Raw genomic sequence first — 56,628 nt, 5'->3', positions numbered from 1 at the left:
GGTTGCCAGAGCGAAACAGCACGCCGTAGCGGGTCTCGTGCTCCGCAGCCGGAAGCCCGCCAATGTCACGAAAGTTAATGGTGCCGCGAACGAGTGATTCTGTCATGATGTCTTGGGCAGTACGGGGTAGCGGCCAGCGATGGCGACTCGGTTGAAGGCGTTAATCGACACCGCAGCCCACGACAGCGCAGCGTACTCCTTCTCGGTAAAAACGGAACCAACCAGGTTGTATACGTCGTCTGGCACGCCGCCCTCGTGAATGTAGGCGTATGCCTCCGCCAGTTCGAGAGCGGCACACTCACGCTCCGAGAAGACCCCGGACTCTCGCCACACGGCGACCTGTCCGATCTCGTCTGCGGTAATTCCGGCTTCCAGCGCCTTCTCAACGTGAATGCGCACACAGAACGCGCAACCGTTGATCTGCGAGGTGTGAAGCATCAGCAATTCTTTGACGCGTTCCTCGATGCCATTGTCTGCACAAATCTGCGTGACCGTGTTCGAGAACGCGGCGAGCGCCTGGTACGCGGACGGTTCAGTCTTTGAGAGGTGCACACGAGTCTCTGCCATAAACCAACTCTACGACGCTCCCGCCCAGCGTGGCTGATTTGATGGTTCCATCACCGCGAATTTCAATATGACAAGCCAAATCAGAAAATCTTCTCAGTTTTGCTAAGGCGCATGCCTTTGTTTCTGTGCATATTGATCTCCGATTTCCGCAGGCATCGAAATCGGGTCGATAATTCAATCGATCCTATTACCGCCCCGAAAGGCACACTGTGACGATCGATGCAGTGAATGAGTTTTCGTTTCTCGCTGGCCAAGCGCACGCGCTCGGTGTTGAGGCTCCTGCGTCTGTGACGCGAGTCTCGGTTGCGGCCCACGGTGGCCGCACCATCAGCGCTCTGAAGTACACCGACGACGAGCCTGTCGTCACATTGCTGCATGGCGCCGGTCTCAACGCGCACACGTGGGATTCCACGGTCATCGCGATGGGGCTTCCTGCTCTCGCCATTGACCTTCCCGGTCACGGCGATAGCTCGTGGCGCGCCGATGCCAGTTACACCCCCGATAACCTCGCCGATGATGTGATCCTCGCGATTGAAGCACTCACGTCGCGCCCACAGATCCTGGTCGGCCACTCATTGGGTGGCCTCACCGCGGCCGCCATTGCCTCGCGTCGCCCTGACCTCGTCGAGCGCGTCGTGTTCGTCGACATCGTGCCAGCGCTTGACCCCAAGATCGGCCCGGCAGAGCTTCGCGCCTTCTATTCACGGCAAGACTTCGCCACCCGCGATGAGGTCGTTGACTACGCCATGAGTTTCGGCATGGGCAGCGACCGAGCAGGAACCGCGCGCGGCGTGCTGTTTAACACCCGCGTGCGTGAGGATGGCCGCGTGGAGTGGAAGCATCACTTCGCGCAGCTTGCCCTCGCGATTCTGCCCGAAGGCGCGGCAGAAGGAACACTCGTGCAGAACGAGCGCGCGTGGCAGAACGTCGAGTCGATCGGCGCGCCGGTCACGCTGGTGCGTGGTAGCCGCGGCTACATCGATGAGCCCGCCCTCGCCACCTTCACGCACCGAGTGCCGGAGGCAACCGTCATCACGGTTGACGCTGGGCACAACGTGCAAGAGACCCAGCCTGTTGCGCTGGCCGCCATCATCACGGCCAGCTCCGAAACCGAATAAACCCGCGCGGGGTCACGTTGATGCGTGTCAAACCCTCGCCCCAGCCCCGTCATACACATACCCTTATGTCCGGAAAGGACTGACATGTTCCGTCGCACCGCAGTGGTCGCCGGCCTCGCCGCTGTCGCAATCGCGCTCAGCGCCTGCGCACCGTCATCGAACAACGAGCCCTCCCCCTCAACCACCAGTGCCGCAGCCACGGGCTCGCCCGTTGCCGACGGCGAACTTGTTGTTGGTCTGGTGCTCGAACCCGACAACCTCGACATCCGCCACACCTCTGGTGCCGCGCTCGAGCAGATTCTCGTCGACAACATTTACCAGGGTCTCGTGACCCGCGACGAGAGCAACGAAATTGTTCCGGCTCTCGCCACCGACTACACGGTCTCCCCCGACGGCCTGACCTACACCTTTACGCTGCAGGAGGGTGTCGTCTTTCACGGCGGCCAGCCGCTGACCTCGGCCGACGTTGTCGCGTCGTACACCGCGGTGCAAACCGACCCGACCGTCATCGGCAACCGCGACTTCGCCAACGTGGCAAGCGTCACCGCCCCCGATGCCGCAACCGTCGTCATTACGCTGACCGAACCCGACATCAACTTCTTGTTTACGCTGACGACGCCCGCTGGCCTCGTGTTCTCGGCTGGCGACACGACCGACCTGAAGACGGCCGCCAACGGTACCGGTCCGTTCATCTTCGACTCGTGGAAGCGCAAAGACAGCATCAAGTTCACGCGCAACGACGCATACTGGGGCGACGCCGCATCACTTGCCGAGGTTACCTTCGTCTACATTCCTGACTTCACGGCCGGCGTGAATGCCGCAACCACGGGCGATCTCGACGTCCTTACCGCCGTTGACGCAAACCTCGCCGTCAACTTCGAGGGCACCGACTTCATCATCACTGAGGGCAAGACCACCGACAAGGCGACGCTCGCGTTCAACAACAAGAAGGCGCCGCTGGACAACATCAAGGTGCGCGAGGCGCTGCGCATGGCGATCAACCACGAGGCTGTCATCACGGCCGTCGGCTCGGGTGTTGAAGAGTTCGGTCCGATCCCGGAGCTTGACCCCGGGTACGAAGACCTCTCCGATGTGGTTTCTTACGACCCCGAGGGTGCGAAGAAGCTGCTCGAAGAAGCCGGTGTGAAGGATCTCGAACTGACCCTCACGATTCCGTCGTTCTACGGCACCACGGTCACGAAGCAACTGGTCTCTGACTTCAACGCCGTCGGCGTCACCCTGAAGATCGAGAACGTCGAGTTTCCGACGTGGCTGAACGATGTGTACACCAACCACGACTACGACCTGAGCTTCGTGCTGCACGTCGAGCCGCGCGACTTCAGCAACTGGGCAAACCCGGAGTACTACTTCGGCTACGACAACGCAAAGGTGCAGGAGCTCTACGCCGACGCGCTTGCCACCACTGACGCTGACGAATCAGACAAGCTGCTCGCCGAGGCTGCGCGCCTGGTTTCTGAAGACCACGCCGCCGACTGGCTGTACACCGGAACCACGCTGACGGCTCACCTTCCGAAGGTCTCCGGCTTCCCCGTCAACTCCGTCAACTCCCGCATCAACCTGGCTGACGTCGCGATCATCGAGTGATCCGATACATCCTGACGCGATCAGTCCTCCTCATCGGAGGACTGATCGTGGCGTCCCTGCTGATCTTCCTGGCGTTGCGGGTACTGCCCGGCGATGTCGCTCAGGTGATCGCTGGAACGCAGGGAACACCCGAGCAGGTCGCGCAGCTGCGCGAACAGCTCGGTCTCAATGAACCATTGCCGGTGCAGTATTTCAGCTGGATCGGCGGCGTCGTCACGGGCGATATGGGCACCTCGATCATCACCAACACGCGCGTGGTTGACGAGCTGGCAGAAAAGGCGGAGGTCACGATTCCGCTGGGGCTAATGGCGATGGCCGTTGCCCTCATCATTGCCGTGCCGCTCGGCATCCTGTCGGCAATTCGTCGCAACAAGGTCAGCGGAACCGCGCTGAACGTTGGTGCGCAGGGTATCGCCGCTGTGCCGGTGATTTGGGCGGGCATGGTGCTCATCCTGATCTTCTCGCTCTGGCTCGGCTGGTTCCGCGCCCAGGGATTTCCGCGTGACGGATGGGAGGAGCCGGGCGAAGCGTTCATGGCGCTCGTGCTCCCAGCCGTCACCATCGGCATTGTGGAGGGTGCCGTGCTGATGCGATTCGTGCGCAGCGCCACCCTCGACGCGGTGGGCCGAGACTTCGTGCGCACGGCGGCCGCGAAGGGTCTGACGCGCACGCAGGCACTGTTGCGTCACGGCCTTCCCAGCGTTGGCCTGTCGATCATTACGGTGCTGGGTCTTCAGGTTGCCGGCATCGTGGTCGGTGCGGTCGTGATCGAAAAGCTCTTCAATCTGCCCGGCATCGGGCGCATGCTCATCGACGACGTCGGCGCGCGCGATTTGCCGCTCGTGCAGGGCGAGCTGCTGGTGCTGACCGCGGTGGTGCTGTTGATCGGGTTTGCCGTCGACATCATTCACCGCATTTTGGACCCACGACTTCGGGAGGCCGCAGAGTGAGCACCAAACGCGCCGGCTGGTTCCGCCCGCTCTGGCACTCAGCGACCGGCAAATTCGGCATCATTGTGATCGCCGTCGTCGTGCTGACGGCCATCGTTTCGTTGTTCTGGACCCCGTTCTCACCCGAACAAGCCAACGTCGACGATCGCTGGCTCGGGCCGGGCTGGCCCCATCTGCTGGGAACAGACAACGGTGGCCGAGACATGCTGACGCACATCATGCTCGGTGCGCGCACCACCGTGGTGGTCGCCGTCGGCGCCGCCGTCATTTCCACCATCATCGGCATCGCGCTCGCGTGCCTTGCGACCCTCACCACCCGCCTTGTGCGCGAAGCGATGGCAACGCTGATCGATGTGCTGCTGGCCTTTCCGGTGCTCATCATCGCAGCCATGCTCGCCTCCATTGCCGGACAGTCGCTGTGGGTCGTGGTGTTCGCGGTGGGCATCGGATTCGGGGTCAACATGGCCCGCGTGACGCGGCCCGAGCTACGCCGCGTGCTTTCCAGTGACTTCGTGCTCGCGGGCAAGGCAGCCGGCCTCACCACGGCACAGAATGTGTGGCGGCATGTGCTCCCCAACATTGCGCCGGTCTACATTGTGCAATTGTCGTGGTCGATGGGTGTTGCCGTGCTCGCCGAAGCGGGCCTGAGCTACATCGGCTTCGGCGCATCGGCCAACGACCCGTCGTGGGGGCGCCTGCTCTCCGAAACGCAAGCGTTCATCAATGTGCACCCGCTCGCCGTGATCTGGCCGGGCCTTGCGATCTCGCTCACGGTGCTCGCCCTCAACCTGCTCGGAGACAAGCTGCGTGAGACGACCGACCCCACGCTCAGCCGCCGCATGGTCAAGTCCATGCCCGCCCCGATGCCGACGGTGACCGCATGAGCCTGGTCGTCTCCAATCTGCACGTCGCGATCGACGGTAAAACCGTCATCGAAGACATCAGTTTTTCCGTTCCCGACGGTGCCCGCGTCGGCCTGATCGGTGAATCCGGCTCCGGCAAGTCGCTCACGGCGCTCGCCATTCTCGGACTGCTGCCCGATGGTTCCACTGTCTCCGGCAGCATCACGTGGAACGGCGTGGAACTGATCGGCATGCCCGACCGCAAGCTCGCCGAGTTGCGCGGTGACGAAATCGGCATCGTGTTTCAAGAACCGCAGACGGCGCTGAACCCGATTCGAACGCTCGGGCGTCAGATCGCCGAATCGATCCGCATTCATGAAAACGTGACCCGCGCCGAGGCGAAAACTCGCGCGATTGCCGAGGCCGCGCGCGTGAAGCTCCCCGACCCGGAGCGCATCGTGAAGCGATATCCGCATCAGGTTTCTGGCGGTCAGCGGCAACGCGCCGCCATCGCCATGGCGCTGGCGTGCCGCCCCAAGCTACTCATCGCCGACGAGCCGACAACGGCGCTCGACGTGACCATTCAGGCCGACATTTTGACGCTGCTGCGCTCCCTCGTCACCGACGACGGCATGTCGCTGGTGTTCATCACCCACGACCTCGCCGTGCTGAGCCAGGTGGCAACCCACGCTGTTGTGCTGGAGCACGGCCGCGTGATCGAGCAGGGGCCACTCACCACGCTGCTCACCGCACCGAAGTCACCGATTACGCAGGGACTGCTGCGCGATGCGCAGGCAACCCTGTGGCGGGCGCCGGAAACCCCAGAATCGACGGGAGCTGACGCATGACGATCGTCGCCAAGGATCTGGTTCGTCGCTACGCCCGCGCCAAAGAGACTCCGTTTGAGAAGCGCACCTACACCACGGCGCTGGACGGCGTTGACTTCTTTGCCGACGACGGCGAGGCGGTCGGCATTATCGGCGAATCGGGATCGGGCAAATCGACGCTGGTTCGGCTGCTGCTCGCGCTGGATACCCCGACCAGCGGAACCATTGAGATTGGTGGGCGCAGCGTTGACGCCCGCAAGTCGGCACGCAGTCTGCACTGGCTACGGCGCGAGACCGGAATCGTCTTTCAAGACCCCTACGCTTCGCTGGACCCGCGCATGTCCATCGGACGCGCGATCGCCGAGCCGCTGTGGGCGCTGGGCATTGAGGGCGATCACCGTGCCCGGGTTGCCGAGGTTCTGCAAGACGTTGACCTCGAGCCCGATATGGCCTCGCGCTTTCCGCACGAATTCTCCGGCGGCCAGCGCCAACGCATCGCGATCGCCCGCGCGCTCGCCCACAAGCCGTCAATTCTGGTCGGCGACGAGCCGTTGTCGGCGCTGGATGTGACGGTGCGCGCACAGATTCTCGACGTGCTGCGGAACCTGTTGGCGCGCGACAACATGACGATGCTGTTCGTCTCGCACGATATTGGCGTGGTGCAGGCGCTGTGCGATTCGGTTGTCGTGATGAAAGACGGCGCCATCGTCGAACGAGGCGCGGTCTCGGAGGTGCTGCAGCACCCGCGTGAGGCCTACACGAAGCGCCTCCTTGCTGCGATCCCCACCATCAACACCGCCCCGTAGCGCGCATCTCCAGCGAAACACATTCTGGTCGGCGAGAAACATGGCGGTGCGCTGTGTTTCGCCGACCAAAGTGTGTTTCGCGGGGCCGCGCGGGGGCGCTGCGCGCCGGGCGGCCGCGCGGGGGCGCTGCGCGCCGGGGGGCGGGCTTAACGGGGGTGCTTGCGGGGCTTGGGGAGCTCTTTTTGCAGGATGATGGTTCCGAGCCAGCGATCAAACTTGAAGCCCACGCGACCCATCCGCCCCACCTCGACGAAGCCGAGCTTTTCGTGCAGGGCGATCGACGCTTCGGCACCCTTATCGCTGATGACCGCGAGGATTTGGCGGATTCCGGCGGCCTCGCCGCGCGCAATAAGCTCCGTGAGCAGCGCTCGACCGATGCCCTTGCCGCTGGCGCTTGGACCGAGATAGATCGAGTTCTCGGTGGTGAAGCGGTAGGCAGACTTGGGTCGCCACTGCGACAGCAGCGCGTAGCCGAGCACCTGATTGCTGGGTGACACGGCGACGATGAAGGGCAGCCCGAGCTTGGTGAGGTGCGCGAACTTCTCCTTGAACTGCTTGAGCGTCCACGTTGACTCGTCAAAGGTGACCGAGGAGTTGGTGACGTAGTAGTTGTAGATTTCGCGCACCGCAGGCAGGTCGGCTGCAACGGCATCGCGAATCGAAAAAGCGAACTCCTCCGGCGCCGGTGTGGGCTGCAGATGGCGCGGCAGCTTACGTGGCTTGAGGTATTCGTCAGGCTTCATCGGGTGCCTCCACTCGCCAGTCGATGGGTTCGCTACCCTGCTCTCGCAGCAGCTCATTGACCGCAGAAAAAGGCCTGGAACCAAAGAACCCGCGCGATGCTGACAGCGGTGAGGGGTGGGCGGACACCACCGCCGGCGTCTGTCCGAGCCATCCACGAAGGTTCTCCGCGTCTTTGCCCCACAACACCGCGACCAGCGGTTGATCACGCGCCGCCAGAACGCGAATAGCGTGCTCGGTGACGCGTTCCCAGCCCCATTTACGGTGCGAGCCTGCGGCGCCCGCGCCAACGGTGAGCACGCGGTTCAGCAGCATGACGCCCTGATCTGCCCATGCCGACAGGTCGCCGTGGCTGGCGGGCGCAATGCCAAGGTCAGCCTGCAGTTCTTTGTAAATATTGCTGAGGCTACGCGGCAACGGTCGAACGTCGCGGTCAACCGCAAACGACAGCCCGATCGCGTGACCGGGTGTTGGGTAGGGGTCTTGACCGACGATGAGCACACGCACGTCCCTCAGGGGGCGACGGAACGCGCGCAGCACGTTGTCGGCAGCGGGCAATACGGTCGCTCCGGCATCGCGTTCTGCCTGTACGCGCGCAGTCACCGCGGCCAGATCCGCGGCGACGGGGGCGAACGCCTCCGCCCAGCCTGCATCGATGGTTCCGTCAGCCACCAGCTGATCGAGCGTCGTCACGTTACAGTCGAGGCTTCAGTTCGCCGCGAATCAGAACATGCTGGGCCGCCTGCGCGACGGGGCGCATGGTGATGAGGTCGAGGTTGACGTGCCCGGGGGCGTTCAACGCGTAGTTGATCACGCCGGCGACGTCGCTCGCCACCAGGGGTGCCACGACACCGTCATAGGTTGCCTCGACAGCCTCCGTGTTGCCGCGATTGCGGTTGAGGGTGAACTCCTCGGTGAAGACCATGCCCGGCGCGATCTCAGTGACACGCAGCGGTTCGCCTGCCAGCTCAAGGCGCAACGCCTTGACGAGCATCGACTCCCCCGCCTTCGCGGCGTTGTAGCCTGCGCCGCCCGGATAGGCGGTCTGCGCGGCCGTCGAGGTAACAAACGCCAGGTCGGCGTGGCCGCCGGTGAGCGTGGCCCGACGCAGCAGCGGCAACAACGCCGCGACCAGGCGCTGCGTGCCCATCACATTCGCCTGAAACATCCACTCCCAGTCATCGGTGCGCGCGTCTTCGATGCGCTCGGTGCCTGCCGCGCCGCCAGCCACCTGCACTAGCGCATCCGTGGTTCCGGTGCTTTCCAAGTACTGCGCCAGCGCGTCAACATCTGCCTGCTTGGTGAGGTCGGCGGCAAAGACGGCGGCGCCGGTCTCCGCTGCTACGTCGGCCAGACGGTCGGCGCGGCGGGCCACGCCAACAACGTCCCACCCCGCCTCGCGAAGGGCCACAACCGTCGCCCTCCCGATACCCGAACTTGCACCCGTTACAACAGCACGCCTCGTCATGCCTCCACGCTACAAGGTGCATGCGTCGAGCGTGTTACGTAACATGTCCCGCAAGTTGGCGGGCATGGGGTAGCGCTTTAGCCTCTTCTCAGCGGCTCCGGTTGCCGCCCGACAACACAAGGAGTCCTCATGTCTGCACCCGAGAACTGGCGTTTTGAGACCAAGCAGATCCACGCTGGCGCCGCACCCGACCCTGTCACCAAGGCTCGCGCCACCCCGATTTACCAGACCACGTCGTACGTGTTCGACAACACCGACCACGCCGCGAACCTGTTCGCGCTGGCAGAGTTTGGCAACATCTACACCCGCATTCAGAACCCGACGCAGGATGTTGCAGAGCAGCGCATCGCGGCGCTCGAAGGCGGAACCGGAGCGCTCCTTGTCGCATCGGGTCAAGCCGCAGCCACGTTCGCCATTCTGAACATCGCCGGCGAGGGCGACCACATCGTTTCGTCGAGCTCGATCTACGGCGGAACGTACAACCTGTTCAAGTACACGCTCGGCAAACTCGGCATCAGCGTGACGTTCGTCGAGAACCAGGACGACCTCGGCGAATGGCGCGCGGCCGTTCAGCCGAACACCAAGCTGTTCTTCGGTGAGACGATCGGCAACCCCAAGATCAACGTGTTCGACATCAGCGGTGTTGCTGACGTAGCCCACGAAAACGGCATTCCGCTGATCGTCGACAACACGATTGCAACGCCGTTCCTGATCAAGCCGTTCGAATTCGGTGCCGACATTGTGATTCACTCGGCGACGAAGTTCCTCGGCGGCCACGGCACGGTTATCGGTGGGGCCATCGTCGATGGCGGACGCTTTGCCTGGTCGGAGAACGTCGACAAGTTCCCGGGCCTCACGGTTCCGGACCCGTCCTACAACGGCGCCAGCTACACCGCCGCCGTCGGCGATGGGCTGGCCTACATCATCAAGGCCCGCGTGCAGCTGCTGCGCGATCTTGGTGCCGCCATCGCGCCAGCGAGCGCATGGCAGCTCATTCAGGGCATCGAGACCCTCTCGCTGCGCATCGAGCGCCACGTGCAGAACGCACAGGAGATCGCGGAATGGCTCGACAACCACCCCGATGTCGCGGCCGTCAACTACTCGGGCCTGCCGTCGTCGCCGTGGTACGCCGCCGCCAACAAGTACGCCCCCAAGGGTGTCGGCGCGGTGCTGTCGTTCGAGCTCAAGGGCGGCGTTGACGCCGGCCGCGCGTTCGTCAACAACCTCACACTGTTCAGCCACCTCGCCAACATCGGTGACGTACGCTCGCTCGTGATTCACCCGGCTTCGACCACGCACTCGCAGCTCACTCCCGAGCAGCAGCTGACCGCCGGTGTCACGCCCGGCCTGGTGCGCCTGTCGGTTGGTCTCGAGAACATCGACGACATCAAGGCCGATCTGGAGGCCGGCCTCGCCGCCGCTCGCGTACAGATCGAGCAGACGCGCGTCTAATACTGCGCCGTATGGGGGTGGGAGTGGCTTCGGCCGCTCCCACCCCTTTGCCGTACCTGCGGTGTCGCGCCGCACCCGTGGTTCCGTGCCCCTGGTTCCGGTGCTCCGCCCCTGGTTTTGACCCTGCTGCACCCCTGGTTCCGGCGCTACCGCACCCCTGGTTCCGGCGCTACCGCACCCCTGGTTCCGACGCTCCCGCCCCCCTGGAATATCGGTTATGCACGAGGGGTTCCGTGTTGTGCACGAGCAAACCGCGCTCAAGGCCGAAAAACACGGCGTGTCGCGCCGATCACGCCGTTTGCTCGTGCATAACAGGCTTGATCTCGTGCACAACAGAACGCCCATCGTGCAGAACAGAGCGTGGCTCGTGCGTCACGCTGGGCGTCATAGTTCGTTGCCGGGGCAAGAAACCGGACAGAATGGAACCATGGATTGGCAGGTCTCGGAAGACACGGTGCCGTCGGCTCCCGTCACGGAGGCCGACGCTCGCTCGCTCCTGGGCCGCCCGCCGGCGACCGGCGCGTGGCGCGACGGTGATCCGGCCGGTGATCGCCACTTCGCGACGTTTGGCGCGTTCCGCACCGAATCGGGTGGACAACTCCCCTCATTCCGTCTCGCGTACGAGACCTGGGGCACGCTGAACCCCGAGCGCGACAACGCGATCCTCATTCTGCACGCGCTGACGGGCGATTCGCACGTGCGTGGCGCTGCCAGCCGTGCGCACCCCACCGCCGGATGGTGGGAAGACATCGTTGGCCCCGGCGCCGCCATCGACACCGACAAGTACTTCGTCATTGCGCCGAACATTCTGGGCGGCTGCCAGGGTTCCACCGGCCCGTCGAGCATTGCCCCTGACGGCTACGAGTGGGCCTCACGCTTTCCCTACCTGACGATTCGCGATCAGGTCGCAGCGCAGCGGCTGCTTGCCGATCACCTCGAAATTGACCGATTCTTCGCCATCATTGGTGGCTCCATGGGCGGCATGCACGCCCTCGAATGGGCCGTGACCACCCCCGAACGGGTCGCTCGCCTTGCGGTGCTCTCGTCGCCCCCGCTGAACACAGCCGACCAGATCGCGCTCAACTCCGTGCAGCTCGAAGCCATCGCTATCGACCCCCACTTCAGCGCCGGTGAATACTACGACGCCGGCGATGGCGAGGGCCCACACCGCGGGCTCGCCCTCGCCCGACGCATGGCACTGCTGAACTATCGCAGCCCCTCAGAACTCAACCAGCGGTTCCAGCGCTCCTGGCAGTCCCCGGTGTCGCCATTCGGACTCGGCGGCCGATTCGCGGTCGAGAGTTACCTCGACTTTCACGGCAACAAATTCACCCGCCGCTTCGACGCCAACAGCTACGTCATTCTCGTCGGCGCGATGGACTCACATGATGTCGGCCGAGACCGCGGCGGTGTCGAAGACGCCCTCGCCCGAGTCACGGCAACCACCCTCGTGCTCGGCATCGACAGCGACCGGCTCTTCCCGGTTGACGGTCAGCACCGCATCGCCAAGGGCATCCCCCACACGCTCGACGGCAACCAGGCGGTCGTGATCTCCAGCGACTTCGGCCACGACGGGTTCCTGATCGAACACGAAGCCGTCAGCACCCACCTGCGACGACTGCTCGCGGCCTGACATCCATCCGCGAGCTACTCAGCCTCGTTGAGATAGCTCCACGGCAACGCCCCCGCCTCCACACGGTGACGCGCACCGCGCTCACCCGGCCGATCAGCGTCGTACTCATAGTCGCCCTGCCACAGCAAAACCGTGTGGTCTCCGCGCTTGCGCATGCGGGTCGCGTACTGTCGCGGCTCTCTGCTTCGCAACAGTTCCTCCCACCCCGTAAGCGCGGAACCACAACTCGCGACAGCGGTGAGTGTCACGAACGTCGGCGGGTACAGGGTCGCGAGGCCGTCAGCGTGGCGTTGCAGCATATCGGCTGGGCGAATCCACACCCACTCGGCGACTTCGTCGGCAGACGGAACCAAGGTGCCGGTCGCAGAGAGGGCCACGAAAAACCAGGTTCGGATGCGCACCTTCGTTGAGGTGGGCGGCTCCCACTTGGAGATGTGCACGAGGTCGGCCGGAGCAACATCGAGCCCGACCTCTTCGCGCGTTTCGCGAACCGCCGCGACCCGCAGTTCGTCAAGCTCGGATCCGCCTTCGACCGCGTCTTCCGGGTCGACCTTGCCGCCCGGAAACACCCACGCTCCGGCGAAGCTGCCGCGTTCGGGGCGTCGGAGCATGAGAATCTCGGGCCCGTCTGCACCGTCCCTGGCAACCACCACGGTTGCCGCCCGTGCCGTGATCGGAACATCGGCGGGCGCCTCACCGCTCGCGGAGGTCTGCGTCATGAACGTGCGAAGCGCGTCGGCTCCGGGAGCGGCGTCAGTCATTCCTCAACGGTACCGAGGTTGATGGCCGACGGCACCTCCGCCACCGGTCCGACCCGCACACAACCTATTCAGCGCCGTCGAGCGCCTGTTCCAGCCGCTCGAGCTTGGCGTCAATTTCGCCTGAGTATCCGGGGCGAATATCGGCCTTGATGACCAGCGAGACGCGCGAGCCGAATGGTTCCACCGCCGCCGTTGCCCGCTTTACGACGTCAAAGACCTCGTCCCACTCCCCCTCGATTTCGGTGAACATGCTGGAGGTGCGGTTGGGCAGGCCAGACTCGCGCACCACGCGCACGGCGGCGGCAACGGCGTCGTGAACGGAACCATCGGCACGGCCGGTGCCGGAGGGAGCGACAGAGAAAGCAAGAAGCATGACTGAAGCCTTTCGTTTCAGGGGTGTGGGGGTGCGTCCGACGATACCTGCGCCAGCGTCGTGATGGGCACCGGGTGCCGAATCGCAAGCTTGGCAACCCGGGCGGTGGCGGCCAGCATCAGCACAACCAACAGCAGGTTTCGGATCGTGATGATGGTGATCACCACAACGTCGGTCTGGAGGAACAGGTCGTAAAACAGCGGGTAGATGAGGTGCGTGCAGGCCGCGATGATCACGGCCGAGACCGCATACGGCAGCGCGCGCCGACGATCCCACACCAGCCACAGCACGACCGGTGCGATCAGCCAAGTCTGAAATTGGGGCGAGCCCACCTTGTTGAACACGATGAACGCCATCACGGCGGCCATCGCCAGCGGCGGCATGAGCTCGCGCGCCGAGACGCCTCGCTGATGTGCGATCAACCCGAGCGCGGCGAGCGCAACAGCCGCGATCAGCAGCAGCGGGGTGAGAATGTCGGCGAGAAACGCGACGCCGTTGCCTGCGACTTGAAAGGTGATGAGGTCATAGTCGTACTCGATTCCGGCGCCGTCGACGCCGGCAATCGCGCTCCACAGAAACGGCGTTGCAAACACCGCCTCGGCTTGAAGCCCGCGCGAGGACTGCATGGACAAGAAGCCGAAGAGAAAACTGATGCCGCCGCCCAGCGCGACAATGCCGACAACGACCGCGCTCACGACCAGCGTGCCCTCAACGATGCGCCGCTTGCTGTTCAGCGCTGCAAAGGCGGCCGCCAAGATCGCCCCCGTCCAGATCTTCATCCACGCGGCCATCGCCAACAACGATGACGCCAACACCGGGTGCGAGCGGATGAGCAGCACACCAGCCACCGCAAACGGCACCGTCACCGCATCAAGTCGATACAGCGCGATGGGGCCAAGCGCCACCAGAAAGACAATCCAAAAGATCGCCGCCGCCCGCCGCGAGCGCGATCGCCCACCGCCGACCAGCAAATAGAAGGCCGCGGCGTCAAACAGAAAGACGACGAAAATCCACGCCCACTGATACCCGAGCAACGGAGTAAACAGCTGCGCCAAGATCATCGGCATCAGCGCGAGCGGCGGATAGACCCACGGCTCGGTCACCCCCACGATGCCCTGACCGCGAATCGCGTACGCCGACCACGGCTCGTACACATTGGTCACGTCATTGCGCGGCGCGTTGGGCTCCACCCACCCAAGCCACGCGACCAGAATATGCGCGGCAATAAACAACGCCCACAGCGCGGCAGCCCACGCCCATCCAGACCGACGGGTCACTCCGCTCCTCCGCACAGAACCTCGGCAACCGCCAGCGGAACCATCTCGGCAACGTCCATCGCCACAATCGGATGCGGGGTGACGGAACCATGGGTTGCGGCGAGCGCGCCGGCTCGCGAGTGTAAGAACACCGCTGTCGCGGCGCACAACGCCAGCTCATCGAAACCGGCAGGCCGCCGCTGTGCAATCACCGAGCCGATCATGCCGGCCAGCACATCGCCGGTGCCCGCCGTCGACAACCACGGCGTCTCCACCGTGATCGACCACACCTCGGCCTGGTCATCTGCGCGGTGCGGTGCGGCAACCAGCGTGCGCGACCTTTTCAGCACGATAACGGCGCCGAGCGCCGCCGACACCGTCGCGACGTCCACGGCATTGTCACCGGTGAGACCGATCTCGTTCGCTCGCGCAACGCGAGCGAATTCGCCCGCATGCGGGGTCATCACGGTCGGCGCGTGCGGCACGGCAACAAGTTCCAGGGCTCCGGCGTCGGCAACCACCGGCACGCTCCCCGCTAACAGCTCCGTGGTTCCGGCCGCCTCAGCATCCGCGATGGTTTGACCCGAGCCAATCACCCAGGCATCGCACCGCTCGCCCGTGGTGACCGTCTCCGGTCGTCGCGCGAGCACCAACGCGCTGGCATCGCCGCGGTACCGCACGAGACCGGCGCCAGCGCGCCATGCCCCCTCAACGCCGAGCACCGCCGCACCGGGATACGTCACCGATCCCGTGCGCAGGCCGACGACGCCGCGCGAATACTTGTCATCGGCCGCCGTTGCGGCCCGAAGCACGGCGTGCGCATTCTGCACACCGAAGGGCACGACCCGCACGGAGGGGGTGGCGTGAGCGTCACCATGGGTCTGAGCCATGGCACAACGCTACCGCGCGTGATGCCGGAGGCACGGCTACCGCGCGTGATGCCGCAGGTAGACGCGGGGGCGAGCGAGATTACTCCCGCTCGCCCGCGTCCCTGCTCAGGCCCGAAACTGCGCTCTGGCCCGACCTGCGCTCGGGCCCGAACCGGCCGGGCCGCCGTGCTAGCTGGCGCGACGGCTGCGTTCCGTGGCGTCTTGCACCTCGCCGACGAGCTCTTCGATGATGTCTTCCAAGAACAGCACCGCCACCGTCTCACCCTCGTCGTTACGCACGCGGGCGAGGTGTTTGCTGGCGCGGCGCATGAGCGCGAGCGCGTCTTCGAGATCGGTGGTGGTGTGAACCGGAACCAGGTCGTGCACACGCTTGGCAGGAATCTCCCGCTCGCCGTCTGGGTCACCGTCTTGAGTGACGCGCAGCACATCCTTGAGGTGCACATAACCAACCGGAATGTTTTCCTCATCGACGATCACGTAGCGCGAATAACCGTAGGTGGCCACAGCCTTCTCAACCTCATGCGGCGTGGTGCGCTCACCAAGCGTTACCAGACGGTCCAGCGGCACGGCGACGTCCATCGCCTTCTTGTCGGTGAACTCAACCACGTTTGACACCGTGCCCGCTGTATCGGCCAACACGCCCTCGGCGCGCGACTGATTCACGATGGTGGCAACCTCTTCCAACGTAAAGGTCGAGGCCGCCTCGTTCTTCGGCTCGACGCCAAACAGGCGAAGCACCGCGTTGGCGATCCAGTTGAGGGTCCAAATGACCGGGTGAAAAACCTTCGACACCCACACCAGCGGGGTCGCCAAGAACAGCACCGCGCGATCGGGCACCGAGAACGCGAGGTTCTTCGGAACCATTTCACCGAACACGACGTGCAGGTACGAGACCAGCAGCAGCGCGATGATGAACGCGATCGTGTCGACCGTGCCCTCGTCGAGGTTGGTCAGGCCGAGCGGATACGCCAGGAGGTGGTGAATCGCCGGCTCAGAAACGTTCAGAATCAGCAGCGAACAGATCGTGATGCCGAGCTGACTCGTCGCCAGCATCAGCGTCGCATGCTCCATGGCATACAGGGCGGTCTTGGCGGCGCGAGAGCCCTTTTCGGCCAACGGTTCGATCTGCGAGCGTCGAGCCGAAATGACGGCAAACTCGGCGCCGACGAAGAAGGCGTTTCCGATCAGCAGAATGACCAGCCAGACAATTCCCATCCAGTCGCTCATCGTGCCTCACCTCCTTCGCTCGTCGTCGCATCAACCGGCGCTGGCACAAACTTCACCCGATCAACGCGGCGGCCATCCATCCGCTGCACGGTGAGGATGCCGTCTTCGACCTGCACCTCATCACCAACCTGCGGAATACGCTCCAGCACGCTCATGATGTAGCCGCCGACGGTGTCGTACACATCCCCCTCTGGCACGCGCACGCCAGCACGGTCGGCCAGCTCATCGGGGCGCAATTCGCCCGGGAAAGTCATCGACTCCTTGCCACGAATCACGCCGGCGCGGGTGCGGTCATGCTCATCGAGCACTTCGCCAACAATCTCTTCGACCAGATCTTCCAGCGTCACGATGCCGGCGGTTCCGCCGTATTCGTCAACCACGATGGCCATCTGGTAGCCGCGTGAACGGAGCTCGGCGACAAGAACATCCAGATGCACGGTCTCGGGAACCCGCAGTGGTTCGGTCGCCAGCGCTGCGGCCGGAACATCGGAGCGACGCTCGCGAGGAACGCTGATGGCGGCCTTCAGGTGCACGATGCCGAGAATGTCATCCATCGACTCGCCATAAACCGGAAAACGGCTGTGCCCCGTGGTTCTCGCGAGGTCAACGACATCTTCGGCCGTCTCATCGGCCTGCAGCGCCTGCACGCTGGGGCGCGGGGTCATCACATCGTCGGCCGACAGGCGCGCGAAGGTGAGCGAGCGGTTGAGCAGGCTTGCGGTGTCGGCTTCGAGCAGGCCCGCACTCGCCGAGCGGCGCACCAGGCTGGAGAGCTCTTCTGCCGAGCGCGCACCGCTCAGCTCTTCTTTTGGTTCCACGCCCATGGCGCGCAGAATGCCGTTGGCGGAACCATTGAGCACCACGATCGCGGGCTTGAAGACGGTGGTAAAAAGCGTCTGAAACGGCACCACGATTTTCGCGGTTTGCCTCGGCAACGCCAGGGCGAAGTTCTTTGGCACCAACTCACCGATGATCATCGAGAGCACCGTCGCCAAGAACATAGCAACGACGGTCGCGATCGGCTGTGAGACCGCGGTGGGCACTCCCCACCCGGAAAACAGCGGCGCGAGCAATTGCGAGATCGCCGGCTCCATGGTGTAACCCGTCAGCAGCGTCGTCAGTGTGATGCCGAGCTGAGCGCTGGAGAGGTGGGTAGAGGTGATCTTGAGCGCCGCAATTGTCATCGACAGGCGAGACTCACCGCGAGCGCGTCGCGCCTCCAGATCGGCGCGATCAAGGTTGACGAGCGAGAATTCGCTGGCCACAAACAGGCCGGTGCCGATTGTGAGCAACAGACCGATGACTATTCCGAGCCAGGGCTCCAAAGCAGTTCACCCCCAACCATCGGGGCGGAGGAACAGCGGGGCGTATGTCTACAACTAGGAGGGTCGTCCATTGTGTGGCTCAGTCTAACGGAACTTCCTGAACGCACGAGGTTTTGTCATTTCTGAAACCGGGCCGAGATGCCACCAAATACGGGTGCTACCAACTGACCGGCAGCGCCTTGCCCTCCTCGTAACCGGCGGCCGATTGCAGGCCAACGCGGGCCCGCTCGCGAAACTCGGTGACGGTATGAGCGCCGGCATACGTGAACGAGGAGCGCACGCCGCTGGTGATCATATCGATCAGGTCTTCTACGCTGGGGCGCAGCGGATCGAGGTAGATCTTCGACGACGAGATGCCCTCGGCAAAGAGCTCCTTGCGGGCACGATCGTACGCATTCAACCGCCCAAAGCGCGCCTGCACCGCCTTCGTTGACGCCATGCCCCAGGACTCTTTGTAAACGCGACCAGTCGCGTCCCGCAGCAGCTCGCCCGGCGATTCGATGGTTCCGGCAAACCACGAGCCGATCATCACGGAGGCAGCGCCTGCCGCGAGCGCGAGCGCAACATCGCGGGGGTAGCGCACCCCACCATCGGCCCACACGTGGGCGCCCATATCGCGCGCGGCTTCAGCAGTCTCCAGCACGGCGGAGAACTGGGGCCGGCCGACGGCCGTCATCATGCGGGTGGTGCACATCGCGCCCGGCCCTACCCCCACCTTGAGGATGGTCGCGCCCGATGTGACCAAATCGTGCACGGCGTCGGCGGTCACGATGTTGCCCGCGACAATCGGCAGCCCGAGGTTGAGGGCGGCCACATTGCGGATGGCCTGCATCATGCCGCGCTGATGCCCGTGCGCGGTGTCGAGAACGAGCACATCGACCCCGGCCGCGGCGAGCGCCTTCGCCTTCTCGGCCGGGTCGCCGTTGATGCCAACGGCCGCGGCCACCGCAAGACGACCGCCGGCGTCAACCGCGGCGGGGTACAGGCTGGAGCGGAGGGTGCTTCGCGCACTCGCCGTGCCAACCACAACACCGTGCTTGTCTTTGACCAGCAGCAGCTCTTCGCCGGTTTCGACCACCAGATCGAACGCGTGTCGCGCGTCGGTGACATCTTCGGCGTCGATGGCCGGAGCCGGCCCCGCAACGAGCGTTCCTAGCGGTGCGTCCTCGGGCGCAGCGCCCAGGCGCTCACCGGTGACCACTCCGCGAACGTTGCCCGAATCCAACGCCGCGTCTGGATCGCGCACCACCACAACACCAACACCGGGAAGAGCCGGAACCATGCGGAGCGCGTCGGCGGCGGTTGCCGTTTCGGCAAACACGATCGGGGTGTCCCACAACACCGGTTGCGCCTTGACCCAGCGAATGGCCGAGTCGAGCTGTTGCAGCGGCACATCTTGGGCGAGCACCGCAAGCCCACCACGCCGAGCCATGGTGGCGGCCATCCGCGGGCCCGTCACCGAGTTCATGTTTGACGCGACCAGTGGCGTGCGCGCCGGGGTGCCATCTGGCGGCGTCAGATCGACGTCGAGTCGGCTCGTGATGCTTGAGCGCGAAGGCACCAAAAAGACGTCGCTGTAAGTCAAATCGACCTGGGGTCGCTCACCGATGAACTCCATACCCACACGGTACGCCGAGCGGAGGCATGGGGGCGAGTATCGATGCAAATCCGCCCGCCGCGCCGCACGGATGGAACCAGCAACCGCACGTACCGAGAAATTGTGAACATAACGATCAGCGCGGCGCTCTACCTCCCAGCGATCTGGGTTAGGCTTGGGAGGTCCTGTGTGTGGGCAAAAGTGTGCCCCCAGGGCTCCAGGATCATCACGACGAAAGTGGGCGATCGAGCGTGTCGAGCCAGTTGACGGGCATCGGTGCTTCGAACGACGGAGAGTTCGGAGCCAATGAATGGCTTGTCGAAGAACTCTATGAACAGTTCAAGGCAGATAAGAACTCAGTAGATAAGGCATGGTGGCCCGTTCTCGAGGCCTATCAGCCGCCGACGGGAGCCGCGTCTGCTCCCGCTACTGCCAAACCCGCAGCCCCTGCTGCCACCGAGCCGCGCCCGGTGACGGCGCCGATTCCGGTGATTGGTTCGCAGCCAGTGGCCAAGACAACGGCAAAGCCGGCAGCACCGCAGCCGATTCCCGCACAGGCACCGAAGCCGACCGTTGCGGACCCGGCAGCTGCCGCAGAAGAAGATGTCGTCACGCCGCTGCGAGGAATCTTCAAGACGATCGCCGCCAACATGGAGACGTCGCTCTCGTTGCCGACGGCGACCAGCGTTCGCACGATTCCGGCGAAGCTGATGATCGATAACCGCATCGTCATCAACAACCACATGGCGCGTGCGCGCGGTGGCAAGGTCTCGTTCACGCACATCATTGGCTGGGCCATGATTCAGGCGCTGAAGGAGTTCCCGAGCCAGAACGTCTACTACGACGAGATCGACGGCAAGCCCTCGGTCATCCAGCCCGCGCACGTCGGCCTGGGTATCGCTATCGACCTGCCGCGCCCCGACGGCACCCGCGCACTCGTGGTTCCGTCGATCAAGCGCGCCGAGACCCTCACGTTCAACGAGTTCCTCGCCGCCTACGAAGACCTGGTCTCGCGGGCCCGCGACAACAAGCTCACCGCCGCCGACTACCAGGGTGCAACGATTTCGCTCACCAACCCGGGCGGCATCGGAACCGTGCACTCGGTTCCGCGTCTGAGCAAGGGCCAGGGTTGCATCATCGGCGCCGGAGCGCTGGAATACCCCGCAGAATTCCAGGGCTCTTCCGAGCGCCTGCTGGCCGAAATGGCGATCGGTAAGACGATCACCCTCACCAGCACCTACGACCACCGCGTCATTCAGGGCGCCGGCTCCGGCCAGTACCTGAAGAAGGTTCACGAACTGCTCATCGGCCAGCGCGGCTTCTACGAGGGCATCTTCGCTGCACTGCGAATCCCCTACGCGCCGATTCGCTGGGCAACCGACATCAAGGTTGACCTTGCCGAGCGCGTTGACAAGCAGGCTCGCGTTCAAGACCTCATCAACTCGTACCGCGTTCGCGGTCACCTGATGGCTGACATCGACCCGCTCGAGTACGTGCAGCGTTCGCACCCCGACCTGGAGATCGAATCGCACGGTCTCACCTTCTGGGATCTGGACCGCGAGTTTGTGGTCGGCGGCTTCGGCGGCAAGCGCGCCATGAAGCTTCGTGACGTGCTGGGCGTGCTGCGCGACTCCTACTGCCGCACCATCGGCATCGAGTACATGCACATTCAAGACCCGGAACAGCGTGCGTGGTTCCAAGAGCGCGTCGAGGTCAAGTACCAGAAGCCGACCCACGACGAGCAGATGCGCGTGCTGGGCAAGCTCAACGAGGCCGAAGCCTTCGAGACCTTCTTGCAGACCAAGTACGTCGGCCAGAAGCGCTTCTCGCTGGAGGGTGGCGAGTCGCTGATCCCGCTGCTGGATGAAATTCTGCAGGGCGCAGCGACGGCAAACCTCGCCGGTGCCGCCATCGGCATGGCCCACCGCGGCCGCCTCAATGTGCTCACCAACATCGCGGGCAAGACCTACGGTCAGGTGTTCCGCGAGTTCGAGGGTTCGGTTGCGCTGGGCAACAAGCTCGGCTCTGGTGACGTCAAGTACCACCTCGGCACCGAGGGCTCGTTTGTCAGCGACAGCGGTAGCGAGCTGCCGATCTACCTGGCAGCCAACCCCTCACACCTGGAGACGGTTGACGGCGTACTCGAGGGCATCGTGCGCGCCAAGCAAGACACGTTCCCGATCGGATCGTTCACGTGGCTTCCCGTACTGATTCACGGTGACGCCGCCTTCGCCGGCCAGGGCGTTGTGGTCGAGACACTGCAGATGTCGCAGTTGCGTGGCTACCGCACCGGCGGAACCGTGCACATCGTCGTCAACAACCAGGTTGGCTTCACGACGCTGCCGCAAGACTCGCGCACCTCGGTCTACTCGACCGATGTCGCCAAGACGATTCAGGCTCCGATCCTGCACGTCAACGGCGATGACCCCGAAGCCGTCATCCACGTGGCACAGCTCGCGTTTGAATACCGCGAGAAATTCCACCGCGACGTGGTGATCGACCTCGTCTGCTACCGCCGTCGCGGTCACAACGAGGGCGATGACCCGTCGATGACGCAGCCGCTGATGACCAACCTCATCGAGGCGAAGAGCTCGGTTCGTAAGCTCTACACCGAGGCTCTCGTTGGTCGTGGTGACATCACCGCTGACGAATACGATCAGGCCAAGGCTGACTTCCAGGGTCGTCTCGAAGTGGCGTTTGCCGACACGCACGCGGCGCAGACCGGTGCGATCGACATCATCACCGAGCAGCCCGAGCCTGAGCTTGCCGGCAACCCCGAAGTTACGGGTGTTTCGAAGGAGGTCGTCGAGCTGATCGGTGACGCTTTCGCAAACAAGCCCGAGGGCTTCACGGTGCACTCCAAGCTTCAGCAGCTGCTCGACAAGCGCGTCGACATGAGCCGCAACGGCTCGATCGACTGGGGCTTTGGCGAGTTGCTCGCGTTCGGTTCACTGCTCGTCGAGGGCACGCCGGTTCGCTTGGCAGGTCAAGATGCCCGACGCGGAACCTTTGTGCAGCGCCACGCGGTGCTGCATGACCGCGCAAATGGTCAAGAGTGGTTGCCGCTGGCGAACCTGTCAGAGAACCAGGCACGCTTCTTCGTCTACGACTCGCTGCTCAGCGAGTACGGGGCGATGGCGTTTGAATACGGCTACTCGGTCGAAAACGACAAGGCGCTCGTGCTGTGGGAAGCCCAGTTTGGTGACTTCGCGAACGGTGCTCAGTCGGTTGTCGACGAGTACATTTCCGCTGCCGAACAAAAGTGGGGCCAGCAATCCAGCGTCGTGCTCCTGCTCCCCCACGGCTACGAAGGTCAGGGCCCTGACCACTCGTCGGCTCGCATCGAGCGCTACCTGCAGATGTGTGCACAAGACAACATGACGGTCACGCGTCCGTCGACGCCCGCGTCATACTTCCACCTGTTGCGCCGTCAGGCCTACGCCCGCCCGCGTCGTCCGCTGATCGTCTTCACCCCGAAGGCCATGCTGCGCTTGCGCGGCGCGTCCAGCCCGGTTGAAGACTTCACCACCGGCAAGTTCGAGCCCGTTCTTGACGATGACCGCGCAGGCGTCGACAAGAATGTCGTCAAGCGCGTTCTGGTGCACTCCGGAAAGATTCACTGGGATCTCGTCAGCGAACTCGACAAGACGCCGAACCCCGAGATCGCCCTGGTGCGTCTCGAGCAGTTCTACCCGAAGCCGATCGACGAACTGCGCGCCGTGCTCGACTCCTACCCGAACGCCGAGGTTGTTTGGGTTCAGGATGAGCCGGAGAACCAGGGTGCGTGGCCGTTTATCGCGCTGAACGTTGCTCCGGAACTTGGCCGCGACGTTCGCGTTGTCTGCCGCCCCGCCTCGGCTTCGCCGTCAACGGGTTCGAGCAAGGTTCACGCGCTTGAGCAGGCCGACCTGCTCAAGCGCGCACTGACCTAAAAACAACACTCCACGAGGGGCGAGAGCATTCACTGCTCTCGCCCCTCGCCGTATCTGCACCCGTGGTTTCGGCCCGGGTCCGGCCCACGCGGCAGCAGGAGATTAACGCCGCAGCAGGATGAAAAACGCTGTTGGGTCCGTCTGCCGGCGTAATCTCCGTACACGGCGTTAGCCAGACCCCCGAGGCCCGAGAGACGCACCCGCGTACAGCCCTCCGCGGTTCCGCCCTGTTCCGCCCCACGGCGCCCACGCGGTGCCGCACCCGTGGTTCCGCGCCACGCGGCAGTAGGAGATTAACGCCGCAGCAGGATGAAATGCGCTGTTCGCCCCGTCTGCCGGCGTAATCTCCGTACGCGGCGTTGACCAGACTCCCCCACGGCCCGAGAAACGCACCCGCGTGTTCGTCATGCCGATGCACATTCTGAGGCCGTGCTCGCGATATTCTCAAAGGATGCTCGCCGTCGTCTTGGTCAACCCGGCCGCGCGTGGCGGGACGCCAACAGACGCGGTTGAGGTCGTGCGTTCACGCCTGGGAGCGACCGGAGTCAACCGTGTTGTCACGCTGACTCCCGCGTCAGCCGCCGAGGCCGAGCGCGAGCTTGCGGCGCTGCTGCCCGAGACCGCGCTGGTGGTTGTCATCGGTGGGGACGGAACCGTGAATATCGCGGTTAATGTGTTGGCCGGAACGCGCATCCCACTGGGCATTGTGCCTGTCGGCAGCGGCAATGACTTCGCCTCCGCCTTTGGCATCGCCGAGCTCGACACCCTTGCCGCCACCGAGGTGATCACCGCCGGAATCACCCGCACGGTCGATCTCGCCAGCGTCACCCGCCCCGACGCCACCGTGCGCAAGTTCGCGAGCGTGTTTGCCAGCGGTTTCGACTCCCTCGTCAACGACCGCGCCAATAACATCCGCTGGCCGCGCGGCCACATGCGATACAACCTCGCGATTGCGATCGAGTTCTTTCTGCTGAAGCGCGTGCGGTACGTGATTTCTTGGGTGGCCGAAGACGGAACCACCGGAACCACAAATTCGACGCTGCTGATGGCGACGGTGGCAAACACGGCTACGTATGGCGGCGGCGTGCCGATCTCGCCAAAATCAGACCCGGCCGATGGCGTGCTCGAACTCATCATGGTCAAGCCCGCCGGTCGTCTGCGCCTGCTCCGCCTGCTCAACCGGGTTTTTCAGGCGAAGCAGCTCGACGATCCGCTGTTTTCGGCCCAACGTGTGACGTCGGTGACGATCGATACCGCCGACACTCGCGGATATGCCGACGGCGACCCCATCACGACGTTTCCGGCGGAAATTTCGGTCGATCCCGGCGCGCTGACGCTGATCGTTCCGGCGGCAACACTCGCGCCGCCGGCAGCGAACATGGCTGTCGAACAGAACATCACGGCCGCAACGCCGGAATAATCGGCATAGACTGAAAGGCTATGTCTGAGCCGCGTATTGTCTTCCCTCCGGAGCTTCCTGTCAGCGCCGCGAAGGAGGAGATTGCCGACGCAATTCGCGACCACCAGGTTGTGATCGTTGCCGGCGCTACCGGCTCGGGTAAGACGACGCAGTTGCCCAAGATCTGCCTCGAACTGGGCCGCAAGAAGATTGCCCACACCCAGCCTCGGCGCCTTGCCGCGCGTACGATCGCCGAGCGCATTGCCGAAGAGCTCGACGTTGAGCTCGGCACCACCGTCGGCTACAAGGTGCGCTTTACCGACAAGGTGTCAGACGACACGGCCATCGCTTTGCTCACCGATGGCATCCTGCTGAACGAGATCCACCGTGATCGGCTGCTGCGCCGCTACGACACCATCATCATCGATGAGGCACACGAGCGCTCCCTCAATATTGACTTTCTGATGGGGTATCTGGTGCGCATTCTGCCCGAGCGCCCCGACCTCAAAGTCATCATCACCTCGGCGACGATTGACCCCGCGAGTTTCGCGCGCCACTTCGGTCGTGACGATGTTCCGGCGCCCGTCATCGAGGTGTCTGGCCGCACCTACCCGGTCGAGATTCGATATCGCGCGCCGCTTGACGATGGCGACGAGGTCGACAGCATTGTGCAGGCGCTGCGCGAGCTCGATGCGGAACCACGCGGCGACGTCTTGGTGTTCTTGCCCGGTGAGGCAGAAATTCGCGATGCGCAAGATGCCCTCAAGGGTGCGTTCTCGTCATCGACCAGCCGCACCGAGGTGCTGCCGCTGTTTGGCCGACTCAGCGCCGCCGATCAGCACCGCGTCTTTGAGCCTTCGCAGGTCGCGGGTCTGCGACGCCGCATTATTCTGGCGACCAACGTTGCCGAGACCAGCCTCACGGTTCCGGGTATCAAATACGTTGTCGACACCGGCACCGCCCGCATCTCGCGCTACTCGGTGCGCTCCAAGGTGCAGCGCCTCCCCATCGAGGCCGTCTCGCAGGCTTCGGCGCAGCAGCGATCAGGTCGCGCCGGCCGCACCAGTGACGGCATTGCGATTCGGCTGTACTCCGAAGAAGACTTCGACAAGCGCCCGGCCTTTACCGATCCAGAGATTCTGCGTACCAACCTGGCGTCGGTCGTGCTGCAAATGCTGGCACTCGGCTTCGGCGACATCGATGACTTTCCGTTTCTTACGCCGCCCGATTCCCGAGGAATCAAGGCCGCCTTCGACCTACTGATCGAACTCGGCGCCGTTCACGGCGAGAGCAACGAGCTGACCACAATCGGCAAGCAGCTGGCACGTCTGCCGATCGAGCCACGCTTCGCTCGCATGCTCATCGAAGCGGCGCACACCGGCGTGAGCGCCGAGGTACGCGCAATCGTGGCGGGCATGTCGATCCAAGACGTGCGTGAGCGCCCAGAAGAACGGCGCGAAGAAGCCGACCGTCTGCATGCGCGCTTCGTCAACCCCACCAGCGATTTCTTGTCGCTCTATGCCCTATGGACCTACCTCGAAGAAAAGCGCACGGCGCTCGGATCCAGCGCGTTTCGCCGGCTCTGCCGAGACGAAATGCTCAACTACGTGCGCGTTCGCGAATGGTTTGATGTGTATCGCCAACTCGAGCGTCTCACCGGTGATTTGGAACGCGGAGGGCGCCGATCAGGGCACCGTGCAGAGCGCGGAACCACGGGGCACGGAACCACAGGGCGCGGCCCAGCGCGCGGCACGAAGGGTGCGGCACGCGGTGGCCGCGACTCGGCCACTGCCGCGAGTGCACCGGGCGCCGCAGCGGCGGATCCCGACGCCGTTCACCGCGCGATTCTCTCCGGCCTGCTGTCGCAGATTGGCGTGCTCGACACGCGTACGCAACAACCGCGTACCGCCAAGCCGTCGCGGCCGATATCGACGTATCTTGGCTCGCGCGGCGTGCGATTTGCCATCTTTCCTGGTTCCGGTCTTCGCAAGAAGGCGCCCCACGCGGTGATGGCCGCCGAGCTCGTTGAAACGAGTCGTCTGTTCGCCAGAACGGTTGCCGCCATCGACACGGCGTGGGCGGAGTCGCTAGCCGGCAACCTGGTGAACCGTAGCGTGAGCGAACCGCACTGGTCAAAGGCGCAGGGCGCCGCCCTGGCGTATGAGAAGGTGACGCTGTTCGGGGTGGAAATCGTGGCGAAGCGCCGCGTGCAGTTCTCCCGCATTGACCGCCCGGCCGCTCGCGAACTATTTGTGCGCCATGTGCTGGTTGAGGGCGAGTGGGATCCGTCAAAGCTTGCGCCAACCCTGACGGCATTTGTCCGCCAAAACCATGAGCTGCGCCGCCGTTTGGAAAAACAGGAAGAGCGCGAGCGCCGTCGCGACATTCTGGTCGGTGACGAGGCAGTCTTTGACTTCTACAACGCCCGAATTCCGGCGGACGTCAGTGACGTCCGCTCGTTTGAAGCATGGTGGAAGACGACCATCACGCGCAACCCAAAACTGCTCACCATGCGAGAAGAAGACCTCCTCGAAGGTGCCTCACGATCAGGCGGAGACGAATTTCCCTCGCGATGGAGTCAGGGCGATCTCACGCTATCGCTGGGCTACCGCTTCGAGCCTGGCGCACGCGATGACGGCGTCACCGTCGTCATTCCGCTGCCCCTGCTGGCAAGCGTTGACGCCGCGGGGTTTGATTGGCAGGTACCGGGCATGCGCGACGAGCTCATCACCGCCATCCTGCGATCGTTTCCCAAGACGATTCGCCGCAACGTGGTTCCGGCCTCCGACTGGGCCACAAAGTTTTCGGCGCAGTTGGCCGCAGCCGGGCCGGAGAACCACAACGGCCGGCCACCCAAATCCCTGGGCGAAGCCCTCGCCGCCCTGGTGCAGCCGATCGCGAATCAGCGGGTGAGCGCGAGCGATATCGAGTGGGAGCGCGTACCCGCGCACCTGCAGATGAACTTCCGCGCGGTCGACGCCCGCGGGCGTGCGATCGACTCCGACCGCTCGCTTGCGGCCCTGCAGCAGCGTCTCAGCGAAAAGGCACGCGACAGTGTCGCCGCGCAGATTCGCAAGGCACAGCCCGGCTCGGAGAAGGCGCCGAAGCCGGGGTCAACCACGGCGTCACGATTCGCCGAGCGCGAGGGCATTACGACATGGGATCTCGGAACCATTCCCCCGCACGTCGACACGGCTCTCGCCGGAGGCACGGTGCGTGGCTACCCGGGCCTGATCGACGATGGCTCGAGTGTGTCAATTCGTGTGCAGACCGACCCGGCGATCGCCGAGCGCCTGCACCACGCCGGAGTGCGCCGCCTGTTGCTCCTCGCCCTGCACTCGCCCGCGTCGTACGTGCAGGAGCACCTGACGTCGGCCGAAAAGCTCTCGCTGGCAGCCTCGCCGTATCCGTCGGTCAAGGCCCTCATCGAAGACGCCCGTGCCGCCGTGATCGATCGCGTGATCGCGACCACCACGACGGGGCCGATTCGTACCGAGGCCGAGTTCATCGCGGTGCGCGATGCTACGAGCGCAGCCATGGTTGACGGAACCTTCACCGCAGTGAGTCTCGTGGCTCGCATTCTTGACGGCCACCGTGCTGCGGAGCGCACGATCAAGCAGATCACCTCGATGCCGCTGTTGGGCACGCTCAACGATGTACGCGGGCAGCTCGCCGGCCTCGTCTACCCCGGCTTTATCTCGCGCACGGGCCTCGACCGTCTCGCGCACTTTCCGCGGTACCTCGCCGCCGTCAAGCACCGCCTTGACAATCTATCGGCCAATGCGGGGCGTGACCGTGCGTGGATGTCGGAGTGGGAGCGCGCCAACCAGCTGTTCCTCGATGCCGGTGGCATGGTTCCGCCCGCGGATAATGCGCGCACGGGCCTCGTACACGCGCGTTGGCTTCTCGAAGAGCTGCGTGTCAGCCTGTTCGCACAGACGCTCGGCACGGCGGAGCCCGTCTCGCAGCAGCGGGTGCAGAAGGCGCTCAACACCTGAGTGCCCGCGGTGGCCGTTAGGCTCGAAGCATGTCGCAGGCGATCCAGTACACCCAGCTCGGTGGCCCCGAGGTTCTGACCCTTGTTGAGGTTCCGTTTCCGGAGCCAGCACCCGGCACCGTCACGGTGCGGGTCGAGGCGGCGGGCGTGAACCCGATCGATTGGAAGCTGCGCAGCGGGCTGCGCGCGACGCCCCCGTTTGAGGGGCCGCAGGGCACCGGATCGGATGGCGCCGGAACCATTGCTGCCGTTGGTGAGGGTGTTGACGGTTTTCGGGTGGGTGACGCGGTGGCGTTCTGCAATGCGGCGGGCGCGTACGCGACCGACGTTGTGGTGAGCGCGGCGCACGTCTTCCCCCGGCCTGCGGGCGTCTCGGCCGCGGCCGCAGCCGCACTGGGTGTGCCCGCGGGTACCGCGTATCAGGTGGTGCGCTCGCTGGCGATCACGACGGACGATGTAGTGCTCGTGCACGCCGGTTCTGGTTCGGTCGGGCAGTTTGTGATTCAGTTCGCGCGGCTTTTCGGCGCTCGCGTTATCGCCACCGCCAGCGACCGTCGGGCCGGCACCGTCACCGCGCTCGGCGCCACCCACGTGACCTACGGCGCGGGCCTCACCAAGCGCGTTCGCGCGCTGGGCATCGAGGTCACCGCGGTCATCGACTGCGCAGGCACGGACGAGGCGATTGAAACGTCGCTCGCCGTTGTCGCCGATCGCTCCCGCATCGTGACGATTGTGCGCGGCAAGGAGGCCGACAGTTGGGGAATCCGCGCCTTTATGGGCGGCTCACGCCACCCCATGACCGCGCAGCAGCTGGCGTGGCGCATCGAAGCAATGCCAGTGAGCCTCGCGCTCATGGCAACGGGCACGCTCACGGTTGAGATCGGTGAGAGTTATCCCCTCGAACGCGCCGCCGATGCGCAGGCCGCCAGCCAGGCGGGTCGCGACGGCAAGCTCATCATCACGCCGTGATGAACCTCACGCCGTAGCAAGGGTCACGCGGTACCGCCCGTCTCGGCACCCGTCGCAATCGGGGCACCCGGGGTGTTTGACCACGCGCTCCACGAGCCGGGGAACAACTCGACATCAATACCGGCCGATGCCGCCGCGAGCGCTGCCTGCGCGGCAGTGATGCCCGACCCGCAGTACAGTGCGACCGGCTTGCCCGCCGACACCTCGGCGAACGCGGCCTGAATCTCTTCCGGCGACCGCAAGGTTCCGTCCTCCGCAAGGTAACGCACGCCCGGCAGGTTGACCGCGCCCGGCACGTGCCCCGCAATCGGGTCCAATGGTTCCGTCTCTCCGCGGTAACGCTCCGGCACGCGCACGTCGACGAGCGTGCCCTCCTCGGGCCACACCGCGGCCTCACCAACGCTCAGCCCCACGTGCAGTGACGTGATCTCCACGTCGCTCGGCTCAGGCACAACACCCTCCCCGGTCTCCAGCTCGCCGTTCGCCGCGCGCCACGCCTTCATGCCGCCGTCAAGCACGCGCACATTCGTGAAGCCGGAACCGTCGAGCAGCCACCACGCGCGTGAAGCACCCATCATCGCGAAGTCATCAACAATGACAATCTCACTGTCTTTGTGCACGCCCCAGCGACGGGCAGCCTTCTGCAAACGCGCCATGCTCGGCACCGGGTGACGCCCGAGTTCTGGGGCGCCGTGCTCGGCCAGCTCTTTGTCGAGGTCAACATATACGGCACCGGGAATGTGCCCGGCAGCGAAGTCATCGCGGCCATCCGGCTTATCGAGGCGGTACCGCACATCGAGAACGTGAATGGGGTGCTCCCCGGTGAGCTCGGCGGCAAGGTCAAAAGCAGAAATTGTGACGGCCATGACTTCATCTTGCCCGCTCGAGGCATGAGCGCGCTACGCTTCCGGAATGACAGCACCTCGGTGGGGCATCCTCGGCCCCGGTGGCATCGCCAACGCCTTCGTAAAAGATCTCCGCACCGCGGGCCTGACTATCGAGGCCGTCGCCTCCCGCTCGATCGAGCGTGCGCAAACCTTCGCCGACACCTACGAGATTCCACGCGCACACGGCAGTTATCTCGCACTCGCGCAAGACCCCGACGTCGATATCGTCTACATCGCGACCACGCATCCGCAACACGTCGCCCCGGCGCTTCTCATGCTCGAGCACGGCAAGCACGTGCTCATTGAAAAGGCCATCACCGCGAATGCGCACGAGGCCCAGCTCATTGCCGATGCCGCGGCACGTCATGGCCGCCTCGCGCTTGAGGCGATGTGGACTCGTTATCTGCCGCACATGGCCCGCATCCGCGAGATCATCGCCGCCGGAACCCTCGGCGACGTCGTGGCCCTCACCGCTGATCACACCCAAAAGCTCAGTAGTGACCCCAACCACCGCATCAACAACCCCGAGCTCGGTGGCGGCGCGCTCCTCGACCTCGGCATCTACCCCATCTCCTTCGCGTGGGACATCTTCGGCAAGCCTGAGACAGTCACCGCGACCGGAACACTGGGAGCGACCGGAACCGACACCCAGGTGCAAGCGACGTTTACGTACTCGGGTGGTCGGGTGGCGAGCACCTTCAGTTCCGCGATCGCACGCGGGGCGACCGCGGCGACGATCATGGGCACCGAGGCCTCGATGTACATCGACCCCGTCTGGTACGGGGCCACGTCATTTCGCGTTGTGGCGACCGACGGCACCGTGTTGGAAACCTACAAGTCGCACATTGAGGGTCGCGGTATGCAATTTCAGGCGCTGGCCGCCGAGCAGCTCGTGGCTGCCGGAGACCTCACGGGCGGCCTCCTCCCGATCGCAGAGAGCGTCGGCATCATGCAGACGCTCGACGAAATCCGTCGGCAGATTGGCGTGGTGTATCCCTCGGATTCGGGCGAACTCGTTCTCCACTAAACCCGGGGCGATTCAGGGGCGAGGTCGCTTGTTCCGTGGTAGGTGGTGACGGTGATCCCGGGTACGGGTGTGGTCATGGTGGCCGCCTTTCCTTGTTGTGGTTCTGACATGCTTTGTTATGACGGAGGCATCTGACACTGACTCCCGCCACGAGCGCGTCGCCTTGTCGAAGCCGATCGAGGCGAGCGTTTGCGCCTAACCTGGAGTAGCCGCTGCGCGCGGCGCGATGGCGAGCCAGGCGACGTCCGGCATGGTTCGTCCGCGTAGTCATCTCTTCATCTTGCTGGAGATTTTTGGCGTAGTGTCGACGTCAGGTATACAAGATGGATGAAGGAAGAGCGCGTCTTAGATCCTGAGTCGCAGGTTGAGTATGTCGTTCCTGCCTATTCGACTCCCGATGAGACCCTCGATAGAGCGCGGCGGATTGCGCAGGGGCGGTTGGGTCTTGTGTATATGGCTTCGTTTTCCACGCGCTATTTACCTCCGTTGGAGGACGAAGGTGGTGGAGCGGTTCCGATTTCCGACGGTCTGAGAGAACGATTGAACCGATGGTTCGACTATGGGCGCGAGCAACCTGACTCCTTTGCGGAAGACCCGGGGTACGTCATCTGGGAGATGCTCGGCGACGAGCTCTATGAGAAAGTCGTCGCCGAGCTATGGTCGTCCGCGGTCGTTGTGCGCCCCTAATTAAGTTGCTATTCCCGGTTAGCTCGGATAGCAGGTCTGTGTGTTCTGATCTTTTGGCGGGTACGCGGTAATGAGCCTGTCACTGTCGGTCGCGAAGACCACAATGATCCGCTTCGAGAGGACTACTTGGAAAGTGTCCATGCGGTACCACTGGACTTTCGCGATTGCGCAACGTTTGCTATTCCCGGGGTTGTACCCGGTGTTTTGCCAGCCGAAGAGGACCATCCCCGCGGACTGCGCCATGAGATCGTCCCAGCTTTCAATCCCTTGAGACTCAGGCACCCAACCGAGCGCCTCGCCCGCTGTCATTAGTTTGTTCCAGTCGGTCTCGTGCTTTTTCTTAATGTGTCGGTACCCGTAGTAATCATTCCCACATTTGAGCCTCACATCTTGAATTTGCCCGTCTTTCGCAAATTGGTAATTCATGAACACGTCGTTCTCGTTACCTATCTGGATGCAGCTGACCCATTGCCCAAAATCAAGCAGGTAGGGCGAAATCGATGGGCCCTCAGATGGCGCGTCCTCCGACTTGAACGGCACTTCGTCTAGAGGAATCGGAGTGCCATCTGCACCGACGACGTATGCAGCGATCAGGGGCTCTTCTGAATCAAGTGCGCCAGGAAAATCGGCGGGAGCCGGGACGAATGATACGAGATTGGCCAGAAAGGTTGCGGTGACGGCCGCCGAGAGAACGCGATGCCGGCGATGCTTAAAAACCATGGTTATAGTCCCCCTATGCAGTTCTACATGTGTCCAGCAAAGCTAGCAGACACTTCCAACGAGCCAGAAGACGCCGCCGACGACGCGGGCGAACCGCGGCGAGCGCGGTCGTTTGGGTTATGGAAACAGCGGCCCCCCTTGCTGCGAGTGTTGATTGGGGTTGGTGGGGTCAATACCCCCGCGCTGGAAGTGGGACTTCACCCGGAGGCCGGGGCCTGGGTTGCGAACGCGGGACGGCTGTCTTCTTCGACATCGGCCCGGCGGAGTCAGTTCTGCAGGGTGGCTTCGTTGATACCGAAATCGGTGGCGATCTGTTTGATGGTGACGCCGCCCTCACGGCTGCGAGCGAGCGCGACGACGGGGCTCGTCAAGTTTTCTGTGTAAGAGGTTCGGAGTTTGGTCGTCAGAGTAGGGAGTGATTCATTCGGGGTAGGCCAGCGCCAGCTGCTCGAGTGCCTGTTTCCGGTTCGTGGTGACGTTGCCCTCGATGCGCCTTCGGGACGCTTTGCGTTTTACGGCGAGGGTCCGCGTTCCTTTTCGTTCGCCGGCGCGTTTATCCTCGATGTCGCAGACCGCCAGCCAAAGCAGCTTCACCACAGCGGCATCGTCGGGGAAATGCCGTCGGTTCTTGGTGATCTTCCGCAGCTAGTAGTTCAGCGATTCGATCGCGTTGGCCGTTAGATCACACGTCGCAAGGCGGGCGGGAACGCGAGGGCCTCCAGCACAGCGTCCTCGTTTGCGGCCTGGTAGATCGGCTTCAACGCCGCCGCGACGGCCTTGCGGTCCTTGTAATTCACCAACCGCATCGCCGCGCGGATGAGGTGCACGACACAGGTCTGCACGGTCGCTGTCGGCCAGGTCGCTGCGATCGCCTCAGGGAATCCGGTCAGCCCGTCGCAGCAGACGATCAGCACGTCACGAACGCCGCGATTGGCGAGCTCCTAGGCCTCATCACCCAGAAGTGACAGACTGTGCGCATGACTGAATCAGCTCGCGTTGCCGTCTATCTCGACTTCGACAACATTGTGATGAGTTGGTACGACCGCGTGCACGGTCGCAACTCTTACAGCAAAGATCGTCAACAGATCACCGCCAACCCGACCGATGCTGCCATAGCCGATCGGCTCGCGGCCGCGGCCATCGACGTCGGTGCCATCATCGACTATGCCGCGAGCTACGGCACGCTCGTGCTGACGCGCGCCTATGCCGACTGGTCAAACCCGGTCAATGCGGAGTATCGCTCCCAACTCGTTGCCCGTGCCGTTGACCTGGTGCAGTTGTTTCCGGCTGCCGCGTACGCCAAAAACGGTGCCGACATTCGTCTCGCCGTCGACGCGGTGGAGGACATGTTTCGCCTACCCGACCTCACTCACGTCGTGATTGTCGCCGGCGACTCCGATTACGTGCCCCTCGCGCAGCGCTGCAAGCGTCTCGGACGCTACGTTCTGGGTGTCGGCGTTGCCGGTTCCACCGCCAAGTCCCTCGCCGCCGCGTGCGACGAATTCGCCACCTACGAGTCTCTCGAAGGCGTCGCCGTTCCGGTCGCCGAAGAAGAAAAGAAACCCACCCGACCCCGCGGCTCGCGCGCCGCCAACCGCAAGGTGGACGACCCGCAGGCGACAGCCAAGACACTTCTCGAGCGCGCACTGCGCATGGGTCAAGAGAAGGAAGACGCCGATTGGCTACACTCCTCGGCGGTAAAGCAGCACATGCGCCGTATGGATCCGTCGTTTAGTGAAAAGGCGCTCGGATTCCGCTCGTTTTCCGACTTCCTCAAAGCGAACGAGGCGATCGCTGAGATGGAGGAAACCGGCCACGAACGCCTCGTGCGTTTCCGCGAGCAGAGCACCGAGTAGTACCGCTCAACGGCCGAGTATTCGCCTGCTCAGCGGGAGTTTCCGACGAGCACGTCGAGGGCAATGCCATCACACGATACCCGCGTGTGCCCCTCAATGGTTCCGCCCCGCACGACATCGCCCGTCGCCCACTCGGCATCTGTCGATACGACGACACGAGATACGCCGTTCACGAGCGTGGCGTGCGCGCCCAAATCACGCAGCAGGGGCGTGAGCTGACGCTCGACCGAATCAATCAGGAGGTCGAACGCGAGTACGCCAACAAACGCACCATCAACGCGTACCGGGGTAGAAATGGTGATCGTGTATTCATCGCTGCAGAGGTAGTCGACGTAGGGGCCCGCGACATGTGAAATGCCGGAGAACAACGGCACCCGGAACCACTCCAGCTCCGAGTAATCGATGCGCTGCTTGTTCACCGTCTGTGCGGCAAGAATGAGCTTGCGGCGTTCTGCGCCCTGCCACCAGGCCAAGTGGCTGCGCGAATCGCTCAGCAGGTCGAGCGCCGCGATAAAGCCCGCACCATACACAGGTGCATTGATCGTGTCGAAGAGCTGATCGGCGAACGGCGCGACGAGGGCATCGAGCTTATTGGCCGACATGGAACCAGGAGAAAGCTCGTCGGCAATCGCGTCGGCCACGGGCTCGGCGAGGGCTTCCAGCGCGAGAATCGGCGGGCGGAAGTAGTCGGCGATGATCGAAGCGGCGCGATCAGCCGTAGCGGGTGGCGTCATCGTCATAGAGGTCTCCGGGTTGAAGGGATTACTGCATCGTACTCATCGCGACGGGTTGGGCACGATTTCTAGATTTCCGATTGCATAACGACGAGGTCGTGAACGGCGCGGGTTACGAACTCTTCGATGGCCGTGCCAGCGGCCGTTGCGTCGCCCTCGCTTACCGCGACAGCAGCGTCGCGGAGGTGGCTTCGCAGGACGAGGCGAGACTGCGGGTCGCCGTCAATGAGCCGCAGGTAGGGGCTCATTTCGGACTGCAGTTTCATTTGCTCACGCGTGAGCCGTGCCGACTGGCTGAGGGCCACCAGTTCGACCTGTACATCATCGAGCGTGCGGCGCCACGCGCCGAGGTCTGATTCTTCTGCACGATCGATGCGCGCCACGAGTGCGGTGGCCTCTGCCTGGTCTGCGCGTCGAGCTGCCAACCGCACGGCCCCGACGGTGATCGCCGCGTAGTGCGCACCGAGGTCTCGAAGCGCGAGGCGCGACGACGATTGCACGGCCTGACGCGCGAAGACGAGGGGGTCGGCCCCCTCGGCAACGAAGCTGCCGCCGTTGCGACCGCGCCGCGTGACGATGAGCCCGCGCTCGCGTAAAACGCCCAGCGCTTCGCGCACGGTAACGGGGGCAACGCCCAGCGTTCGGGCGAGGTCTTGCTCAGCTGGCAACCGCTCCCCGGCGCGCAAATGACCACCCGTGATCGCCTCGGAAAGACGGCGCTCCACGAGCTCAGCGCGGCCCTCATCACCGATCGGCATGAACAGCGCGCCCTGCATGCGGTGCGGGGCTGCGGACTTCTTCGCGGTGGTGGTCGAGGCTGACATCGGCTCGATTCTTTCATTCCTTTCTGCGTATACACGGCACGCATGGAGGGGTGTTGCATCGCCCCCGATGCCATCCCCAAAGCGTGGCGGGGTGAATCGCTCACGCTCTGCGGTGCATGTTACGCCGCGGAAACAATTTCGCAAAGCACTTGCAATCTATCCTCTGCTTTTATATGTTTACTCACACCTTGTGATCAAAGAAGTCTGAGGAGCCAGGATGCGCACCGATGCCCAGCCCACTACAACCGCCGTTGCCGATGAGGCGACCGCCGCGGTTTCGCTGACCAACGTCACCAAGACGTTCGGTGACTTCACCGCCGTAAAAGACCTCGAACTGCACGTGAAGAAGGGCGAGTTTCTTTCCATGCTCGGCCCATCGGGCTCGGGTAAGACCACGGTGCTGCGCATGATTGCCGGCTTCGAAGAGGCAACGAGCGGAACCATCATGCTCGGCGACACGGATGTCACGAACCTGCCGCCGCACCGCCGCCAGGTAAACACCGTCTTTCAGGACTACGCGCTGTTTCCGCACCTCACCATCGCGGAAAACGTGGGCTACGGACTCAAGGTGCGCGGAGTTTCCCGCGCGGAGCGTGAGAAAGAAGTGGCAACCGCGCTCGAGCAGGTGCGACTGAGCGCCGTCGCCAACCGACTCCCCCACCAGCTCTCGGGCGGCCAGCGCCAGCGCATCGCGCTCGCACGCGCACTCATCCTCAAGCCCGAAGTTCTGCTCCTCGACGAGCCGCTCGGCGCCCTCGACAAGCAGCTGCGTGAAGAAATGCAGATTGAGCTCAAGCAGATTCAGCGCGAGGTCGGCATTACCTTCATCTTCGTCACCCACGACCAGGAAGAAGCTCTCACCCTGAGCGACCGCGTGGCCGTTTTCAATAACGGCAAGATCGAGCAGATCGGCACCGCCCGCGACGTTTACGAGTTTCCGCAGACCGAGTTTGTCGCTCGCTTCCTCGGCCTCTCCAACATCCTTCCCGCATCGGTCGACCAGGAGGGCGCCGTCGGCAGCATCAGCATTCGCCCCGAGCGCGTGCGCGTCGTGGCGGCCGGTTCTGTTGTCGCCGCCGATGAGGTGTCGCTCGCGGGTGTCATCTCCGAGACGGTTTACACCGGCCCGACGACGCGCTACATCGTCGAAACCGACGGCAACCACCGCGTGATCGCCGAGGCGCAGAATGCGCATCACCCGGCAGATCAGGCTCCCTTCGGGCGCGGCGATGCCGTTCGGGTCGCGTGGTCGAGTAACCACGCGGTTCCGCTCCCCTAACGCGAGGCCCCTGCCTCACCTTCCTAGCTCAACACTCTTACGAACTCAGCACCCAGAACAGCAGTTCAACACCAACAAGGAGACACCATGCGTTCACGCATTTTGGCCGGCGCCGCCGTCGCGGCAGCCGCAACGCTCGTCCTCGCCGGATGTTCCTCAGGCGCCACCGACGGCTCATCCGACGGCCTCAGCATCGAGGTTCCCGATGTTCCAATGATGCAAGAGAAGGGCGAATACGAAGGAGAAGTCAACATCGTCGCGTGGTCGGGTTTTGTGGAGCCGGCCTGGTCAGACGAATTCACCGAGCAGACCGGATGTGTCGTTAACCGCAAGGTCGCGGGAACGAGCGACGAGATGGTTCAGCTCATGCAGAGTGGCGACTACGACCTCGTTTCGGCTTCTGGCGACGCGAGCCTTCGCCTCATCGTCGGCGGCGATGTGCAGCCCCTCAACCTCGAGTTGATCCCCAACTTCGGCGACGACATCGTCGAGGGCATGAAGGGCCAGATCTACGACACGCTCAACGGCAAGAGCTACGGCGTGCCGATCGGCCGTGGCGCCAACATCCTGCAGTACAACTCGGAGGTCGTCACCGAGACCCCCGACAGCTGGAGCGTTGCCTGGGAGGCAGACAGCCCCTACGCCGGCAAGGTCATCGCCTACGACGCGCCGATCTACATCGCCGATGCCGCCATCTACCTGATGGCAACTGACCCCGAGCTCGGCATCAAGAACCCCTACGCGCTGGACCAGACGCAGCTTGACGCGGCAATCGAGCTGCTGCAGCAGCAGAACAAGATCGTGTCTGAGTACTGGGCAGACCCTGCCGCACAGATCACGTCGTTCGTTGGCGGGACCACGGAGCTGGGAACCTCGTGGGAGGTGCTTCGCAAGCTGACTGAAGACGACAAGTTCAAGTCGGTTCTGCCGAAGGAGGGTTCGACCGGATGGTCCGACGCGTGGATGCTCGCCACCGACGCGAAGAACCCCAACTGCGCCTACGAGTGGATGAACTACACCTCCTCGCCTGAGGTCAACGGCGCCATCGCGATGAACTTCGGTATGGCACCCGCCAACGCCGCGTTCTGCGAGCTGAACGACGAGGCGAAGGCGCACTGCGACTACTACAACGCCACCGACGAGGAGTACTTCAAGAACGTTTGGTTCTGGACCACTCCGATCGAGCAGTGCATTGATGGTCGCACCGATGTGACGTGCACCAACTTCCAGCAGTGGACCGACGCCTGGGCCAAGGTCAAGGGCTAGTCATTCCCCGGTGGGCGGGAGAGCGATCTTCCGCCCACCTCTTCTTCACAGAACGGATCGACTCATGAAACGTCGAGGGCAACTCGCCGCACTTCTGGCGCTGCCGATGGCCTGGCTTGTCGGTATCTACATTTTCTCGCTGACGATGCTTCTCATCACGGCGTTCTGGACCACCGATTCGTTTACCTCGAAGGTCAAGCCGGGCTTCACGCTACGCAACTTCGAGCAGCTGTTCACCAACAGCGCCTACTTCTCCACTGCGCTCAAGACGCTGGGCATTGCCCTCGGCGTTACGGTGCTGTGCATTCTCATCTCGATTCCGCTCGGCATCTTCATGGCGAAGATCGCTAAGCCCTGGCTGCGTGCCGTACTCGCCGTCGCCATCACGATGCCGCTGTGGGCCGGATATCTCGTCAAGATTCTCGCCATGCGCATTGCGTTCACCGAGAACGGATTCGTCAACTGGTTACTCGCCCCCATCGGCGGCCACGGCCCCGGCTTCAGCGAGTTCACCACCATCCTGACGCTCACCTACCTGTGGTTGCCGTACATGGCCGTTCCGGTTTACACCGCGATCCGCCAGCTTCCCAGCAACCTGTTCGACGCCTCCGCGGACCTCGGCGCAGGCGCCGGGCGCACCATCTTCACGGTCGTGGTTCCGCTCATCAAGCCGGCCCTCATCGCGGGCTCCATCTTCACGTTCTCGCTGAGCCTCGGTGACTACATCGCTGCCAAGTTTGTCGGCGGCTCGACCCAGATGATCGGTAGCCTCATCGCGCTGAACATCAACCTGAACCCGCCGCTTGCCGCCGCCTTCGCCATGGTTCCGATCACCTTCGTTGTCATCTACCTGCTGAGCGTGCAGCGCACCGGCGCTCTGGAAAGGATGTAATCATGCTTCGCCTCTCCACCGGAGCCAAGGTCATCCTCGGCATCATCGTCGCCGCCGTGCTCGCGTTCATGTATGTTCCGCTGTTCCTGGTGATCAGCAACTCGTTTAACGCGGCTCGCATCTCCAGCTGGCCCATTGAGGAGTTCTCCACCGACTGGTGGGGCAAGACGTTTGCCAATGAGCCGGTGCGGGCGGCCCTGCTCAACTCGGTTCTCGTTGGGCTGGGTGCCACCGCCATCGCCCTCGTTCTCGGCACGCTCGTCGCCTACGCCTTGCAGCGCTTCGACTTCTTCGGCAAGCAGGCCGTAAACCTTCTGGTGGTGCTGCCGATCGCCCTGCCCGGCATCGTCACCGGTGTGGCGTTGAATAACACCTTCAACCAGGTGCTGGAGCCGATCGGCATTCACGTCGGCTACTTCGGCATGATCATCGCCCACGCCACGTTCTGCATCGTCATGGTGTTCAACAACGTGTTCGCGCGGTTGCGCCGGCTCAGCCCCAACGTTGAAGAGGCATCGCGCGATCTTGGCGCAACGCCGTGGCAGACCTTCCGCCTCATAACATTCCCGCAGTTCCGCAGCGCCTTCATCGCGGGTGGCATCCTGGCCTTCGCCCTCAGCTTTGACGAGGTCGTGGTCACCATCTTCACCGCGCCCCCGGGCGTTGAGACCCTGCCGCTGTGGATCTTTAACCAGATGGCGCGCCCGAACGAAGCCAGCATGGTCAATGTGGTTGCCACCATCGTGATCATTGCCTCCTTCATTCCGGTGTGGGCATCCCAGCGACTGTCGAAAGACATCGACTGAGCCGCCACTAAACTCAAAGCATCGAGACACAAGGGAGTTCGATGCGCACGCCACCCAGCATTCTGACCGACACGACCACCGTCGACGTTGATCGAAGCGACACCGGCTATGACGCGTGGGTACAGCAGGCCATTCGCGCGGTGAACGCCGACGCACAACGCACCGCCGACACGCATCTGCTGCAGTTTCCACTCCCCGCCGAGTGGAACATCCAGCTCTACCTCAAAGACGAATCCACCCACATCACCGGCTCCCTCAAGCACCGCCTCGCGCGCTCGCTGTTTTTGTACGGCTTGGCCAACGGGTGGATTCGTCCGGGCGTGCCGGTCATCGAAGCCTCCAGCGGTTCCACGGCGGTATCTGAGGCGTACTTTGCTCGCCTCATCGGGGTTCCGTTCATCGCGGTGGTGCCGCGTTCCACCAGCTCTGAGAAGACGCGCCTGATCGAGTTCGCGGGCGGAACCGTGCATTACGTTGACGACGCACGCACGGTTTCCAGCGAATCGATGCGGTTGGCCGAGGAGACGGGCGGTCACTTTATTGACCAGTTCACCTACGCCGAGCGCGCCACCGACTGGCGCGGCAACAACAACGTCGCCGAATCAATCTTTCGCCAGATGGCTGAGGAGCCCCACCCGGAGCCGACGTGGATCGTCACGACGGCGGGCACCGGCGGAACCTCCGCCACGATCGGCCGCTACGTGCGTTACACGCAGCGCGCGACCCGCATTGCCGTGGCCGACCCCGAAAACTCGTGCTTCTTCGATGGCTGGTTGGGTGGCAACGCGCAAGAGCGTTGCGAGACTCCGGGCCGCATCGAAGGCATTGGGCGCCCTCGCATGGAGCCGAGCTTCTTGCCATCAGTCATTGACCGCATGATGAAGGTTCCGGATGCCGCAAGTATCGCAACCATTCACGCGCTCCAGGCACGCATGGGGCGCATGGCGGGTGGTTCCACCGGAACGGGCCTGTGGGCGGCGTTGCGCATCATCGCCGAGATGCGCTCGCGCGGCGAATCGGGCAGCGTGCTGACCCTGCTGTGCGACGGCGGCGAGCGCTATGTCGACCGCTATTACAATGACGAATGGCTTGCCGAACAGGGCATTGACACGACGCCGTACCGCGCCATGATCGACGAGCTGCTTGACGCGTAGCGGCTAGGGCGCTGCCCTTACAGCGAAAAGCCGTCGGCGTACTGCACCTTCTTCTCGCCTGCACCAACGGCAAACGGGAGGCGGTTGCGCAGCGGCGGCAGCGGGCAGTTCATCTGGTTGGAGAAGCCGCACGGCGGAATCTCTGCCGTGTTGAAGTTGAGCGTGACGGGCAAGACGTCGCCGGGCTTGAGCGCCCGCCCGAGGTCCGGCAGCGGCACGTAAAGAAAGCGTCCGGCGCCATACGTCTCGGCGCCATTTGTCGTGTCGGCAAAGACCAATTGCAGGCCAGGCCCCGTCGGCAGCTCGGTGTCCAGTGCTTCCACACGATATTCGGTGCCGTCATGCGTGAACACAAGGTCACCGGAGACGGCATGGCGGCGAAGCGCGCCACCGTCGCGGAGGTGCTCAAACGGAACCACGCGGTCGGCGTCGACAAATTCGAACCGCCCGGTGACGACCCACGCCGGGTCGTACGGGTAGGCATCAATGCCTTCGAAGGCCTGTGCCGCCGGCGAATCCGACTGCCAGACGCGATAGCCGTGCTGCATCTCGCCGGTGTCGATGTGCGGCCGGCTGAGGCGCGTGAGCACCGCGGTATCGGGAAAATCGGCGAGCGCGGTGGCCTCGCTAGCGGCCGGCTCACCCGGCTGATCCCAGTGGGTTAGCACCAGGGAGAGCGCGCCGCGCTGAGCGGTGACCTCCGCAATGCGGTCGGCACGAAACTGGGCGTACTGCTGCTCGGCATTGCTCACGTTTCTATGTCACCACACCTGCCGAGCCGCGGCAAACGCGCGGTCATGGTGTGTTACCGAATGCGGCGTTACTTGCTGCCGCCGGGAGGGCCAACAAGCAGAAGTACGGTGTACAGCGCAACAATGGCGACCACGATGATCAGCGCGAGCGCCCACGGCCGGTTCAGGAAGAACCGCATCCAGCGGTCGTACCAGCGCTGGTCGCGGGGGTCATCACTCTGTTCCAAGCGCCATGCGCCCTCCAGCATGCCGCGACGCTGCAAGCCCATTTCAACGGGAACCGTCGCGTACGGAATCACGGCGGCAGCAATGGCCAGAATGGTCGGGCCCACCTTCCAGCGCTGGTTCATGGCGACCAGAATGGCGGTGGCGCCATACGACAAGAACACGAAACCGTGAATGGCGCCGCCGATGGTGACCACAATGCCTGGGGCACCAACGGCGCGGGCAATGAGGGCGGCGATCAGAATCGTCCAGGTGATGACCTCGGCGATAGCCAGAGTGCGAAACAGCGTCTTGGGTGCGCGGAACACGGTTCTCCTTGAAAACGGCGGCGATTTTCGCCCTCGTAAGCATAGTTCCGTTGACTGAAAGTTTGCCGACACAGTGTCGGTAAGCTTTTCCTCCAGCGCGGAACCACGGGGCGGCTATGCTAAACGCGTGCGGGATTTCATGCGGGGCATTGCCGACTTCGGAGACTCCTTTGCGTGGTTCCGCCGCACCCCCAAGGCGATGCAAACGGCGCTCATCCCCGCGGCCGTGGTGTGGGTGGTTCTTGCCGCCGCGGTCGTTGCGTTTTTGGTCTACTTGCCACAAATCGCGATCGCTGTCACGCCTTTCGCCAATGACTGGAACGCGATCTGGGCCGCGGTCTTTCGCGTTGGCGTCTCATTCGGACTCTTCGGCGCCGTGATCTACCTGTCGACCCGGCTATATCGCGGCCTGGTCGCCACCGTCGGCGAGTTCGCCTACGTACGATTGCGTCGCGCGGTGGCCGAGCACGCCCACTCGAAGCTGCAGCCTCGCCGCGAGAGCACCAGCAGGCTGTTTGCAAGCACGATCCTAGGCTTCTTCACCGGCATTCCGCTCGCGATTGCCGTGCTGCTGTTGTCGCTCATTCCGGTGGTCGGCTTCGTGCTGGGCTGGATCGTTGCCGCCGTCGCTGCCGGGCGCGAACTTGGCGAAGATCTGGTGCGCTCCACGGTCTCCGACGACACGGTTATCGCCGCCAACCGCGCCCGCATCACCGGCTTTGGTATCGCCGCCAACCTCACGATTCTGATCCCGTTCGCCGGCGTGGTCGCGATGCCCGTCGCGGTCGCCGGCGCGACAGCACTCGCCACGAACCTTGATCAACCCGGCACCGGCGGCCATTCAGCCTCCTAATTGCGCGACGAAATTACGCGGCGAACAGCAGGATTGCGCGACTTTTCAGCGTGAACCCCGTACCGTCAAAGCATGGGTTTCTTCCGCCGTCACAACCAGCCGCCAGCGCCCGTTCCGGTGACGCTCACCGATCCCCCGCGCCCGTCGTTCTGGGCCGATAGCTTCGGCAAGCTCGCCACCCGCTCGCTACAGGTGATTATTGTGATCGCGCTCACGGCGGGCGTCATTATTGCCATGCGGGTGCTGAACGTCGTGGTGATCCCGGTGATTCTTGCCCTCATCTTCGCCTCGGCATTTGCGCCGGTCATGCGGTGGCTGCGCGCTCGCGGCTTCTCTTCGCTGTGGGCAACCATCATCGCGATGCTCGGCAGCGTTGTTGTGTTGGGCGGCGTCGTCTGGCTCATCGTGTGGCAGGTACGAACGCAGTGGCCGATGCTCGCAGAGAAGGCCGCGGCCGGCTGGGCACTGTTGGTCGATTGGGCCACCCACCTCGAACTCCCGTTCGTTATCGACCAAGATCAGATCGACCAGTGGCTTAGTCAGGTTGGCGATTTTCTCACCAGCGCGCAGTTTGGTTCCGGCGCCCTCGCGGGTGTTGGCGCGGTAGCGAGCTTCTTCACCGGCCTCGTGCTGCTGATCGTGGTGCTGTTCTACTTCTTGCGTGACGGTCGAGCGATTTGGGAGTTCTTGCTGCGCCCGTTCCGCGGCACGCACGAGCAGCGCGCACGTCGGGTCGGAACCAAGACTGTTGAGACGCTCGGATCTTACGTTCGCGGCACGGCAGCGGTGGCCGCCGTTGACGCGATCGGCATTGGCATTTGCCTGTTCATCCTGCAGGTTCCGCTGGCCCTGCCACTTGCCGTACTGGTGTTTCTGCTGGCCTTCATTCCGCTGGTCGGTGCGACGGTCGCCGGCATTCTCGCGGCGCTCGTCGCGCTCGTCGCCAACGGACCCTTTATCGCGCTCGTCGTCGTTGCCGTGGTGATCGGCGTCAACCAGATCGAGGGCAACTTCTTGCAGCCGGTGCTCATGGGGCGCTCGCTCAAGTTGCACTCCCTCGTGATTCTGATCGCGTTGGCCGTTGGCACGCTGCTCGGTGGCGTGCTCGGTGCGGTGCTCGCGGTTCCGATCGCTGCCGTCGCATGGGGCATCATTCAGGTGTGGGATGGCCCCAACACCCCGGCGGTGTGGGCGCGAAAGCATGTCACGGCGCCAGCACCGCAGGAGTAACGCGGTGCTTGAGTAGCCCTGGCACGGAGTCCCGGTCTACGGTGTGCGCTTCGAGGTCTCTGCGGCGGCGACGATGCGGTTCACCATGCCGCTAAAGATCAGCCCATGAAACGGCAGCATCGCTAGCCAGTAGAGGCGCCCGGAGAGCCCGCGCGGGAAGAAGACGGCCCGCTGCCGGTAGACGGCACCGTCTGGCTGTGGCTCAACTCGCAATTCCAGCCAGGCCTCCCCTGGCACCTGCATCTCCGCGCGCAGCCGCACGATGCGTTCCGGTTCGAGGTGTTCAACGCGCCACACATCCAACGCATCGCCCACGGCAAGCCTGCGGCGCGATCGTCTTCCGCGAGTCATACCGACCCCACCCATGACCCGATCGATCAATCCGCGCATCGACCACAACACGGCCGCTGAGTACCAGCCATTGCGGCCGCCAATCTGCGTGACAACGGTCCACACGGCCGCAGGTGTCGCGTGCGTTCGTCGGCTTCGTTCGTCGGTGAAGACGGTGCGGCCCGCCCATTCCGGGTCGCTCGGCATTGGTGCACTGGGCGCCAGGGGCACCCGCGCGTCGACCCAACTGGTTTCTACATCGTCGCGTTCCATACGACCAATCGCCAGCCGCACAGCCTGCCGATACGAGGTGAGCCCACCGGGCGGCGGGGCGATGACCGCATCGATGTCGTGGTTTTTCATGATGCAGTCGTGTTGCAAAGACTCGACGAGCGGGCGAGCGATTGACCGTGGAACGGGCGTCACCAGCCCCACCCAGTGCGAGGCCAGCTTCGGGGTAAACACCGGCAGTGCCGCGATTCCTCGCTGCGGAAGCCCCGCCTCAACGGCGTACCCATTCATCATTTGCCCGTAACGCAACACGTCCGGTCCGCCAATGTCGAAGGCGCGATTGAGCGTGGCTGGCACGAGCGGTGCCGCCAACAGGTAATACAGAACATCGCGGATCGCGATCGGCTGAATGAAATTGCGCACCCACCGTGGCGCCGGCATATAGGGCAACACCTCGGTGAGGTGGCGCACCATCTCAAAAGAAGCGGATCCGGAACCAATGATGACGCCCGCCTGCAGCACCAGGGTCGGCACGCCGGAGGCAAGTAACACGTCGCCGACCTCGCGCCGCGAGGCGAGGTGAGCGGAGAGCGTGACGCCGTCGGGGTGCAACCCTCCCAGGTACACAATGCGCGTGACACCTGCGCGGGCGCTCTCGGCGGCGACAGCTTCGGCGATCTGCCTGTCGGCCTGTGCGAACCCTCGGCCCGCCGTCATCGAATGCAGGAGGTAGTAGACGATGTCAACATCATGCAGCGCCTCACTAATCGCCGTGGTGTCGCGGGCATCTCCCGTCACGACGTCAACGGCGCTTCCCCAGGCGAGGGCTTCTACTCGCGGGCGCGACCGGGTGAGCACTCGTACCCGGTAGCCTCCGGCGAGCAGCCGAGGAATGAGCCGCCCACCAACGTAGCCGGTGCCACCCAACACGAGCACGCGCGGCGCCGGGGAGCCGTTGTGATGCCTGGCGCGAAGCGCGCGTTCACGCCCGGTGGGAAAGCTGAGATCCACCCCATCGTCTCGCTCTCGGTTGCCAGTGGTCGTCATGTCACTCCTCGGCGGTGCGCTCAGAATGTTGCCCGGGCTGTTGCTGAGTCGCCCAGGTCTCGTGGTCAGCGGTCATGGCGCTCGTCATGTCATCGAGAAACGCGGTGACCACCTCCCGCTGGTCAGCGGTGAGCTTCTCGGCCGCATAGAACCTTCGTGCCTGTTGCCTACCCACGACGCGCCGAATAAGCGCCTCCGTTCGCGGGGTGACATCGATGCGAAGGGCGCGGCGATCATCGGGGTGCAGTGCCCGCACGACATGACCTCCGCGTTCCAATCGATTGAGGAGCTTTGTCATCGAGGCGGCTGACATCTGAAGGTGCTGAGCTAGCATCTTTGGTGTCACCGGCTCACCGGCACGAGTGGCGACCACCAGGTGCCGCAGTGCCTTCATCTCCGGCACACTCAGCGCCATCGCTTCGCGAGAAGCCTCGGCCAACTCGCGTTCTGCGTCGCGCAGTCGAGCAAGCGCATTCATCACCATCGTGATGCCGTCACGATCACCGTCAGACACATCGGGGGCATTGATGGTGGCGCTCTCTGCTGAGGCATGCACAAGGTCGTCGTGCCCGAGCATGATGGCGGCTCTGGCCGCAGCCGACTCGCGTGCTTTCATTGGCACACCCCCGGAATCCGAAACCTCAAAAATAGTTTCCTATGGTTTACTATATCGCTAAGGCTACTTTTTTGGTCACGAATCCTGGGAGGCGACATGACGTCACCGTCGGAACAGGTGGTTCTGCTGGCCGATGATGGCACGGCGATCGGATCTGCGCTGAAGAGTGAGGTGCACGGGCACAACACTCCCCTGCACCTCGCGTTCTCGTGCTATCTCACCGACGAGCATGGTCGTCTTCTTGTCACCCGCCGCGCCCTCTCCAAGCAAACCTGGCCGGGCGTGTGGACGAACAGCTTCTGCGGTCATCCCGGGCCCGGCGAAGACATGGAACAGGCGATCGTGCGTCGGGCTCGCGAGGAGCTCGGTGCTGAAATCGCCGATCTGCGACTGCAAGTCGCGGGCTTTCGTTATCGTGCCGTCGACGCATCAGGCATCGTGGAAAACGAAGTCTGCCCCGTCTTCAGCGCGACGCTTGTTGCCGGTGTTTCACCCGCGCCGAGCGAAGTCAGCGAGTGGGAATGGGTGAGGCCGGTCGACCTCGCCACCGCCATCGACTCGGCGCCCTTTGTGTTCAGCCCGTGGCTTCGTGAGCAACTACCGCTCCTGCTCGCCGCCGGAACATTTGCTCCCGCGGTCGCGTCATGACCAGCACACGCACACGCCCGCAGTCCGCGACCGCCTTGGCAGCCGAAATCAGCAACCGCCTCGCCGCGGTGATGGCGCTACGCGCGACACAAGCCGCCGCACACGGAACCGATTTCGCCGAATTCTGGCACGTCGCCTCCCAGTGCGCTCAGGGCGGCAAGCTGCTGCGCCCTCGACTTCTGCTCGGATTGTTCGACGCACTCCGGGCTCCTGAACACGCCGATCCGGCGGCACGCACCGCCGCAATTGACTTGGCGGCTGCGGTCGAGCTCCTGCACTTCTCCTTCCTGCTCCACGACGACCTGATCGACGAAGACCTGGTGCGGCGCGGGGTTCCCAACCTCATCGGCCGACTCGCCGGAGTTGGCGCGCTCAACGCGAGTAATGGTTCCGTCGATGTCGCACGCCTGCACTGGGCGCGAAGCAGTGCGTTGCTTGCGGGAGATCTGATGCTGACGATCGCGCACCAGATGTTCGCTCGGGTGGGTGTGGCGGAGGCGGCACGGCTTCGCGCGCTCGACGTTCTCGACACCGCCGTGACCGAGACCGTTGCCGGCGAATACGTTGACGTCGGACTTTCTGATGCACAAATCGCGCCGACACTCACGCTCGTTCTCGAGATGACTCGCATGAAGACGGCCACCTACACGTTTGAGCTACCGCTGCGGCTCGCGGCAATCATGGCGGGCGCGGAGCATGCTGTCGAGCAGCGCCTGGGCGATATCGGCCGCCATCTCGGAGTCGCGTTTCAGCTGCAAGACGATCTACTGTCTGCATTTGACGCGACGGCGGCGCACGGAAAAGACCTGTTCTCAGACTTTCGCGAGGGCAAAGAGACGGCCCTGATCGCATGTGCGCGCCTCACCAGTGAGTGGCCCCACGTTGAACGACTCCTACAGGCCGGCGACCTGTCGGCGAGCGCGGGGCGCGCTCTGCAGCGGCTACTCGAATCGTGCGGCGCACGGGCAGCTGTCGAGGCGATCGTGCAAGACCAGCTCGACATCGCACGCGGCCTGCTGGTCGCCGATGCAACGTCGATTCCGCCAGCCGCGGCCGATTTTCTTCTCGACGTGATGGAACAGCTTCGCGGGAGGCGGGCATGATGCGAGAGCTGCACGACCTTGACCCTCTCGAGCGGTACATTGTCGCGTCAGAGCGCGCCGCCGACCAGGTGATTCGCGCATATTCCAGCTCCTTTGGCGCGGCAACGCGCCTGCTCGGCGCGCGCCACCGCCGACACGTCCGCAACATCTACGCGCTGGTGCGCGTCGCAGACGAACTCGTCGACGGCGTCGCCGCCGGGGCACATCTCGCGAGCATTGAACAGCTCGCACGTTTGAACGCGCTGGAGACCGAAACCAACAATGCGGTGCGTACCGGCTACAGCAGCAACCCCATTGTGCAGGCCTTCGCCAGCACGGCACGCATCGCCGGCATTGACGCGACGCTGACCGCTCCATTTTTCGCCTCCATGCGCACCGACCTTGATCCGATTTCGGTCACCGCGCAGGCGCCGGAACCAGCACTCGTGCCAGCGAGAGCGGCCTCCGCTGCCGAGCCAGTTGGGGTTGCTACCGCCGGCGGCCACCGGTTTGATGCGCAGGCGCATGCCAGCTACGTCTACGGTTCAGCCGAGGTTGTCGGCCTGATGTGCCTGCGCGTGTTCGTGCGCGACGAATCGCTCACCGTCGAGCAAACCCACACGCTGGAGCAGGGCGCCCGTAGCCTTGGCGCGGCCTTTCAGAACGTCAACTTTCTGCGGGATCTCGCCGATGACACCGAGCGGCTCGATCGCAGCTACTTGAGCCCAGACGATGTCATCACCGAAGATTGCAAGGCACAGTGGGTCGCAACGATTCGCCTTCAGCTTGCAGAAGCTGAGGCCGTTCTGCCCCTGCTTCCCCGCGATGCCCGCGTTGCGGTGGATTGCGCCCGGCGTCTGTTCTCCAGGCTGAACGATCGCATTGCCGAGCGGACGGTGGCACAGATCATGCAGCAACGGGTGCGCGTTTCACAACCCGGCAAGCTGGTGTTGATCGCTCAGGCTCTCACCGCGCGAGGAGCGTCATGACTCGCACCATCGTTGTCGGCGCCGGCATCGCCGGACTCGCGACCGCAGCACTCCTGGCGCGCGAAGGTCACGAGGTCACGGTCTTGGAGCGTGGTGAGCGCGTCGGCGGTCGCGCGGGCACCGTTGAGCGGGGCGGGTTTCGGTTTGACACCGGACCCTCGTGGTATCTCATGCCGGGAGTTTTTGACCACTTTTTTGACCTGCTCGGCACGAGTACCGCGGAGCAACTCGACCTCTGCACGCTCGACCCGGGCTATCGCCTGTTCACAGAGCCAGCGAAGGGCGAAGATGCCGGCAGCGTGGTGATTCCCGCTGGCGTCGAACGAGTCATGGCGACATTCGACGAATTGGAACCAGCAAGCTCGCGCAGATTGCGCCGCTATCTTCGATCGGCACGATCTGCCTCCGATATGGCTGAGAGGTACTTCCTCTACAACCCGTTCACGCGGGTGCGGTCGCTTCTGCGCGGCGACATCGTACGATCGCTGCCGCGGCTCACCACCCTGCTGACGAACTCCCTTCAGCGCTTCGTGCATCGCCGGTTCCGCCACCCCGCACTGCGCCAGGTGTTGAAATACCCGGCCGTCTTTTTGGGAACCGACCCGCGTCGCGCGCCAGCCATTTACCACCTGATGAGCGCGCTCGATCTGGACGACGGCGTGCAATACCCCCTCGGCGGATTCTGGGCCATCGTGCAACGACTCGAAGTGCTGGCGCGCGACGCGGGCGTGACGATTATCACCGGCGCCGAGGTCACGGAAATTCTCACGCAACCGGACGATGGCCGGTGGCGTGCTGCCGGGGTTCGCTGGCGAGACGCGGCGAACGTCGAACACGTGGAGACGGCCGACATCGTCGTCTCCGCCGCCGACCTTCATCACACCGAGACGGCGCTGCTTCCCCCGCATGCGCAAAGCTACCCAGAAGCGTGGTGGCAGCGTCGCGAAAGCGGCCCCGGCGCCGTGCTGGTGCTCCTCGGTGTTGAGGGCGAATTGCCGCAGTTGCCTCACCACTCGTTGTTCTTCACGGCCGATTGGGATGCGAACTTCGATGCGATCTTCGGCCCCTCCCCCGTGGTTCCGCAGCCCGCATCGCTTTACGTCTGCAAGCCCAGCGCGACCGATGCGAACGTCTCCCCCGATGGCTCAGAGAACCTCTTCATCCTGGTTCCGGTGCCCGCCGACGTGGCGATCGGCCGCGGCGGCGTCGATGGCTCGGGCAGCGCCGAGGTCGAAGCAACTGCCGATCGCGCGATCGAGCAGGTTGCACAGTGGGCAGGGATTCCCGATCTGCGCGAGCGCATCGTGGTGCGCGAAACCATCGGCCCAGCCGACTTCGAAAGCGACTACAACTCGTGGCGCGGCGGCATGCTCGGACCGTCCCATATTCTGCGCCAGAGCGCAATGTTCCGAGCACAGAATGCATCACGTCGCGTGGCCGGCCTGTACTACGCGGGCGCCACGACAGCACCGGGCGTTGGCGTACCCATGTGCCTGATTAGCGCCGAGCTCGTCTTAAAGCGAATTCGCGGCGATCACTCCCCCGGCCGCACCACGGCCTCACGTGGTTCCGGCGCGCGAAAGGACCAACCGGTTCATGCTCATTCCTGATTCGTTGCAATACATTGCGCTGATGGCGGCGTGCCTGGTGCTCACTTTGCCGCTGGAGTTTCTCTTCGGCGCGCGCGTGTACCGGCGCCCGCTGCGGCTCGTGCAGACGTTGCTCGTGACCCTGCTGGTGTTCTCGATCTGGGACGTGATCGCCATCGGTGCGGGAATGTGGAGCTATAGCGAGCGGTTCACCAGCGGCATCATGTTGCCGTTTGGGCTGCCGTTGGAGGAGATCATCTTCTTCATCGTTATCCCCATTTGCGCGATTCTCACATATGAAGCGGTCGGTCGCGTTTTTCAGCTGGTGCGGGCGCTGGCCAGACGAGGTCGGACGACGACAGGTGGTCGGTCATGAATCCGTTTGCCGCGTACCCGGTGGCCACCCTGCTGACCATGCTCGCCGTCGTGCTGATCGAGGTGCTGTGGCTGCGAACCGGTGTCTTTCGTAGCGCGCAGTATTGGGTCGCGATGGCGATCATGTTCGCATTTCAGGTGCCGGTGGATGGGTGGCTGACGAAACTGTCTGATCCCATCGTGATGTACAACCCAGAGACCACGCTGGGGTTGCGGTTTCCGTGGGACATTCCCATCGAAGACTTCGGTTTTGGTTTTGCCATGCTGACGCTCACCATCATCGTGTGGAAGGCGCTGGGGCGCAGGCGCAGCGCGACGGAACCAGGTGCGCGGCAGCGCGCGACGGAACCAGGTGCGCGGCAGCGCGGTTCACGAACGGAGCGCTGAGGTGGCTAGACAGGTTCCGGGTCGTGACCGGCGTGCCAGGGAGATTCCGGCGCCGACCGGCGACGCGCAATCGAGCCAGCCGCGCACGGTTGCCGTGGTGGGTGGTGGTATTGCCGGGCTGGCTGCCGCCTGCGGCCTCGCCGAGCGTGGCGTTGACGTCGTGCTCATCGAACCGGAAGCCCAGTTGGGCGGACGCGTGCGGGCATGGCCGGTGACGTCACCGGCGGGTGATGTCATGATGAGCCGCGGCTTTCACGCGTTCTTTCGGCAGTACTACAACCTGCGTGCCTTGCTTTCGCGTGCCGGTGACGTCGATGATCTGTTGGTTGCAGTCGATGACTACCCCGTCGTCAGTGCGCGCGGTGACCGCGATTCGTTCACGAAGATTCCGCGCACGCCGCCGTGGAATTTCATGTCTTTTGTGGCGCAAAGCCCCACCTTCACGGCGCGCGACTTAACTCGCGTTGACGTTGATACCGCTCTTTCGCTCCTGGATGTCTCTTTCCCTGAGACCTACCGCGAGCTCGAAAACGTGAGCGCGGCCGAGTTTCTTGACCGGCTACGTTTTCCGGATCGCGCGCGACATTTAGCGCTCGAGGTTTTCGCCCGCAGTTTCTTCGCCGACCCGGAGGATTTCTCGGCCGGCGAGCTGGTCGCCATGTTTCATTCGTACTTCCTCGGTTCGGCCGAGGGGCTGCTCTTCGACGTTGCGCGCGACGACTTCGACACCGCGCTGTGGCGACCCCTGGGTTCCGCGCTGGAACGCAACGGCGTGCGTCGCGTCGCGGGGCGTGTAACGCGCCTGGAGCGGGGCGACGACGGTTGGGTCGTGGAGTACAGCACGGGAGACGGTGCCGACGGCCAACAAGTGGCGGCGGACGCCGTCGTGTTGGCGGCGGGTCCCGGCGGCACACGAGACATCGTTGCGGCCTCTGGCAACATCGGAACCACCGACTGGCGGGAGCGCATGGCTGCGGTGAAGCTGGCTCCGCCGTTTGCGGTGCTGCGACTGTGGTTTGATGGCCCGGTATTGCCGGAGCGGCCATCATTCTTGGGAACCGCGGCCTTCGGGCCGCTCGATAACATCAGCGTGCTCAACCGCTTCGAGCGGGGCGCGGCGCAATGGGCCGAGCAAACCGGTGGCAGTGTTGTTGAGCTTCACGCGTACGCGGTGTCGCCAGAGTATGCCACGGATGGCGCACGCCAGCAGGAGCTTGCCAGCGAGCTTCGCCGGCAACTGGAACGCGTTTTTCCCGAGACAAGAGAGCTCACGGTGCTGGCCGAAGAGCTTCTGATCGAACAGGATTGCGCACTGTTGGGTACCGGCGCTTGGGATGACCGTCCAGAGGTGCAGACGCCCGACCCTGGCCTCGTGATCGCCGGGGACTGGGTGCGTTGCGACCTGCCCATTGCGTTGATGGAGCGTGCTGCGACGACGGGCTGGATGGCGGCAAACGAGCTGCTGGCGGGATGGGGCGTCGCAGGGCACACGCTGTGGAGCGTTCCCACCCAGGCTAGACAGCGGTGGCCGAAAGTTGCCCGGACACTTATGGCGCGGCGGCCTGGGCGGAAAAAGAAATCCTGAAGTCACGTAGCTGATAGCCCTGCACCAGGGTGTCAAACTCGCGGCGCGGCAGCTTTTCAACCGCGGCTCCCGCCCGCAACAGGGCGCTGACCAAAATATCGGTCTCCAGGAGTGCGAGGTGCGAGCCCGGGCAGCGATGTGCGCCATCTCCAAAACTCAATCCGCTGCGCTCCGCCGCCGCGAGGTTCCGCTCGGGGCATACGCTCTCCGGGTCTGGGGCGAACACCTCGGCGTCTCGATTGCTCGCGTGCACGTCGATGTCGACAAGAGTTTCGGCCGAATACGGGCACCCCGGCGCTTGCTGCTGCACCCGACGGTAGAGGTGCGCAACGGGTGGATTGAGCCGGATAATCTCGCTGAGAATGGCGGTTCGCTCGGCGGCTTCTGCGATGCGATACCGCGCCAGAAGCGCGGGAGCCTCATGTAACCGCAGCATCACCATGCTGATGAATTCGCGGGTGGTCACCATGCCTGCCGTTCCATAGGTGAGACACTCCATCAGAATCTCGCGGGGGCGGTAGCCGCGCTCAAGGAGGTGGCTGATGATGTCGTCGGCGGGCCGTTTGCGGCGTGCGCGGATCGCCGGGCGCACGTCGCGCCAGTAGAAGCTGGCAAGCGGAACCAGGGCGTCGCGGGCAGCACGCGCCCAGTCATTGCGGCTGCGGCCATGATCGTCACGAGTGTGATCGACGGGCGGCTGACGGAAGAAGGCCTCGAGTCGGCGCGCGAGGGCGCCGGTGTCGCTCGCCGTCAACCCGACAATGTCGGAGGCAACTCTCACCGAGAACAACAGGGCAAGGTCATCGAGGCGCGCGCTACCCGCACTGCGCGCCTCGGCGACCAACGTTTCGGCCGTCGCCTCGATGCTCGAACGGTGGCGTTCTTCGAGCGCGCGGGGGCTGAAAAATCGCACGAGTTGCTTGCGGTGCTCATCATGATCGGGTCCGTCATCGATCAGTATCGGACGCCGCGCAAAGAGACGAGCCGGAATCCGCTCCGCGGTGAACCCGGCCTGAGTGGTCGCGCCCTTCGCGCGCAGCAGTTCCTGGCTCGGTTTCAGCCGCGTCAGAGCGACGACAGCGCGGGCGGCTCCCACCGTGGTGCGGTCGCGGCGCGGCACGGGTGGCTGCCTAGGCGCGTGCGGTGCGCACGTGGAACCACAGGGTCAACTCGCTGAGCGCGCGTAGCACCTGAGCCGGATCATCACTGCGTTCGAGGTCGTCGAACGTGCTGCGAAAGCCCGTCGGCAAGGCCGCTGGAGCTTGCCGCAATGGCTCGTATCCCATCGTCCAGGAGGCGAACCGCCGCGCGGTGATGGGCATTTCCAGCAGCACGCGCAGATTCGTGTGGCGCGTATCGGCGCTGATGGAACGGTACAGAGCCCTGACGTCGTCTTCTGCGCCCTCGAGGCACTGCACGAACCGGCCATCGCGGTATAGCAAGATGCCGGTGATGTTGAGGCGATCGTTCTTCGCGCGCGCCTGCTCCAAAAGCGCGATCAACGCCAGCTCGGCGGTGTCGCCGGTGGCCTCGCTTGTGTAGACGAGAGTGAAAAGGGCAGCGGTATCGCTCACGGGTTCACACTCCCTTGCTCGGTCGTTGGCGCTTGGTTCTGTGGGTTGGCGTCTCGCGACTCAACCAGGCAGCGCATTGCCGAGTCGAGGTTCCGAAAGTACCCCACCTGCTGAGAGAACGCGTTAAAGACCTGAAACGCCTCGGGCTTGATTCGGTCGATGAAGCCGACGAAGCCGCTGCTATCACTTGCGACGTAGAACCCGTCTTCCACACATGCCCAGGTGAGCGCGCCTCGATCATTAGCGCTGGCTGGATCCTCAGGCACACAAACCTCGTTCATCGTCAAAGAGAGCTTCTCTCGCCAGTATTGACGAATGCGTCTGGTTTGACAACGCGCGACACCCTCCTCTCGTCTGGTTGATACAGGACCTTCAACTGGCTAGAGGGTTCGCCGATGCGCATGCCGAGCGGGCACGGAAGATTCCGGGGCACTGCTATCGGGCGGGAGCAGACGTATGATGTCAGCAGAGGCGGAGGCCTCAGGACGGGAGCCATCATGACCGAGCCAGACCGCCCGCCAACGCGGCACCTCACCGAAGACGAGTGCTGGGAGCGTCTCTCCCGCGCACCGTACGGACGGATCGCCGCCACTGCCGCCGGGGAGATCGATATTTTCCCCGTTAACCACAAGGTCGATGGGCGCGCCGTTGTCTTTCGCACCGCGGCCGGAACCAAGCTGCTCGAGCTCACGATCCGCAGTTCGATCGCGTTCGAGATTGACGGCTACGACGATGTCGAGGCCTTCAGCGTGGTCGTCAAGGGCACCGCGGAAGAATTCGACCGGGGCGCCGAGGTGACGGCAGCGGAAAGCCTGGGAGTGCAGCCGTGGGCTCCAGAAGAAAAGGACAGGTGGGTGAAGATCACTCCGGTCAGCGTTTCTGGTCGAGTGTTCGATCTACCCCCTGCTCCCTGACCCGCTTAAGCCGTGCGTTCGATCGG

The 56,628-nt window shown here is 64.0% G+C and carries 54 protein-coding genes and 1 pseudogene (2 of these 55 running past the window's edge); 30 read left to right on the top strand and 25 right to left on the bottom strand.

Annotation, left to right across the window (positions count from 1 at the left end; translation table 11 throughout):
- On the bottom strand, window positions 1-106 hold the 5' end (the start) of the coding sequence (locus FVP60_RS07645) for a tyrosine-protein phosphatase (protein WP_147825686.1). Its footprint begins 623 nt before the window's first position; the window shows 106 of its 729 coding nt (coding positions 1-106); the start codon lies at window positions 104-106; the stop codon falls past the left edge of the window.
- Window positions 103-567 carry a carboxymuconolactone decarboxylase family protein gene (locus FVP60_RS07640; protein ID WP_147825685.1) on the bottom strand — a complete coding sequence of 155 codons (465 nt, stop codon included), beginning with the start codon at window positions 565-567 and terminating at the stop codon, window positions 103-105. Before FVP60_RS07640 ends, FVP60_RS07645 begins: the two co-directional genes overlap by 4 nt.
- 209 nt (window positions 568-776) lie before the next feature.
- Between FVP60_RS07640 and FVP60_RS07635 the strand changes: the two genes are divergently transcribed.
- The 6 genes from FVP60_RS07635 to FVP60_RS07610 all read left to right on the top strand — a co-directional run bounded on the left by FVP60_RS07635 (window position 777) and on the right by FVP60_RS07610 (window position 6,715).
- Window positions 777-1,685 carry an alpha/beta fold hydrolase gene (locus tag FVP60_RS07635; RefSeq protein ID WP_246132520.1) on the top strand — a complete coding sequence of 303 codons (909 nt, stop codon included), beginning with the start codon at window positions 777-779 and terminating at the stop codon, window positions 1,683-1,685.
- A gap of 84 nt (window positions 1,686-1,769) precedes the next feature.
- Window positions 1,770-3,290 (top strand): ABC transporter substrate-binding protein, encoded by a 1,521-nt coding sequence (locus FVP60_RS07630; protein WP_147825684.1) that lies wholly within the window; start codon window positions 1,770-1,772, stop codon window positions 3,288-3,290.
- On the top strand, window positions 3,287-4,240 hold the full coding sequence (locus FVP60_RS07625; protein WP_147825683.1) for an ABC transporter permease: 954 nt from the start codon (window positions 3,287-3,289) through the stop codon (window positions 4,238-4,240). The genes FVP60_RS07630 and FVP60_RS07625 overlap by 4 nt, the downstream gene beginning before the upstream one ends.
- Entirely contained in the window at window positions 4,237-5,124 is an 888-nt protein-coding gene (locus tag FVP60_RS07620) for an ABC transporter permease (RefSeq protein ID WP_147825682.1), read from the top strand. Before FVP60_RS07625 ends, FVP60_RS07620 begins: the two co-directional genes overlap by 4 nt.
- Window positions 5,121-5,930, top strand: coding sequence for an ATP-binding cassette domain-containing protein (locus FVP60_RS07615; protein ID WP_147825681.1), 810 nt, complete (start codon window positions 5,121-5,123; stop codon window positions 5,928-5,930). The genes FVP60_RS07620 and FVP60_RS07615 overlap by 4 nt, the downstream gene beginning before the upstream one ends.
- Window positions 5,927-6,715, top strand: a complete 789-nt coding sequence (locus tag FVP60_RS07610; protein ID WP_147825680.1) for an ABC transporter ATP-binding protein — start codon at window positions 5,927-5,929, stop codon at window positions 6,713-6,715. The genes FVP60_RS07615 and FVP60_RS07610 overlap by 4 nt, the downstream gene beginning before the upstream one ends.
- 146 nt (window positions 6,716-6,861) lie before the next feature.
- Here the strand turns inward: FVP60_RS07610 and FVP60_RS07605 are convergent, their stop codons facing one another.
- From FVP60_RS07605 to FVP60_RS07595, 3 genes are read right to left on the bottom strand one after another with little or no spacing between them, the layout of a single operon-like run.
- Window positions 6,862-7,458, bottom strand: coding sequence for a GNAT family N-acetyltransferase (locus FVP60_RS07605; RefSeq protein ID WP_147825679.1), 597 nt, complete (start codon window positions 7,456-7,458; stop codon window positions 6,862-6,864).
- Window positions 7,448-8,149, bottom strand: a complete 702-nt coding sequence (locus tag FVP60_RS07600) for a uracil-DNA glycosylase (RefSeq protein ID WP_147825678.1) — start codon at window positions 8,147-8,149, stop codon at window positions 7,448-7,450. Before FVP60_RS07600 ends, FVP60_RS07605 begins: the two co-directional genes overlap by 11 nt.
- Before the next feature lies 1 nt (window position 8,150).
- Window positions 8,151-8,924: an SDR family oxidoreductase gene (locus tag FVP60_RS07595; protein ID WP_147825677.1), complete on the bottom strand. Its 774-nt coding sequence runs from the start codon at window positions 8,922-8,924 to the stop codon at window positions 8,151-8,153.
- A gap of 129 nt (window positions 8,925-9,053) precedes the next feature.
- Here FVP60_RS07595 and FVP60_RS07590 point away from each other — a divergent pair, with 129 nt between their 5' ends.
- The gene (locus FVP60_RS07590; RefSeq protein WP_147825676.1) at window positions 9,054-10,376 is read left to right on the top strand and encodes a bifunctional o-acetylhomoserine/o-acetylserine sulfhydrylase; all 1,323 of its coding nucleotides are present in this window, start codon (window positions 9,054-9,056) and stop codon (window positions 10,374-10,376) included.
- 427 nt (window positions 10,377-10,803) lie between these two features.
- Window positions 10,804-12,009 carry a homoserine O-acetyltransferase MetX gene (metX, locus tag FVP60_RS07585; RefSeq protein WP_147825675.1) on the top strand — a complete coding sequence of 402 codons (1,206 nt, stop codon included), beginning with the start codon at window positions 10,804-10,806 and terminating at the stop codon, window positions 12,007-12,009.
- Between the two features lie 14 nt (window positions 12,010-12,023).
- Here the strand turns inward: metX and FVP60_RS07580 are convergent, their stop codons facing one another.
- The 7 genes from FVP60_RS07580 to guaB1 all read right to left on the bottom strand — a co-directional run bounded on the left by FVP60_RS07580 (window position 12,024) and on the right by guaB1 (window position 19,459).
- Window positions 12,024-12,770, bottom strand: a complete 747-nt coding sequence (locus FVP60_RS07580; RefSeq protein WP_246132519.1) for an NUDIX hydrolase — start codon at window positions 12,768-12,770, stop codon at window positions 12,024-12,026.
- A 64-nt stretch (window positions 12,771-12,834) separates the two neighbouring features.
- Window positions 12,835-13,143 (bottom strand): thiamine-binding protein, encoded by a 309-nt coding sequence (locus tag FVP60_RS07575; RefSeq protein ID WP_147825674.1) that lies wholly within the window; start codon window positions 13,141-13,143, stop codon window positions 12,835-12,837.
- 17 nt (window positions 13,144-13,160) lie between these two features.
- Window positions 13,161-14,420 carry a DUF2029 domain-containing protein gene (locus FVP60_RS07570; RefSeq protein ID WP_147825673.1) on the bottom strand — a complete coding sequence of 420 codons (1,260 nt, stop codon included), beginning with the start codon at window positions 14,418-14,420 and terminating at the stop codon, window positions 13,161-13,163.
- Entirely contained in the window at window positions 14,417-15,289 is an 873-nt protein-coding gene (locus FVP60_RS07565; RefSeq protein WP_147825672.1) for an ADP-dependent NAD(P)H-hydrate dehydratase, read from the bottom strand. The genes FVP60_RS07570 and FVP60_RS07565 overlap by 4 nt, the downstream gene beginning before the upstream one ends.
- A 168-nt stretch (window positions 15,290-15,457) precedes the next feature.
- A complete protein-coding gene (locus FVP60_RS07560; RefSeq protein ID WP_147825671.1) occupies window positions 15,458-16,516 on the bottom strand; it encodes a hemolysin family protein in 1,059 nt (352 codons plus the stop codon).
- The gene (locus tag FVP60_RS07555) at window positions 16,513-17,817 is read right to left on the bottom strand and encodes a hemolysin family protein (protein ID WP_425463453.1); all 1,305 of its coding nucleotides are present in this window, start codon (window positions 17,815-17,817) and stop codon (window positions 16,513-16,515) included. Before FVP60_RS07555 ends, FVP60_RS07560 begins: the two co-directional genes overlap by 4 nt.
- A 181-nt stretch (window positions 17,818-17,998) precedes the next feature.
- The gene (guaB1, locus tag FVP60_RS07550) at window positions 17,999-19,459 is read right to left on the bottom strand and encodes a GMP reductase (protein WP_147825669.1); all 1,461 of its coding nucleotides are present in this window, start codon (window positions 19,457-19,459) and stop codon (window positions 17,999-18,001) included.
- Window positions 19,460-19,689: 230 nt separating this feature from the next.
- Between guaB1 and FVP60_RS07545 the strand changes: the two genes are divergently transcribed.
- From FVP60_RS07545 to FVP60_RS07530, 4 genes are all read left to right on the top strand, one after another.
- Window positions 19,690-23,370 carry a multifunctional oxoglutarate decarboxylase/oxoglutarate dehydrogenase thiamine pyrophosphate-binding subunit/dihydrolipoyllysine-residue succinyltransferase subunit gene (locus tag FVP60_RS07545; RefSeq protein WP_187240604.1) on the top strand — a complete coding sequence of 1,227 codons (3,681 nt, stop codon included), beginning with the start codon at window positions 19,690-19,692 and terminating at the stop codon, window positions 23,368-23,370.
- A gap of 451 nt (window positions 23,371-23,821) precedes the next feature.
- Window positions 23,822-24,790: a diacylglycerol kinase family protein gene (locus tag FVP60_RS07540; RefSeq protein WP_147825668.1), complete on the top strand. Its 969-nt coding sequence runs from the start codon at window positions 23,822-23,824 to the stop codon at window positions 24,788-24,790.
- Window positions 24,791-24,810: 20 nt separating this feature from the next.
- Entirely contained in the window at window positions 24,811-28,767 is a 3,957-nt protein-coding gene (hrpA, locus tag FVP60_RS07535) for an ATP-dependent RNA helicase HrpA (RefSeq protein WP_147825667.1), read from the top strand.
- A 29-nt stretch (window positions 28,768-28,796) separates the two neighbouring features.
- Complete coding sequence (locus FVP60_RS07530; protein WP_147825666.1) at window positions 28,797-29,735, top strand: quinone oxidoreductase family protein; 939 nt, start codon at window positions 28,797-28,799, stop codon at window positions 29,733-29,735.
- A 23-nt stretch (window positions 29,736-29,758) separates the two neighbouring features.
- Here the strand turns inward: FVP60_RS07530 and FVP60_RS07525 are convergent, their stop codons facing one another.
- Entirely contained in the window at window positions 29,759-30,601 is an 843-nt protein-coding gene (locus FVP60_RS07525) for a sulfurtransferase (RefSeq protein WP_147825665.1), read from the bottom strand.
- Window positions 30,602-30,647: 46 nt separating this feature from the next.
- Here FVP60_RS07525 and FVP60_RS07520 point away from each other — a divergent pair, with 46 nt between their 5' ends.
- Together FVP60_RS07520 and FVP60_RS07515 are read left to right on the top strand one after the other, a co-directional pair.
- The gene (locus FVP60_RS07520) at window positions 30,648-31,649 is read left to right on the top strand and encodes a Gfo/Idh/MocA family protein (protein WP_147825664.1); all 1,002 of its coding nucleotides are present in this window, start codon (window positions 30,648-30,650) and stop codon (window positions 31,647-31,649) included.
- 327 nt (window positions 31,650-31,976) lie between these two features.
- Window positions 31,977-32,336, top strand: a complete 360-nt coding sequence (locus FVP60_RS07515; RefSeq protein ID WP_147825663.1) for a hypothetical protein — start codon at window positions 31,977-31,979, stop codon at window positions 32,334-32,336.
- An 18-nt stretch (window positions 32,337-32,354) separates the two neighbouring features.
- Here FVP60_RS07515 and FVP60_RS07510 read toward each other — a convergent pair whose 3' ends face one another.
- Both FVP60_RS07510 and FVP60_RS07505 read right to left on the bottom strand, forming a co-directional pair.
- On the bottom strand, window positions 32,355-33,056 hold the full coding sequence (locus FVP60_RS07510) for a hypothetical protein (protein WP_147825662.1): 702 nt from the start codon (window positions 33,054-33,056) through the stop codon (window positions 32,355-32,357).
- A gap of 420 nt (window positions 33,057-33,476) precedes the next feature.
- Window positions 33,477-33,997 (bottom strand): annotated as a pseudogene (locus tag FVP60_RS07505) (transposase); the annotation flags it as partial.
- A 36-nt stretch (window positions 33,998-34,033) separates the two neighbouring features.
- On the opposite strand from FVP60_RS07505, the gene FVP60_RS07500 reads away from it, so the two are divergent.
- Entirely contained in the window at window positions 34,034-34,912 is an 879-nt protein-coding gene (locus tag FVP60_RS07500; RefSeq protein WP_147825661.1) for an NYN domain-containing protein, read from the top strand.
- Between the two features lie 29 nt (window positions 34,913-34,941).
- Here the strand turns inward: FVP60_RS07500 and FVP60_RS07495 are convergent, their stop codons facing one another.
- Both FVP60_RS07495 and FVP60_RS07490 read right to left on the bottom strand, forming a co-directional pair.
- Entirely contained in the window at window positions 34,942-35,652 is a 711-nt protein-coding gene (locus FVP60_RS07495; protein ID WP_147825660.1) for a cache domain-containing protein, read from the bottom strand.
- Window positions 35,653-35,714: 62 nt separating this feature from the next.
- Complete coding sequence (locus FVP60_RS07490; RefSeq protein ID WP_147825659.1) at window positions 35,715-36,470, bottom strand: FadR/GntR family transcriptional regulator; 756 nt, start codon at window positions 36,468-36,470, stop codon at window positions 35,715-35,717.
- 217 nt (window positions 36,471-36,687) lie between these two features.
- Here FVP60_RS07490 and FVP60_RS07485 point away from each other — a divergent pair, with 217 nt between their 5' ends.
- The 5 genes from FVP60_RS07485 (at window position 36,688) to FVP60_RS07465 (ending at window position 41,867) form a co-directional block, all read left to right on the top strand.
- A complete protein-coding gene (locus FVP60_RS07485; protein WP_147825658.1) occupies window positions 36,688-37,749 on the top strand; it encodes an ABC transporter ATP-binding protein in 1,062 nt (353 codons plus the stop codon).
- A gap of 87 nt (window positions 37,750-37,836) precedes the next feature.
- Window positions 37,837-39,015: an extracellular solute-binding protein gene (locus FVP60_RS07480; protein WP_147825657.1), complete on the top strand. Its 1,179-nt coding sequence runs from the start codon at window positions 37,837-37,839 to the stop codon at window positions 39,013-39,015.
- A 64-nt stretch (window positions 39,016-39,079) separates the two neighbouring features.
- Entirely contained in the window at window positions 39,080-39,907 is an 828-nt protein-coding gene (locus tag FVP60_RS07475; RefSeq protein ID WP_147825656.1) for an ABC transporter permease, read from the top strand.
- A gap of 2 nt (window positions 39,908-39,909) precedes the next feature.
- Window positions 39,910-40,713, top strand: coding sequence for an ABC transporter permease (locus FVP60_RS07470; RefSeq protein WP_147825655.1), 804 nt, complete (start codon window positions 39,910-39,912; stop codon window positions 40,711-40,713).
- Window positions 40,714-40,754: 41 nt separating this feature from the next.
- A complete protein-coding gene (locus tag FVP60_RS07465) occupies window positions 40,755-41,867 on the top strand; it encodes a PLP-dependent cysteine synthase family protein (protein WP_147825654.1) in 1,113 nt (370 codons plus the stop codon).
- 17 nt (window positions 41,868-41,884) lie between these two features.
- Here the strand turns inward: FVP60_RS07465 and FVP60_RS07460 are convergent, their stop codons facing one another.
- Complete coding sequence (locus FVP60_RS07460; RefSeq protein ID WP_246132518.1) at window positions 41,885-42,619, bottom strand: DUF1684 domain-containing protein; 735 nt, start codon at window positions 42,617-42,619, stop codon at window positions 41,885-41,887.
- A gap of 68 nt (window positions 42,620-42,687) precedes the next feature.
- Window positions 42,688-43,152 carry a DUF3817 domain-containing protein gene (locus tag FVP60_RS07455; RefSeq protein ID WP_147825653.1) on the bottom strand — a complete coding sequence of 155 codons (465 nt, stop codon included), beginning with the start codon at window positions 43,150-43,152 and terminating at the stop codon, window positions 42,688-42,690.
- Between the two features lie 127 nt (window positions 43,153-43,279).
- Between FVP60_RS07455 and FVP60_RS07450 the strand changes: the two genes are divergently transcribed.
- Window positions 43,280-44,005, top strand: a complete 726-nt coding sequence (locus FVP60_RS07450; RefSeq protein WP_147825652.1) for an EI24 domain-containing protein — start codon at window positions 43,280-43,282, stop codon at window positions 44,003-44,005.
- A 72-nt stretch (window positions 44,006-44,077) separates the two neighbouring features.
- A complete protein-coding gene (locus FVP60_RS07445; protein ID WP_147825651.1) occupies window positions 44,078-45,235 on the top strand; it encodes an AI-2E family transporter in 1,158 nt (385 codons plus the stop codon).
- A gap of 36 nt (window positions 45,236-45,271) precedes the next feature.
- Here FVP60_RS07445 and FVP60_RS07440 read toward each other — a convergent pair whose 3' ends face one another.
- Both FVP60_RS07440 and FVP60_RS07435 read right to left on the bottom strand, forming a co-directional pair.
- Window positions 45,272-46,843 carry an SDR family oxidoreductase gene (locus FVP60_RS07440; protein WP_147825650.1) on the bottom strand — a complete coding sequence of 524 codons (1,572 nt, stop codon included), beginning with the start codon at window positions 46,841-46,843 and terminating at the stop codon, window positions 45,272-45,274.
- A gap of 1 nt (window position 46,844) precedes the next feature.
- The gene (locus FVP60_RS07435; RefSeq protein WP_147825649.1) at window positions 46,845-47,459 is read right to left on the bottom strand and encodes a MarR family winged helix-turn-helix transcriptional regulator; all 615 of its coding nucleotides are present in this window, start codon (window positions 47,457-47,459) and stop codon (window positions 46,845-46,847) included.
- Window positions 47,460-47,555: 96 nt separating this feature from the next.
- Between FVP60_RS07435 and idi the strand changes: the two genes are divergently transcribed.
- Genes idi through FVP60_RS07400 form a run of 7 tightly spaced genes read left to right on the top strand, consistent with a single transcriptional unit; the run spans window position 47,556 to window position 54,114 of the window.
- The gene (idi, locus tag FVP60_RS07430; RefSeq protein ID WP_147825648.1) at window positions 47,556-48,107 is read left to right on the top strand and encodes an isopentenyl-diphosphate Delta-isomerase; all 552 of its coding nucleotides are present in this window, start codon (window positions 47,556-47,558) and stop codon (window positions 48,105-48,107) included.
- Window positions 48,104-49,210 (top strand): polyprenyl synthetase family protein, encoded by a 1,107-nt coding sequence (locus FVP60_RS07425; RefSeq protein WP_147825647.1) that lies wholly within the window; start codon window positions 48,104-48,106, stop codon window positions 49,208-49,210. Before idi ends, FVP60_RS07425 begins: the two co-directional genes overlap by 4 nt.
- Window positions 49,210-50,178 carry a phytoene/squalene synthase family protein gene (locus FVP60_RS07420; protein WP_342779454.1) on the top strand — a complete coding sequence of 323 codons (969 nt, stop codon included), beginning with the start codon at window positions 49,210-49,212 and terminating at the stop codon, window positions 50,176-50,178. Before FVP60_RS07425 ends, FVP60_RS07420 begins: the two co-directional genes overlap by 1 nt.
- Complete coding sequence (gene crtI, locus FVP60_RS07415; RefSeq protein WP_147825645.1) at window positions 50,175-51,788, top strand: phytoene desaturase family protein; 1,614 nt, start codon at window positions 50,175-50,177, stop codon at window positions 51,786-51,788. The genes FVP60_RS07420 and crtI overlap by 4 nt, the downstream gene beginning before the upstream one ends.
- On the top strand, window positions 51,775-52,143 hold the full coding sequence (locus tag FVP60_RS07410; protein WP_147825644.1) for a lycopene cyclase domain-containing protein: 369 nt from the start codon (window positions 51,775-51,777) through the stop codon (window positions 52,141-52,143). The genes crtI and FVP60_RS07410 overlap by 14 nt, the downstream gene beginning before the upstream one ends.
- Complete coding sequence (locus tag FVP60_RS07405) at window positions 52,140-52,529, top strand: lycopene cyclase domain-containing protein (RefSeq protein WP_147825643.1); 390 nt, start codon at window positions 52,140-52,142, stop codon at window positions 52,527-52,529. The genes FVP60_RS07410 and FVP60_RS07405 overlap by 4 nt, the downstream gene beginning before the upstream one ends.
- 1 nt (window position 52,530) lies before the next feature.
- Window positions 52,531-54,114, top strand: a complete 1,584-nt coding sequence (locus tag FVP60_RS07400; RefSeq protein ID WP_147825642.1) for an FAD-dependent oxidoreductase — start codon at window positions 52,531-52,533, stop codon at window positions 54,112-54,114.
- Here the strand turns inward: FVP60_RS07400 and FVP60_RS07395 are convergent.
- The 3 genes from FVP60_RS07395 to FVP60_RS07385 are packed head-to-tail and all read right to left on the bottom strand — an operon-like array spanning window position 54,077 to window position 55,975.
- Window positions 54,077-55,234 carry a cytochrome P450 gene (locus tag FVP60_RS07395; protein ID WP_246132517.1) on the bottom strand — a complete coding sequence of 386 codons (1,158 nt, stop codon included), beginning with the start codon at window positions 55,232-55,234 and terminating at the stop codon, window positions 54,077-54,079. The two genes, FVP60_RS07400 and FVP60_RS07395, sit on opposite strands and share 38 nt — an antisense overlap.
- Window positions 55,235-55,244: 10 nt before the next feature.
- The gene (locus FVP60_RS07390) at window positions 55,245-55,688 is read right to left on the bottom strand and encodes a BLUF domain-containing protein (RefSeq protein WP_147825641.1); all 444 of its coding nucleotides are present in this window, start codon (window positions 55,686-55,688) and stop codon (window positions 55,245-55,247) included.
- Window positions 55,685-55,975 carry a hypothetical protein gene (locus FVP60_RS07385; protein ID WP_147825640.1) on the bottom strand — a complete coding sequence of 97 codons (291 nt, stop codon included), beginning with the start codon at window positions 55,973-55,975 and terminating at the stop codon, window positions 55,685-55,687. Before FVP60_RS07385 ends, FVP60_RS07390 begins: the two co-directional genes overlap by 4 nt.
- 210 nt (window positions 55,976-56,185) lie before the next feature.
- On the opposite strand from FVP60_RS07385, the gene FVP60_RS07380 reads away from it, so the two are divergent.
- Window positions 56,186-56,602, top strand: a complete 417-nt coding sequence (locus tag FVP60_RS07380) for a pyridoxamine 5'-phosphate oxidase family protein (RefSeq protein ID WP_147825639.1) — start codon at window positions 56,186-56,188, stop codon at window positions 56,600-56,602.
- A gap of 5 nt (window positions 56,603-56,607) precedes the next feature.
- Here FVP60_RS07380 and FVP60_RS07375 read toward each other — a convergent pair whose 3' ends face one another.
- A protein-coding gene (locus FVP60_RS07375; protein ID WP_147825638.1) for a sulfurtransferase crosses the window boundary here: on the bottom strand, window positions 56,608-56,628 show its 3' portion. 858 nt of this gene lie beyond the right edge of the window; 21 of the gene's 879 nt are visible here — the last part of the coding sequence; its start codon lies off the right edge, out of view; its stop codon occupies window positions 56,608-56,610.

Origin of the sequence: Microbacterium mitrae, from assembly GCF_008017445.1 — a bacterium.
GTDB lineage: Bacteria > Actinomycetota > Actinomycetes > Actinomycetales > Microbacteriaceae > Microbacterium > Microbacterium mitrae.
This window is presented reverse-complemented; position numbering and strand designations above follow the sequence as displayed.

What these genes read in the sequence shown, in the direction of transcription:
- FVP60_RS07575 (WP_147825674.1), bottom strand. Translation starts at nt 13,143, where the DNA reads ATGCTTCTTGCTTTCTCTGTCGCTCCCTCCGGCACCGGCCGTGCCGAT.
- FVP60_RS07605 (WP_147825679.1), bottom strand. Translation starts at nt 7,458, where the DNA reads ATGAAGCCTGACGAATACCTCAAGCCACGTAAGCTGCCGCGCCATCTG.
- guaB1 (WP_147825669.1), bottom strand. Translation starts at nt 19,459, where the DNA reads ATGGAGTTCATCGGTGAGCGACCCCAGGTCGATTTGACTTACAGCGAC.
- FVP60_RS07560 (WP_147825671.1), bottom strand. Translation starts at nt 16,516, where the DNA reads ATGAGCGACTGGATGGGAATTGTCTGGCTGGTCATTCTGCTGATCGGA.
- FVP60_RS07590 (WP_147825676.1), top strand. Translation starts at nt 9,054, where the DNA reads ATGTCTGCACCCGAGAACTGGCGTTTTGAGACCAAGCAGATCCACGCT.
- FVP60_RS07425 (WP_147825647.1), top strand. Translation starts at nt 48,104, where the DNA reads ATGACCAGCACACGCACACGCCCGCAGTCCGCGACCGCCTTGGCAGCC.
- FVP60_RS07470 (WP_147825655.1), top strand. Translation starts at nt 39,910, where the DNA reads ATGCTTCGCCTCTCCACCGGAGCCAAGGTCATCCTCGGCATCATCGTC.
- FVP60_RS07530 (WP_147825666.1), top strand. Translation starts at nt 28,797, where the DNA reads ATGTCGCAGGCGATCCAGTACACCCAGCTCGGTGGCCCCGAGGTTCTG.
- FVP60_RS07440 (WP_147825650.1), bottom strand. Translation starts at nt 46,843, where the DNA reads ATGACGACCACTGGCAACCGAGAGCGAGACGATGGGGTGGATCTCAGC.
- FVP60_RS07420 (WP_342779454.1), top strand. Translation starts at nt 49,210, where the DNA reads ATGCGAGAGCTGCACGACCTTGACCCTCTCGAGCGGTACATTGTCGCG.
- idi (WP_147825648.1), top strand. Translation starts at nt 47,556, where the DNA reads ATGACGTCACCGTCGGAACAGGTGGTTCTGCTGGCCGATGATGGCACG.
- FVP60_RS07510 (WP_147825662.1), bottom strand. Translation starts at nt 33,056, where the DNA reads ATGGTTTTTAAGCATCGCCGGCATCGCGTTCTCTCGGCGGCCGTCACC.
- FVP60_RS07595 (WP_147825677.1), bottom strand. Translation starts at nt 8,924, where the DNA reads ATGACGAGGCGTGCTGTTGTAACGGGTGCAAGTTCGGGTATCGGGAGG.
- FVP60_RS07640 (WP_147825685.1), bottom strand. Translation starts at nt 567, where the DNA reads ATGGCAGAGACTCGTGTGCACCTCTCAAAGACTGAACCGTCCGCGTAC.
- hrpA (WP_147825667.1), top strand. Translation starts at nt 24,811, where the DNA reads ATGTCTGAGCCGCGTATTGTCTTCCCTCCGGAGCTTCCTGTCAGCGCC.
- FVP60_RS07435 (WP_147825649.1), bottom strand. Translation starts at nt 47,459, where the DNA reads ATGAAAGCACGCGAGTCGGCTGCGGCCAGAGCCGCCATCATGCTCGGG.
- FVP60_RS07580 (WP_246132519.1), bottom strand. Translation starts at nt 12,770, where the DNA reads ATGACTGACGCCGCTCCCGGAGCCGACGCGCTTCGCACGTTCATGACG.
- FVP60_RS07495 (WP_147825660.1), bottom strand. Translation starts at nt 35,652, where the DNA reads ATGACGATGACGCCACCCGCTACGGCTGATCGCGCCGCTTCGATCATC.
- FVP60_RS07490 (WP_147825659.1), bottom strand. Translation starts at nt 36,470, where the DNA reads ATGTCAGCCTCGACCACCACCGCGAAGAAGTCCGCAGCCCCGCACCGC.
- FVP60_RS07405 (WP_147825643.1), top strand. Translation starts at nt 52,140, where the DNA reads ATGAATCCGTTTGCCGCGTACCCGGTGGCCACCCTGCTGACCATGCTC.
- FVP60_RS07610 (WP_147825680.1), top strand. Translation starts at nt 5,927, where the DNA reads ATGACGATCGTCGCCAAGGATCTGGTTCGTCGCTACGCCCGCGCCAAA.
- FVP60_RS07525 (WP_147825665.1), bottom strand. Translation starts at nt 30,601, where the DNA reads ATGGCCGTCACAATTTCTGCTTTTGACCTTGCCGCCGAGCTCACCGGG.
- FVP60_RS07475 (WP_147825656.1), top strand. Translation starts at nt 39,080, where the DNA reads ATGAAACGTCGAGGGCAACTCGCCGCACTTCTGGCGCTGCCGATGGCC.
- crtI (WP_147825645.1), top strand. Translation starts at nt 50,175, where the DNA reads ATGACTCGCACCATCGTTGTCGGCGCCGGCATCGCCGGACTCGCGACC.
- FVP60_RS07630 (WP_147825684.1), top strand. Translation starts at nt 1,770, where the DNA reads ATGTTCCGTCGCACCGCAGTGGTCGCCGGCCTCGCCGCTGTCGCAATC.
- FVP60_RS07540 (WP_147825668.1), top strand. Translation starts at nt 23,822, where the DNA reads ATGCTCGCCGTCGTCTTGGTCAACCCGGCCGCGCGTGGCGGGACGCCA.
- FVP60_RS07410 (WP_147825644.1), top strand. Translation starts at nt 51,775, where the DNA reads ATGCTCATTCCTGATTCGTTGCAATACATTGCGCTGATGGCGGCGTGC.
- FVP60_RS07465 (WP_147825654.1), top strand. Translation starts at nt 40,755, where the DNA reads ATGCGCACGCCACCCAGCATTCTGACCGACACGACCACCGTCGACGTT.
- FVP60_RS07500 (WP_147825661.1), top strand. Translation starts at nt 34,034, where the DNA reads ATGACTGAATCAGCTCGCGTTGCCGTCTATCTCGACTTCGACAACATT.
- FVP60_RS07565 (WP_147825672.1), bottom strand. Translation starts at nt 15,289, where the DNA reads ATGGCTCAGACCCATGGTGACGCTCACGCCACCCCCTCCGTGCGGGTC.
- FVP60_RS07515 (WP_147825663.1), top strand. Translation starts at nt 31,977, where the DNA reads ATGAAGGAAGAGCGCGTCTTAGATCCTGAGTCGCAGGTTGAGTATGTC.
- FVP60_RS07520 (WP_147825664.1), top strand. Translation starts at nt 30,648, where the DNA reads ATGACAGCACCTCGGTGGGGCATCCTCGGCCCCGGTGGCATCGCCAAC.
- FVP60_RS07480 (WP_147825657.1), top strand. Translation starts at nt 37,837, where the DNA reads ATGCGTTCACGCATTTTGGCCGGCGCCGCCGTCGCGGCAGCCGCAACG.
- FVP60_RS07380 (WP_147825639.1), top strand. Translation starts at nt 56,186, where the DNA reads ATGACCGAGCCAGACCGCCCGCCAACGCGGCACCTCACCGAAGACGAG.
- FVP60_RS07485 (WP_147825658.1), top strand. Translation starts at nt 36,688, where the DNA reads ATGCGCACCGATGCCCAGCCCACTACAACCGCCGTTGCCGATGAGGCG.
- metX (WP_147825675.1), top strand. Translation starts at nt 10,804, where the DNA reads ATGGATTGGCAGGTCTCGGAAGACACGGTGCCGTCGGCTCCCGTCACG.
- FVP60_RS07445 (WP_147825651.1), top strand. Translation starts at nt 44,078, where the DNA reads ATGGGTTTCTTCCGCCGTCACAACCAGCCGCCAGCGCCCGTTCCGGTG.
- FVP60_RS07615 (WP_147825681.1), top strand. Translation starts at nt 5,121, where the DNA reads ATGAGCCTGGTCGTCTCCAATCTGCACGTCGCGATCGACGGTAAAACC.